The organism is Paraburkholderia tropica (assembly GCF_914484835.1).
Taxonomy (GTDB): domain Bacteria; phylum Pseudomonadota; class Gammaproteobacteria; order Burkholderiales; family Burkholderiaceae; genus Paraburkholderia; species Paraburkholderia tropica_A.
The window spans coordinates 1-56,548 of the sequence record NZ_CAJZAR010000060.1; the positions used below are offsets into that span (position 1 = coordinate 1).

The 56,548-nt window shown below is 66.9% G+C and carries 49 protein-coding genes (1 of these 49 cut by a window edge); 18 read left to right on the top strand and 31 right to left on the bottom strand.

Features of this window, described 5'->3' with window-relative positions; all coding sequences use genetic code 11:
- The 3 genes from LDO54_RS20320 to LDO54_RS20330 form a co-directional block, all read left to right on the top strand.
- The coding region (locus LDO54_RS20320; RefSeq protein WP_224012471.1) for a GGDEF domain-containing protein at nt 1-344 on the top strand (344 nt) is incomplete at its 5' end.
- A gap of 105 nt (nt 345-449) precedes the next feature.
- On the top strand, nt 450-1,103 hold the full coding sequence (locus LDO54_RS20325) for a DUF2239 family protein (RefSeq protein WP_224012472.1): 654 nt from the start codon (nt 450-452) through the stop codon (nt 1,101-1,103).
- A gap of 500 nt (nt 1,104-1,603) precedes the next feature.
- Entirely contained in the window at nt 1,604-2,905 is a 1,302-nt protein-coding gene (locus LDO54_RS20330) for a solute carrier family 23 protein (protein WP_224012473.1), read from the top strand.
- A 125-nt stretch (nt 2,906-3,030) separates the two neighbouring features.
- Here the strand turns inward: LDO54_RS20330 and LDO54_RS20335 are convergent, their stop codons facing one another.
- The gene (locus LDO54_RS20335; protein WP_224012474.1) at nt 3,031-4,698 is read right to left on the bottom strand and encodes a Na+/H+ antiporter; all 1,668 of its coding nucleotides are present in this window, start codon (nt 4,696-4,698) and stop codon (nt 3,031-3,033) included.
- Between the two features lie 404 nt (nt 4,699-5,102).
- Here LDO54_RS20335 and LDO54_RS20340 point away from each other — a divergent pair, with 404 nt between their 5' ends.
- Complete coding sequence (locus LDO54_RS20340; protein ID WP_224012475.1) at nt 5,103-6,380, top strand: EAL domain-containing protein; 1,278 nt, start codon at nt 5,103-5,105, stop codon at nt 6,378-6,380.
- A gap of 93 nt (nt 6,381-6,473) precedes the next feature.
- Here the strand turns inward: LDO54_RS20340 and LDO54_RS20345 are convergent, their stop codons facing one another.
- Nucleotides 6,474-10,133 carry an indolepyruvate ferredoxin oxidoreductase family protein gene (locus LDO54_RS20345; protein WP_224012476.1) on the bottom strand — a complete coding sequence of 1,220 codons (3,660 nt, stop codon included), beginning with the start codon at nt 10,131-10,133 and terminating at the stop codon, nt 6,474-6,476.
- Nucleotides 10,134-10,356: 223 nt separating this feature from the next.
- A complete protein-coding gene (locus LDO54_RS20350; RefSeq protein ID WP_224012477.1) occupies nt 10,357-11,394 on the bottom strand; it encodes an ion channel in 1,038 nt (345 codons plus the stop codon).
- Nucleotides 11,395-11,513: 119 nt separating this feature from the next.
- On the opposite strand from LDO54_RS20350, the gene LDO54_RS20355 reads away from it, so the two are divergent.
- The 3 genes from LDO54_RS20355 to LDO54_RS20365 all read left to right on the top strand — a co-directional run bounded on the left by LDO54_RS20355 (nt 11,514) and on the right by LDO54_RS20365 (nt 13,419).
- A complete protein-coding gene (locus tag LDO54_RS20355) occupies nt 11,514-11,774 on the top strand; it encodes a hypothetical protein (RefSeq protein WP_224012478.1) in 261 nt (86 codons plus the stop codon).
- Nucleotides 11,775-11,945: 171 nt separating this feature from the next.
- Nucleotides 11,946-12,680 carry a restriction endonuclease fold toxin 5 domain-containing protein gene (locus LDO54_RS20360; RefSeq protein WP_224012479.1) on the top strand — a complete coding sequence of 245 codons (735 nt, stop codon included), beginning with the start codon at nt 11,946-11,948 and terminating at the stop codon, nt 12,678-12,680.
- Between the two features lie 7 nt (nt 12,681-12,687).
- Nucleotides 12,688-13,419: an immunity 52 family protein gene (locus tag LDO54_RS20365; RefSeq protein WP_224012480.1), complete on the top strand. Its 732-nt coding sequence runs from the start codon at nt 12,688-12,690 to the stop codon at nt 13,417-13,419.
- Nucleotides 13,420-14,003: 584 nt separating this feature from the next.
- Here the strand turns inward: LDO54_RS20365 and LDO54_RS20370 are convergent.
- The 5 genes from LDO54_RS20370 to LDO54_RS20390 all read right to left on the bottom strand — a co-directional run bounded on the left by LDO54_RS20370 (nt 14,004) and on the right by LDO54_RS20390 (nt 18,472).
- A complete protein-coding gene (locus LDO54_RS20370; protein WP_224012481.1) occupies nt 14,004-14,249 on the bottom strand; it encodes a hypothetical protein in 246 nt (81 codons plus the stop codon).
- 250 nt (nt 14,250-14,499) lie between these two features.
- Nucleotides 14,500-14,721: a hypothetical protein gene (locus tag LDO54_RS20375; RefSeq protein ID WP_224012482.1), complete on the bottom strand. Its 222-nt coding sequence runs from the start codon at nt 14,719-14,721 to the stop codon at nt 14,500-14,502.
- 133 nt (nt 14,722-14,854) lie between these two features.
- Nucleotides 14,855-15,829, bottom strand: coding sequence for a carbohydrate kinase family protein (locus LDO54_RS20380; protein ID WP_224012483.1), 975 nt, complete (start codon nt 15,827-15,829; stop codon nt 14,855-14,857).
- Between the two features lie 119 nt (nt 15,830-15,948).
- Nucleotides 15,949-17,280 carry an AGE family epimerase/isomerase gene (locus LDO54_RS20385; protein ID WP_224012484.1) on the bottom strand — a complete coding sequence of 444 codons (1,332 nt, stop codon included), beginning with the start codon at nt 17,278-17,280 and terminating at the stop codon, nt 15,949-15,951.
- 91 nt (nt 17,281-17,371) lie between these two features.
- Nucleotides 17,372-18,472, bottom strand: a complete 1,101-nt coding sequence (locus LDO54_RS20390; RefSeq protein ID WP_224012485.1) for a LacI family DNA-binding transcriptional regulator — start codon at nt 18,470-18,472, stop codon at nt 17,372-17,374.
- A gap of 231 nt (nt 18,473-18,703) precedes the next feature.
- Here LDO54_RS20390 and LDO54_RS20395 point away from each other — a divergent pair, with 231 nt between their 5' ends.
- Entirely contained in the window at nt 18,704-18,859 is a 156-nt protein-coding gene (locus LDO54_RS20395) for a DUF3309 family protein (RefSeq protein WP_224012486.1), read from the top strand.
- A 121-nt stretch (nt 18,860-18,980) separates the two neighbouring features.
- On the opposite strand, the gene LDO54_RS20400 is transcribed toward LDO54_RS20395, so the two are convergent.
- On the bottom strand, nt 18,981-20,849 hold the full coding sequence (locus tag LDO54_RS20400; protein WP_224012487.1) for an EAL domain-containing protein: 1,869 nt from the start codon (nt 20,847-20,849) through the stop codon (nt 18,981-18,983).
- 372 nt (nt 20,850-21,221) lie between these two features.
- Nucleotides 21,222-22,262 (bottom strand): bile acid:sodium symporter family protein, encoded by a 1,041-nt coding sequence (locus LDO54_RS20405; protein ID WP_224012488.1) that lies wholly within the window; start codon nt 22,260-22,262, stop codon nt 21,222-21,224.
- Nucleotides 22,263-22,833: 571 nt separating this feature from the next.
- On the opposite strand from LDO54_RS20405, the gene LDO54_RS20410 reads away from it, so the two are divergent.
- Nucleotides 22,834-23,433, top strand: a complete 600-nt coding sequence (locus LDO54_RS20410; protein ID WP_224012489.1) for a peptide-binding protein — start codon at nt 22,834-22,836, stop codon at nt 23,431-23,433.
- Between the two features lie 355 nt (nt 23,434-23,788).
- Here the strand turns inward: LDO54_RS20410 and LDO54_RS20415 are convergent, their stop codons facing one another.
- The gene (locus LDO54_RS20415) at nt 23,789-24,124 is read right to left on the bottom strand and encodes a hypothetical protein (RefSeq protein WP_224012490.1); all 336 of its coding nucleotides are present in this window, start codon (nt 24,122-24,124) and stop codon (nt 23,789-23,791) included.
- Between LDO54_RS20415 and LDO54_RS20420 the strand changes: the two genes are divergently transcribed.
- Nucleotides 24,123-25,232, top strand: coding sequence for a porin (locus LDO54_RS20420; RefSeq protein ID WP_224012491.1), 1,110 nt, complete (start codon nt 24,123-24,125; stop codon nt 25,230-25,232). The two genes, LDO54_RS20415 and LDO54_RS20420, sit on opposite strands and share 2 nt — an antisense overlap.
- A gap of 195 nt (nt 25,233-25,427) precedes the next feature.
- Complete coding sequence (locus tag LDO54_RS20425) at nt 25,428-26,372, top strand: LysR family transcriptional regulator (protein WP_224012492.1); 945 nt, start codon at nt 25,428-25,430, stop codon at nt 26,370-26,372.
- A gap of 58 nt (nt 26,373-26,430) precedes the next feature.
- On the opposite strand, the gene LDO54_RS20430 is transcribed toward LDO54_RS20425, so the two are convergent.
- Nucleotides 26,431-27,390 carry an NAD(P)H-dependent flavin oxidoreductase gene (locus tag LDO54_RS20430; protein WP_224012493.1) on the bottom strand — a complete coding sequence of 320 codons (960 nt, stop codon included), beginning with the start codon at nt 27,388-27,390 and terminating at the stop codon, nt 26,431-26,433.
- A 199-nt stretch (nt 27,391-27,589) separates the two neighbouring features.
- On the opposite strand from LDO54_RS20430, the gene LDO54_RS20435 reads away from it, so the two are divergent.
- Nucleotides 27,590-28,489: an alpha/beta fold hydrolase gene (locus LDO54_RS20435; RefSeq protein WP_224012494.1), complete on the top strand. Its 900-nt coding sequence runs from the start codon at nt 27,590-27,592 to the stop codon at nt 28,487-28,489.
- 38 nt (nt 28,490-28,527) lie between these two features.
- On the opposite strand, the gene LDO54_RS20440 is transcribed toward LDO54_RS20435, so the two are convergent.
- Entirely contained in the window at nt 28,528-28,998 is a 471-nt protein-coding gene (locus LDO54_RS20440; RefSeq protein WP_224012495.1) for an Lrp/AsnC family transcriptional regulator, read from the bottom strand.
- 160 nt (nt 28,999-29,158) lie between these two features.
- Here LDO54_RS20440 and LDO54_RS20445 point away from each other — a divergent pair, with 160 nt between their 5' ends.
- Together LDO54_RS20445 and LDO54_RS20450 are read left to right on the top strand one after the other, a co-directional pair.
- The gene (locus LDO54_RS20445; RefSeq protein WP_224012496.1) at nt 29,159-30,058 is read left to right on the top strand and encodes a DMT family transporter; all 900 of its coding nucleotides are present in this window, start codon (nt 29,159-29,161) and stop codon (nt 30,056-30,058) included.
- A gap of 125 nt (nt 30,059-30,183) precedes the next feature.
- Entirely contained in the window at nt 30,184-31,542 is a 1,359-nt protein-coding gene (locus LDO54_RS20450; protein WP_224012497.1) for a DUF445 domain-containing protein, read from the top strand.
- 267 nt (nt 31,543-31,809) lie between these two features.
- On the opposite strand, the gene LDO54_RS20455 is transcribed toward LDO54_RS20450, so the two are convergent.
- Genes LDO54_RS20455 through LDO54_RS20480 form a run of 6 tightly spaced genes read right to left on the bottom strand, consistent with a single transcriptional unit; the run spans nt 31,810 to nt 35,964 of the window.
- Entirely contained in the window at nt 31,810-32,736 is a 927-nt protein-coding gene (locus tag LDO54_RS20455) for an MBL fold metallo-hydrolase (RefSeq protein WP_224012498.1), read from the bottom strand.
- Nucleotides 32,733-33,194 carry a MaoC family dehydratase gene (locus tag LDO54_RS20460; RefSeq protein WP_224012499.1) on the bottom strand — a complete coding sequence of 154 codons (462 nt, stop codon included), beginning with the start codon at nt 33,192-33,194 and terminating at the stop codon, nt 32,733-32,735. Before LDO54_RS20460 ends, LDO54_RS20455 begins: the two co-directional genes overlap by 4 nt.
- Nucleotides 33,191-33,484, bottom strand: coding sequence for a DUF1289 domain-containing protein (locus tag LDO54_RS20465; RefSeq protein ID WP_224012500.1), 294 nt, complete (start codon nt 33,482-33,484; stop codon nt 33,191-33,193). The genes LDO54_RS20460 and LDO54_RS20465 overlap by 4 nt, the downstream gene beginning before the upstream one ends.
- Complete coding sequence (locus LDO54_RS20470) at nt 33,481-34,002, bottom strand: YbaK/EbsC family protein (RefSeq protein ID WP_224012501.1); 522 nt, start codon at nt 34,000-34,002, stop codon at nt 33,481-33,483. The genes LDO54_RS20465 and LDO54_RS20470 overlap by 4 nt, the downstream gene beginning before the upstream one ends.
- Before the next feature lie 44 nt (nt 34,003-34,046).
- Nucleotides 34,047-34,979: a hydroxymethylglutaryl-CoA lyase gene (locus LDO54_RS20475; protein ID WP_224012502.1), complete on the bottom strand. Its 933-nt coding sequence runs from the start codon at nt 34,977-34,979 to the stop codon at nt 34,047-34,049.
- A gap of 34 nt (nt 34,980-35,013) precedes the next feature.
- Complete coding sequence (locus LDO54_RS20480; protein ID WP_224012524.1) at nt 35,014-35,964, bottom strand: 2-hydroxyacid dehydrogenase; 951 nt, start codon at nt 35,962-35,964, stop codon at nt 35,014-35,016.
- 322 nt (nt 35,965-36,286) lie between these two features.
- On the opposite strand from LDO54_RS20480, the gene LDO54_RS20485 reads away from it, so the two are divergent.
- The gene (locus tag LDO54_RS20485) at nt 36,287-36,964 is read left to right on the top strand and encodes an RBBP9/YdeN family alpha/beta hydrolase (protein ID WP_224012503.1); all 678 of its coding nucleotides are present in this window, start codon (nt 36,287-36,289) and stop codon (nt 36,962-36,964) included.
- Between the two features lie 103 nt (nt 36,965-37,067).
- Here LDO54_RS20485 and LDO54_RS20490 read toward each other — a convergent pair whose 3' ends face one another.
- Complete coding sequence (locus LDO54_RS20490) at nt 37,068-38,312, bottom strand: acetate/propionate family kinase (protein WP_224012525.1); 1,245 nt, start codon at nt 38,310-38,312, stop codon at nt 37,068-37,070.
- A 65-nt stretch (nt 38,313-38,377) separates the two neighbouring features.
- On the bottom strand, nt 38,378-39,319 hold the full coding sequence (locus LDO54_RS20495) for a bifunctional enoyl-CoA hydratase/phosphate acetyltransferase (protein ID WP_253074409.1): 942 nt from the start codon (nt 39,317-39,319) through the stop codon (nt 38,378-38,380).
- Nucleotides 39,320-39,943: 624 nt separating this feature from the next.
- Here LDO54_RS20495 and LDO54_RS20500 point away from each other — a divergent pair.
- Together LDO54_RS20500 and fabI are read left to right on the top strand one after the other, a co-directional pair.
- The gene (locus LDO54_RS20500; protein WP_356790806.1) at nt 39,944-42,904 is read left to right on the top strand and encodes a DUF3141 domain-containing protein; all 2,961 of its coding nucleotides are present in this window, start codon (nt 39,944-39,946) and stop codon (nt 42,902-42,904) included.
- A gap of 196 nt (nt 42,905-43,100) precedes the next feature.
- Complete coding sequence (gene fabI / locus LDO54_RS20505) at nt 43,101-43,880, top strand: enoyl-ACP reductase FabI (RefSeq protein ID WP_224012505.1); 780 nt, start codon at nt 43,101-43,103, stop codon at nt 43,878-43,880.
- 141 nt (nt 43,881-44,021) lie between these two features.
- On the opposite strand, the gene LDO54_RS20510 is transcribed toward fabI, so the two are convergent.
- The 6 genes from LDO54_RS20510 to argS form a co-directional block, all read right to left on the bottom strand.
- Nucleotides 44,022-44,321, bottom strand: a complete 300-nt coding sequence (locus LDO54_RS20510; RefSeq protein ID WP_224012506.1) for a hypothetical protein — start codon at nt 44,319-44,321, stop codon at nt 44,022-44,024.
- A 358-nt stretch (nt 44,322-44,679) separates the two neighbouring features.
- Nucleotides 44,680-46,284 carry an ABC transporter substrate-binding protein gene (locus LDO54_RS20515; RefSeq protein WP_224012507.1) on the bottom strand — a complete coding sequence of 535 codons (1,605 nt, stop codon included), beginning with the start codon at nt 46,282-46,284 and terminating at the stop codon, nt 44,680-44,682.
- A gap of 206 nt (nt 46,285-46,490) precedes the next feature.
- Nucleotides 46,491-47,261 (bottom strand): SDR family oxidoreductase, encoded by a 771-nt coding sequence (locus LDO54_RS20520; protein WP_224012508.1) that lies wholly within the window; start codon nt 47,259-47,261, stop codon nt 46,491-46,493.
- Between the two features lie 14 nt (nt 47,262-47,275).
- Entirely contained in the window at nt 47,276-47,929 is a 654-nt protein-coding gene (locus tag LDO54_RS20525; RefSeq protein WP_224012509.1) for a thiol:disulfide interchange protein DsbA/DsbL, read from the bottom strand.
- 190 nt (nt 47,930-48,119) lie between these two features.
- Nucleotides 48,120-48,962, bottom strand: coding sequence for an SPOR domain-containing protein (locus tag LDO54_RS20530; protein ID WP_224012510.1), 843 nt, complete (start codon nt 48,960-48,962; stop codon nt 48,120-48,122).
- A 132-nt stretch (nt 48,963-49,094) separates the two neighbouring features.
- Complete coding sequence (argS, locus tag LDO54_RS20535) at nt 49,095-50,879, bottom strand: arginine--tRNA ligase (protein ID WP_224012511.1); 1,785 nt, start codon at nt 50,877-50,879, stop codon at nt 49,095-49,097.
- Nucleotides 50,880-51,261: 382 nt separating this feature from the next.
- Here argS and LDO54_RS20540 point away from each other — a divergent pair, with 382 nt between their 5' ends.
- On the top strand, nt 51,262-51,588 hold the full coding sequence (locus tag LDO54_RS20540; protein WP_224012512.1) for a DUF1840 domain-containing protein: 327 nt from the start codon (nt 51,262-51,264) through the stop codon (nt 51,586-51,588).
- Nucleotides 51,589-51,768: 180 nt separating this feature from the next.
- On the opposite strand, the gene LDO54_RS20545 is transcribed toward LDO54_RS20540, so the two are convergent.
- The 4 genes from LDO54_RS20545 to LDO54_RS20560 all read right to left on the bottom strand — a co-directional run.
- Nucleotides 51,769-51,978, bottom strand: coding sequence for an acid-shock protein (locus LDO54_RS20545; RefSeq protein ID WP_224012513.1), 210 nt, complete (start codon nt 51,976-51,978; stop codon nt 51,769-51,771).
- A gap of 242 nt (nt 51,979-52,220) precedes the next feature.
- Entirely contained in the window at nt 52,221-54,938 is a 2,718-nt protein-coding gene (metH, locus tag LDO54_RS20550; protein ID WP_224012514.1) for a methionine synthase, read from the bottom strand.
- Between the two features lie 68 nt (nt 54,939-55,006).
- Nucleotides 55,007-56,101 carry a homocysteine S-methyltransferase family protein gene (locus tag LDO54_RS20555; RefSeq protein WP_224012515.1) on the bottom strand — a complete coding sequence of 365 codons (1,095 nt, stop codon included), beginning with the start codon at nt 56,099-56,101 and terminating at the stop codon, nt 55,007-55,009.
- Nucleotides 56,102-56,394: 293 nt separating this feature from the next.
- Nucleotides 56,395-56,548: the 3' portion of a BTH_I0359 family protein gene (locus LDO54_RS20560; RefSeq protein ID WP_224012516.1), read on the bottom strand. Its footprint extends 104 nt past the window's final position; the window shows 154 of its 258 coding nt (coding positions 105-258); the start codon falls outside the window, past its right edge; it ends in the stop codon at nt 56,395-56,397.

The following is a 56,548-nucleotide window of genomic DNA, read 5'->3' on the forward strand; positions in this document are numbered from 1 at the left end:
GCGCGCACGCGCGGCGGCCCGGCGACTGCGCGGCGCGTTACGGCGGCGAGGAATTCGTGCTGCTGCTGCCCGAGACCAGCGCGGCGCAGGCGCTCGCCCACGCCGAGCGGCTGCGCGCCGCGCTCGAGGCGCTGGCCGTGCCGCACGAGGACAGCCCCAACGGCGTGCTGACGGCGAGCGTCGGCGTGGCGAGCACCTCGGAGCGCGGCTTCGAGAACTGGCGCGCGCTGATCGAGGCCGCCGACGCCGCGCTCTACACGGCCAAGCGCGCGGGCCGCAACCGCGTGGCCGTCTGGCAGCCGAGCGTCGCGCGCGAGCCGCAGGACGCCGGGCCGGATCTTTGAGCCCTCCGCGAGCGTGTGATCGACGTCAAATATTACCCGGGTGATATTGCATCGATTAATTTACCCGGGTAATATTCGCTGCGTGAATCGAACGGAGAAAGCGATATGGCAGCGGCTCAACACACTCAATCCACGGCGGCGCACGGCGTCACGGCTTTTGCGGGCACGCGCCTGCTCGCGCGCGGCACGCCGCTCGACGTGGCGCTCGCGGTGAAGGCGGAACTGGAGCGCGGCGACGCGGCGTCGGTGCTGGTGTTCGACGACCGCGACGCGCGCCCGGTCGAATTCGATCTGCGCGGGCGTCCCGCCGACGTGGCCGCGCGCCTCGCCGCCGACGCCGCGTGGCAGGCGCGCTCGCAGGAAGGCGCGCAGTCCGGCGAAGATTCCGGCGAGACGGAACCCGCCGACGACGCGCCGCGCGGACGCGGCCGTCCGAAGCTCGGCGTGGTGGCGCGCGAGGTCACGCTGCTGCCGCGTCACTGGGACTGGCTGGCGGCGCAGCCGGGCGGCGCGTCGGTGGTGTTGCGCAAGCTGGTGGAAACGTCGCGGCTCGCGGGCGAGGAGAAGCATCGCGTGCGCGCCTCGCGCGAGGCGGTGCACCGTTTCATGACGGCGCTGGCGGGCAATCTGCCGGGCTACGAGGAAGCGTTGCGGGCGCTTTACGCGGGCGAACGCGCGCGATTCGAGGCGTGGAGCGTGGACTGGCCCGAAGGCGTGCGGGACTATGTGCGCGAACTCGCGCAGGATGCGTTCGCCTGACGACGCGTGCGGCTTGCTGCCCGCCCGATGCTGCATGCAGGCCGCGAAAATCCGACGCACAAAAAAAACCGCTCAGGCCAGAACGGCATGAGCGGGAAGTCGGAGAGTTTACAACTTACAACCTCTGCATGAACTGTCATGGGGTCACGCAGAGACTTCAGTCTATGCGTGGCGTATCTCGCTCGATATAGGATTAGTCCGAAACTCTTATCGGAGCGAGGCGAGCGATCGACCACGAACTCAGGCGCGAGTCCGCCGCCCGCGCCTGTTTCGTCCGGCCCACATGCGCGGATGCCCGCCTTGCCACGCCGATTGCGGCTCCGTACACTCGCGCCTGATTTCCATCAAGGGCATCAGCGAATCCGCGGCGTGCACGCACGCCCGAACCGGTTCGCGCCCCGTTCCGATAAACAGAATCCGATCCGGCCCGCGCCGCGCTCGCCCCGTCGTGCGAGGTGTGCAAGGTGCGCCGGCCCATCACGGCACAAGAGGAGCTCCCGATGTCCGATTCCTATTTCCCACGCTGGCGCGCGCAGACGGGCGTCAAAACCGTCGTCGCGCCCGACGAGCGTCTCGCCTGGCCGCAGATGTTCGCGATGGGCGTGCAGCACGTCGTCGCCATGTTTGGCTCGACGGTGCTCGCGCCGCTGCTCATGGGCTTCGATCCCAACCTCTGCATCTTCATGTCGGGCATCGGCACGCTGCTGTTCTTCGTGGTCGTGGGCGGGCGCGTGCCGAGCTATCTCGGTTCGAGCTTCGCGTTCATCGGCCTCGTGATCGCGGCCACCGGCTATAGCGGCCACGGCGCGAATCCGAACATTCCCGTCGCGCTCGGCGGCATCATCGCGTGCGGCGTGGTCTATGCGCTGATCGGCGTGCTGGTCTCGGCCATCGGCACCAAGTGGATCGAGACGCTCATGCCGCCGGTCGTGACCGGCGCGATCGTCTGCGTGATCGGCCTGAATCTCGCGCCGATCGCCGTGAAGGGCGTGAGCGGCTCGCAGTTCGATTCGTGGATGGCGCTCGTCACGGTGCTGTGCGTGGGCGGCGTGGCCGTGTTCACGCGCGGCATGCTGCAACGCCTGCTGATTCTCGTCGGCCTGATGATCGCCTACGCGATCTACGCGGTCGTGACCAACGGCATGGGCCTCGGCAAGCCGATCGACTTTTCGATCGTCGCGAACGCCGCCTGGTTCGGCATGCCGAAGTTCAGCGCGCCCGTGTTCGATCCGCACGCGATGACGCTGCTCGTGCCGGTCGCCGTGATTCTCGTCGCGGAAAATCTCGGCCACATCAAGGCCGTCTCGGCGATGACGGGCCACAACCTCGACCGCTACGTGGGCCGCGCGTTCATCGGCGATGGCCTCGCGACCATCGTCTCGGGTTTCGCGGGCGGCACGGGCGTGACGACCTACGCGGAAAACATCGGCGTGATGGCCGTCACCAAGATCTACTCGACGCTGGTGTTCGCGATTGCCGCGCTGATCGCACTCGTGCTCGGCTTCTCGCCGAAGTTCGGCGCCGTGATCCAGACGATTCCGGGCCCGGTGCTCGGCGGCGTGTCGATCGTCGTGTTCGGTCTGATCGCGGTGACGGGCGCGCGCATCTGGGTCGTCAACAAGGTCGACTTCTCGGACAACCGCAATCTGATCGTTGCGGCCGTCACGCTGGTGCTCGGCGCGGGCGACTTCTCGCTCAAGCTCGGCGACTTCGGTCTGGGCGGCATCGGCACCGCGACGTTCGGCGCGATCGTGCTCTATGCGCTGCTGCGCAAGAAGCCGGCGCAGGAAGCGGCGGTTTGATCCGCGCGAGTTTTCGTGCGCTTCGCCAGCACGAAGCAACCCGCTCCGCGTGGGCATAAAAAAACGCGACGACCCGAAAGGGCGTCGCGTTTTTTATTGGGCTGCGGGGATCCGCTTCAGCCGCCTCAGCCTCGATTGCGTCCGCGCGTGGTGATCGCCGTTTCCGTGAGATCGACTTCGCGCATCAGCTTCGCGAGCGTTTCGTCGTTGATCGTCTGCTTGTTGCGCAGTTCGAGCAGCGTCGCGCGTTCGGCGCGCATGGCCGCGAGCCGCATCTGCAATTCGAGCGATTCGGCTTCGCGCGCGTGCTTGCTGAGGTCGCGGTCGGCATCGAGTGTCGCGAGGCGGCGGCGATAGGTGTCCATGACGCGCGCCGTGGTGTCGGCGGCGTAGGCGGACTGCGATTCGTTCATGTCCTCGGTGGCGGTTTCGTGCAGCGCATCGACGGCGCGGATCGCGGCCTGCGCGGCCTGCACGCGCGCGGCGCGTTCCTCGGCCACGTGCGCCGGATGCGCGCCGCGCCGCACGCCGCGCAGCAGCAACGGCAAGCCGACGATCGCCACCAGCAGCGACGCGAGGATCACGCCCGTCGCGATGAAGATGGCGCTGTCGCGGCCCGGCAGCGGCTTGCCGCTCGCGAGCGCGACGGGCAGCGAGAGCACGCCCGCGAGCGTGACCGCGCCGCGCACGCCTGCGACCGTGGTGATCGCAACGGTGCGCAGGCCCGGCACCGCATTGGTCACGCCGTGACGCGCCGCGCCGCGGCTCGCCACCCAGCGCAGCAGCCAGACCCAGCCGAAGCGCATCGCGTAGAGCGCGATCAGCACGGCGCCGATATAGCCGAGCAGACGCAGCATCTGCACGTTGCTCGTGTGATGCGCGTCGAGCAGCGCCTTGCCGAGAATGCCCGGGAATTGCAGGCCGAGCAGCGTGAACACCATGCCGTTGAACACGAACTCGATCATCGACCACGTGCTGGTCGCGCGCACGCGCGCCGACACCGGACCCATGTGCGCGACGCTCGTGTAGTTCATCATCATCCCGGCGGCCACGGCGGCGAGCACGCCCGAGACTTCGAGATGTTCAGCGAACAGGTAGGCCGCGAACGGAATCAGCAAGGTCATGACGACGCCCGGCGCGGGGTCGCCGTCGGCATCGACATTGAGAAAGCGCGACGACATGAAGCTGAAGAACCAGCCGATCGCCGCGCCCACCGCGAGGCCGCCCGCCGCGATCAGAAAGAAGCTCAGCGTGGCCTGGCGCAGCGAGAACACGCCCGTGAGCGCCGCCGCCACCGCGAACTTGAGCGCGACGAGGCCGGAGGCGTCGTTCATCAGCGCTTCGCCTTCGAGGATGTGCATGAGCTGCGCGGGAATCTTGTCCTTGCCGGCGATGGCCGAGAGCGCGACGGCGTCGGTGGGCGAGAGCACGGCGGCGAGCGCGAAGGCGACCGGCAGCGAGATCTGCGGCACCAGCCAGTGCACGAAATAGCCCACGGACACCACGGTCAGCAGCACGAGGCCGAGCGCGAGCAGCAGGATCGCGCGGCGCTGCATGAAGAACTCGCGCTTGGGCATGCGCCAGCCGTCGGCGAACAGCAGCGGCGGAATGAACAGCGCCATGAAGACGTCGGGATCGAACGTCACGTGCGGATTGATGCGCGGAAACGTCAGCAGCGCGCCGATGGCGATCTGTAGCAGCGGCAAGGGCAGCTTGATGGGCAACAGCCGCACGATGATCCCCGAAAGGGCCACGGCGAGGAGCAGAATGAGAACGGTGAAAATGGTTTCCATCGATGAGCTGCAAGACGAGCAGGGATGGGAGGGCGCGCGGTGCGTCCCCCATTCATCCGTTTAGTGCGGAACGTGCCGCGGAGCGCGGCGAACGATGCGATGCATGCCTGACGAGGCAGGCGGCGGTTGGCGGTAAGTGTAGCGTGTGCGCGGCCGCATGCGCCGCGAAGCGTGCAAGCCACTTGTAGGGCAAGCTCGGCGACAGGGCCGGCATGCACGATTCTGGTGCGCGCGGGGACGCATCATGCCCGCCGCGCGCGCACGCGCACGGTGCGCGGTGCAGGCTTCGATGCAAGGCGGGTCGCAGCGTGCGCACGGACCTTGCTTTATCGCCTGCCAACGACGCAACGCATCGGCCGCCGGTACGCACGCCCGCGGCGATCAACTTGCGCGAAGAGGAAGGCATGATCACAGAGCAGCAGGACAAGATGGCCGCGGCGCCGCACGGTTTCACCCTGAGCGTCTCGTCGGGTCTCCAGCGCTATAGCGCGCAACATGGCGAGCTTGCGCTCACCAGTGTGTTTCAACCGGTTTTCAGCCTGTCGCACATGCGTGCGGTCGGCTACGAAGGGCTCTTGCGCGCGCACGACGCGCTCGACCGGCCCGTTTCGCCGCTCGACGTGTTCGGCGCGGCCGCGCGCGTCGGCGAGGCATTGCAGGTCGACCGGCTCGCCCAGGGGCTGCATCTGGAGAACTTCTCGCTGCTCGGCGCCGAGCGCGAGTGGCTGTTTCTCAACGTGCATCCGGGCACGCTGATCGAGCCGTATCACGCGGCGGCGCTGCTCGCGAATCTGCGTCGGCTCGGTTTGCCGCCGCGCCGCGTCGTGCTCGAAGTGCTCGAAGCCGAGGCCACCGATCTCGACGCGCTCGCGCACGCCGTCGCCGAATTCCGCGAACGCGGCTTCCTGATCGCGCTCGACGACTTCGGCGCCGGTCACGTCGATATCGGCCGCGTGTGGCAACTGAATCCCGACATCGTGAAGCTCGACCGCATCATGCTGATGCACGCCGCGCATCGCGCCGACATGGCCGCGACGCTGCCCGCGCTCGTCACGCTGCTGCACGAGGCGGGCAAGCTCGTGCTGATCGAGGGCGTGGAGACGGAGCACGAGGCGCAGATCGCGCTCGCCTGCAACGCCGACTTCGTGCAGGGCTTTTTCTTCGCGCGTCCGGCGCCGGGTTTGACCGACGCCACGCACGCGCTGAACGTGATCGCCGAGGCGACGGAGCGTTACCGCGAGCAGACCGAAGCGCGCGAGCGCGGCACCACGAGCCGTCTCGCGCCGTATGTGCGCGCGTTCGAGCGCGCGGCGGAGCGGCTGACCGCGGGCGAGCCGCTCGAAGAGGTGTGCTGGAATTTTCTCGCGCTCGATCACGCGGCGCGCTGCTTCCTGCTCGACGCGAGCGGGCGTCAGGCGGGCCGCAATGTCGTGCTGCGCGTCGATCGCGCGGAGCAGGGCGCGCGCTTTCTGCCGCTCGACGACGCGCAGGGCGCTAACTGGCTGCGCAGGCCGTACTTCCGCGCGGCGCTGGTCGCGCCGGGACGCGTGCATGTGACGTCGCCGTATCTGTCGATCAACGAGGCGCTGCCGTGCGTGACGCTCTCGATGGCTGTGCAGGTCGGCGACCGCCTGTGCGTGCTGTGCGGCGACGTCGACTGGATGGCGGAAGAACTGGCCTGAGCGCTTCGATCACGTCGATAAAAGCGAAAACGGCGCGAGCCCTTGCAAGCCCGCGCCGTTCGCACGATGCGATTTCACCCCTGAAAACAGGGCTTATTTCGCGACGACCACCGGAATGCCGCGCAGCGCGCCCGCGCCCTTGAACGCGGCGAGCGCCTCATTGACGGCCGCGCTCGTCTTCACGTCGATGCCCAGCCGCGCCGCGAGTTCGCGCTCGCCGCGCTTGACCGACGCGAGGTTCGCGAGCTTCACGTGACCGTAGCCGCGCACGCGCTGATGCAGGCTCGCGAACTTCGCGAGATCGGCGGCGCTGTCCGCGGTCACATGCGCGTGTTGAATCAGCACGCCGCGCAGCGTGGCCTCGTAGTCGTCGGCGAGCGCGCGTTCCATGCGGCGTTCGAGCGTGTGGCCGAACGGATCGAACCACGTGCCGCGCACGCCGCGTCCCTTCGCGAGCAGCGCGAGCGCGCGCCAGAGCCACTGGCCGAACTGCATCTTGCGCGGCGGCTGGCCGTGTTTTTCGCGTGCGATCAGCGGCGGCGCGAGATTGAACTTCACCGTGAAGTCGCTGCCCGCCTGGCCTTCGAACTGCGCTTCGAGCGCGGCGCGGAAGGCCGGATCGGCGTGCAGGCGCGCGACTTCGTATTCGTCCTTCACCGCGAGCAGCTTGTAGAACGTGGCCGCGACCGCGCGCGCGAGCGCCTGATCCGCCGATTTGTCGGCCTGACGCGCGGCGTCGGTCAGCGCGCGATAGCGCTTCGCGTAGCCCGCGCCGCCATAGGCGAGCAGACGCGTTTCGCGGTCCGCGATCAGTTCGTCGAGCGTTTGCGTGAGCTGGCGCGCGGCGAACTTCGCGTCGCGGGCTTGACTCGCACGCTGAGTGTCGAACGTTTTGAGCGCTTCCAGCGCGGCCGGATCAGCGGCGGCGAGACGGCCAATCGAGAACGCAAACAGATTCGCCTGCACGGCCACGTTGTTCAACTCGATCGCGCGCGTGAGCGCCGCGAGCGACACCGGCACGAGACCGAGCTGCCACGCGAAACCGAGCATCAGAATGTTCGCGCCGATCGTGTCGCCGAGATAACGTTGCGCGAGCGCCTGCGCATCGCAGCTTGAAAGCGGATCTTGCTCCGGCGTCGCGCCGTTCGTCGCCGCGTGACGCATCTTCGCGAGCAGCGCGTCGGCGTGCAGATTCGCGTCGGGGTTCTGCACGAACGACGCGTTCGGAATCGCATGCGTGTTCACGACGATGCGCGTGCGGTCGTGGCGCACCGTTTGCAGCGCGTCGGCGCTCGCGCCCACCACCATGTCGCAGGCGAGCAGCAAGTCGGCCTGCTGCGTGTCGATGCGCACCTGGTTGAGCAGCGCGTCGGTGGCCGCGAAACGCACAAACGACAGCACCGATCCGCCCTTTTGCGCGAAGCCCATGAAATCGAGCACCGAAGCGCTCTTGCCTTCCAGATGCGCGGCCATGCTGATGAGCGCGCCCACCGTCACGACGCCCGTGCCGCCCACGCCGGTCACGAGGATGTCGTAGGGCGCGTTGTCGAGATGCGTCGACGGCATCGGCAACGCGTTCACGCGCGCGGCCAGCGCCTGCGGATCGAACGCGGCGCCCGCGGCCTTCTTGAGCTTGCCGCCCTCGATCGTGACGAAGCTCGGGCAAAAGCCGTTCACGCACGAATAGTCCTTGTTGCACGACGACTGGTCGATGCGGCGCTTGCGGCCCAGTTCGGTTTCCACCGGCTCGACCGAGAGGCAATTCGATTGCACGCCGCAATCGCCGCAGCCTTCGCAGACTTCCTCGTTGATGAAGAGACGCTTGTCCGGGTCGGGGAACTCGCCTTTTTTGCGGCGGCGGCGCTTTTCGGCGGCGCAGGTCTGGTCGTAGATCAGCACGGTCACGCCGGGCGTTTCGCGCAGTTCGCGCTGCACCGCGTCGAGTTCGCTGCGGTGATGGAAGGTCGTGCCCTTCGGAAACTGGCCGTGATGGCCGTCGTATTTCTCGGGCTCGTCGCTCACGACCACGAAGCGCGAGACGCCTTCGGCTTCCACCTGACGCGCGATCTGCGGCACGGAGATGCTGCCGTCGACGGGTTGGCCGCCCGTCATCGCCACGGCGTCGTTGTAGAGGATCTTGTAGGTGATGTTGGCCTTCGCGGCCACGGCCTGGCGAATCGCAAGGATGCCTGAATGAAAGTAGGTGCCGTCGCCGAGATTCTGGAATACGTGGCGCGTCTTCGTGAACATCGAATGCGCGGCCCAGTCGACGCCTTCGCCGCCCATCTGGATCAGGCCGGTGGTGTCGCGCTCCATCCACGAAGCCATGAAGTGACAGCCGATGCCCGCTTGCGCGATCGAGCCTTCAGGCACTTTCGTCGAGGTGTTGTGCGGACAGCCCGAGCAGAAGTAGGGCGTGCGCTTCACGGCGTCGGCGACATTGGAGAGGATTTGCGGCGCGACCAGATCGACCACGCGCTCGCGGCGGTCGAGCATCGGTTTGTGCTTCGCGAGCCACGCGGCGAACACCGGCAGGATGCGCGAGGGCCGCAGCTCGCCGAGTTCGGACAAGAGCAGCGTGCCGTCTTCCGCGTGCTTGCCGATCACGGCCGGGCGCGCGCCTGCCTTGCGGTTGTAGAGATGATCCTTGATCTGCTGCTCGATCACGGGGCCTTTTTCCTCGATCACGAGCACGTCGCTGAGACCGGAAACGAAGGCGTCGATGCGCGACATCTCCAGCGGAAACGAGAGCCCCACCTTGTAGATGCGCACGCCCGCCTGTTCGAGATCGTGAACGGTGAGGTCGAGCCGGCGCAGCGCTTCCATCAGGTCGAGATGCGCCTTGCCGCAGGTGACGATGCCCACGTTCGCGTGCGGGCTCGGCGCGATCCATTTGTCGATGCTGTTCGCGCGCGCGAAGTGGCGCACGGCGTCGAGCTTGGCCGCGAGACGCTGCTCGATCGCGAGGCTCGGCAGATCGGGCCAGCGGTTGTGCAGGCCGCCGGGCGGCGGCGTGAAAGCTGCATCCGCATCGGCGGGTTCGGGCGCTTGCCAGTCGGTCTTGAGCGCGTCGAGATCGACGGTCGAGCCCGACTCCACGGTTTCCGAGATCGCCTTGTAGCCGACCCACGCGCCCGAGTAGCGCGAGAGCGCCCAGCCGTAGAGGCCGAATTCGAGCATGTCCGCGACGTTCGACGGATTCACCACGGGCATGTGCCAGGCCATCAGCGCGAAGTCGCTCTGATGCGGCATCGACGACGACACGCAGCCGTGATCGTCGCCCGCCACCACGAGCACGCCGCCGTGCGGCGACGAGCCGTAGGCGTTGCCGTGCTTGAGCGCGTCGCCCGCGCGGTCGACGCCGGGGCCTTTGCCGTACCACATCGCGAACACGCCTTCGACGGTGCGTTCGGCGTCGGCTTCCACGCGCTGCGTGCCGAGCACGGCCGTGCCGCCCAGTTCCTCGTTGATGGCGGGCAGGAAGCGTACGTCGGCGGCTTCGAGCAGTTTCTTCGCCTTCCACGCCTGCTGGTCGACCATGCCGAGCGGCGAGCCGCGATAGCCGCTGATGAAGCCTGCCGTGTTCAGGCCGTGCGCGCGGTCGAGCGCGCGCTGCATGAGCGCGAGGCGGATCAGCGCCTGGGTGCCGGTCAGGAAGATGCGGCCGCGCGTGGCGGTGAGGTTGTCGGTGAGCTGGTAATCGGCGAGGGGCGGCGAAGCAGGGGTGTCGCCAAACGCGGGACGCGCGGTCATGGGGGAAGTCTCCGTTCTTGTGTCGCGAGCGCTGCGTCTGTGCGTCTTTGAATGCGCTCGCTGAAGACTCCATTTTTTCTCGCCAATAGCGGAAGTTTTTTGCTAACTCCGCGGGCGCGTTCGTTGAATGCGCCAAAGCCTGCTCGCGATGTCGCGCTTTGGAGGGAAATTCTCTTTCGTCGCGTGTCGGGCGTGCGATGCGTGGCCGAACGTGCGGTTGGATTCAGATCACGTGCGGTCCGTCAGGCCGGGTCTGATCGAAGGGCGTGACATCGTGAAAGTGCGCGTAGTCCATGCGGCTCACGCCGCCCGCGTCGCTCATCAGATCGACGTAACGCTGGCCGAAACGCACCTGGCCGTCCGACCAGATGTAGCGCGCCTGCATGGTCTGCGCGGTCGATTCGTCCGAGCCCTCGATCACGACGTGCAGCGTGGCGGCCTGCTGCGCGAGCGACTCGGCCGTGGCGCCGTGCAGCGGGCTGGTTTCGTCGATCACGTGCATCAGGTTCCAGCCGAGCGTGAACAGCGGATGCTGGTCGCGCACGAGCTTGAGGTCGTAGATGCGCCGCGCGGTGTAGCCGTCCGACGAGGTCTCGATGCGGATCAGGCGCAGCTTCGCGCTGGCTTCGGCGATCACGTTCTGACGCGCGTTGGCGGCGCGCGCCATCAGCGTCATGCGGCCTTCGATCGGATGCACGACCACCTGGCGCGCGAACAGGATCTTCGCGCGCGGCCGCGAGAAACGCGCGAACACGAGGCCGGTCGCGAGCGCGATGCTCGACATGCCGACGAAGATCTCGAAGGTGGCGACGATGTGCGCGTAGAGCGTCTGCGGATGCATGTCGCCGTAGCCGACCGTCGCGAGCGTTTCGACGCTGAAGAAGAACGCGCCCGTGAAGCCGTGCGGATACTGGTTGGCGATGGGCGCCGTGCCGAGCTGGTAGAGGCAGGCGAAGAACGCGTTGGCGACCACGAACAGTGCCGCGAGCGAGGCGAAGAAGGTGGGCCAGCGCATGGTGAGCGCCGTGTGATAGAGGTCCTGCCAGCCGTGCAGCGGCATGCCGTAGACGAGCACTTCGCGCGAGCCGATATGGAGGCGGCGCGGTGCGGGGCCGCGCGGGCTGGCGGGATCGTTCGCGGCGCGCGTGCCGGCGCTGCCTCGGCGCTTGCGGTCGTCGTCGGTGGCGGCGTGTGCGCCAGCGTGGGCGGCGGCTTGTGCGGCTTCCTCGTTCGCGCTGCCCTCCGGCGATTCGGGCGTCATGGCGGTCCTTCAGGGTCGGAATGGCGAGAGCGTAGCAATGCCGCGCGGGGCCGACAAGCGCGATCCGTGCGGCGAGGTGGGGGGGCGTTCGGGAGGCCCCTAACCACGTCACGGCGGACGTGCGCGCCCTGGCGAACGAATACACCGCCGAGGCGCTGGCGGTGCTGGTGAACCTGATGCGCCACGCCGGGAACGAGGCGACGAGGCTTGCGGCGTCGCGCGAACTGCTGGACCGCGCCGTTGGCAAACCGACGCAACGCGCCGAGGTGAGCGGCAAGGCGGAAACCGCGCCCGCCGACTTCAAGGCGATGACCGACGAAGAATTATGGGCCGTCGTTTACGCGGGCCGCGCCGAACGCGAAACCCAGGCGAACGGGTAATCGCGCCACCCGCTGCGTTTGATTTTCAATCAAAAAATTCAAGGACAAACCCGCCTGCTGCATCCAAATGGGATTCATCTGATTCTGCGTTTTCGCGGGCCTCGGTAGCGTCGATCGGCTGTTCGCACACTTTATGGCGCGATGGCCCGAAGTTGACCCAGCCCGTTCGCGTTGGACACCTCTACCATCGCCCAGCCAGGAAACGCCTATGCCCAGATAGAGCGATTTACGTTTTTCCCTGGACATATGCGCCACCCGCAAAAAACAACCGGAACAAAAGGAGAATCACTGATGGGTATTCCATTCCCAGGTACGCTTGCAAGCGCAGCCGACTCGCTTCTCCAGACCATGCCCGTGCCACTGCCTTCGCCGGTTCCGGCTACGGGTTCCGCCGGAGGCGCAGGTGCTGGCACGGGCGCGGGTGGTGGTCTGGACAGCCTTCCACGCGACCGGAGCCGCGAGCGCAACAGGCCATGCAAGTGCCCGCCGGACAAAGGCGATGAAGTCACACGCAGGTATGGTATGAGTCCGAAAGCTCGGCGCTATCAAGCCCGTATTACCGGTTACGCATATGGAATTGATACGGATGCCAAAGGTCGCGAAACTCGCGGGGGCTGGAACAAAGAATGGAAGTGGCTTGGAACTGATTTCGATGGGTTTGTGAAGGCGCAGTGTTTATTGCAAGAGGCGAAGGATGACTACGATCAGTTTTTAGATGAAGATGATGAACCGATCTTCTGGTTTACCGGCTTCAAAAGTATGGCTGATACTATTGCAGATCAATCCATAAAGGTTCGCGCAAATCCACCATCGAGACTGATGTGGTATTTCGGCACGCCACGGGCAAGAGACTACATGATGCCGACACTGGTCAAAAATGGCGTCCCTTCCGTCTATCAACCTTGAGATTGAAATGAATCTATTTGCACAGTACAGGGATGTCCCCAACTTACCAAATGCCGATTTCGAATTTCATCTGCGTCGATTAAGGCCTGTCATTGATGCACTGGCGGTTCAGGATGAACTACTTAAGGGGTGGTACATTCAGGGGAATAGTGCTGAGGAAGCGCTTCTATATCGCGTTTATGGAGACGATCATCAACCCCTTCTCACGGCCATCGAGGAGATGGGAAAGGAATATCAGGGAAAATCAAAGAGTGATCCAAAATCAATTGGAATTTGGAATGGAGCAAACCAGAGAGATGGCGCTTCATTCCTGATATCTATGGATGGTGGCGAGAATTTTTCGCAACAATTTGACTTCAATGTAAAAGAAAGATCAAGTAAATTATCTCGACTTGGGGATTATCGTTCTGCAGCAGAGATTGTCAAAAAAGTTGTTGAGGTCTATGCCCCATCCTATGCTATTTTCGGGCCGCGTAAATACTTTACAAACGCAGTTTTTGATAATCGCCCCGGTGTAAGCTGGATGCTCTACCTGCCTCACGTTCTCACGCCAGCCCAGGTGCCCGAAGCGCGCGCCCTGATTCCGGTCATGCGCGACGGCCAGCAGCAAGGCACGATCATTGTCAGCGTGACGGATGAAGTGTTCGATGTGAACAACCGGGCACACGTCAAGGCTGCGAACGACATTGAAATTCGTCTTGCCGATCAGGACTTGTTGCCGCGCTTCATCGACCTTTAAGGTCACGCCCCGGCAGCCAGTGTCGCCGGGGCTTCAATTAATCCGCCTTTCCACATACATATGCTGCCCACGCTTCCATCATCGGGCGGGGCGCGCTCCCCAATTGTCAGCAGGCGGCCCGTTCTCTGTCGCCAGCGTGGACGGCACGCCCGACATGTCAGGAACGTTTCGAGGTGGTGGAGGTGGCGAGGCTCGTTGCTGATCGCCCACAACCGTGTGAGACGGTGCGGCGAATCATAAGACAGAGGCGGGTGGCGTTGCTCGAATTTGCCTACACAGCGCCTACATGACCCCGGAAAGCAAAAAGCCCAGTCGGTGAGGACTGGGCTAAGTGCTTGAATTTTTTGGTGCCGGAAAGAGGAATCGAACCCCCGACCTTCGCATTATGAATGCGCCGCGCGTGGCGATGCGTCGATGCGCGCAGGTGCGAGCGTGCGGTGCCGCGCACGCAATCCGCGCTGTCGCACGTTTAACGCGACACGCGACACGCACGCGCTTCACCCGCGCGTGCGTCGCGTCGATGCCCGCCGCTCACGCGACGGCTTGCGGCTCACGCGAACCGCGAACCGCGAACCGCAAGCCGCCTAAGGAAACGCGTGCGGCTTCGGAATGCCCGCGCCGTGCTCGATGTCGGCGATGGCCTGGCGATGCGCGGCGTCGATCGCTTCGGCGCTTTGCGGAAAGCCCGCGTTGCCGCCGATCGTGATCCACGGCTGCACGGCTGTGTCGCGATGGGTGATCTGATATTCGGCGTCCCAGCGTGCGCCCTGCAGTTCGAGCGGATGCACGTGGATGGCGTAGACGCCGTAGAGAAAGAGCTGTTCGGTCATGTCGACCCTCCTTTCGACCGCGCCGGCGCTCGCGCGCCGCGTGCGGTCCCGTGCAGAGCGGCGGATTCGCCGATGCGGCCCGCGCGCGGACAAAGGCGCACGCACGCGGGAAACCGTCCGGCGCGGGATCGCCTCGCCGGACGGAGCAAACGAAGGAAGTGGGCTACACGCGGGCTACACGCGCTAAATCGATAATCCGACCGGGCGGCCGATTCGAACGGATGCGAACCGATTCGAACGACCCGCGCGCTTACAGCTCGAGTTCGCCGAGGAGCCGATGCGCGAGCGCCTTGGCTTCCTCCAGCGCTTCCTCGGGCGTGCCGGAAGCGGCTTCCACTTCGTAGATCGCGTTCTCGAGATCTTCGCCGTCGTCGCGCGCCAGGGAGACCTGGCCCTGGTACTGGCCGGCGTTCATGGGTCGCACGGAGGCGACTGCCGTGTAGATCCCCTTGGTGTAGGTGACGTCGTCCATAGCGGGCTCCAGCGTGCTTCTCGAGGAAGGGAATCCCATGCTAGCACGTTGATCGCGCGCCTGCGGGACAGCCACGTGACGCCCGAGCGGCGCTTTCGTGTCAGGCTTCACGATGGTGCAAAGCCCCCGCGTTTCAGTCCTCCAGCAGCGCGACGACCTCGTCGAGCGACGGCGAATGCGCGCCCGCGCGGCGGCACGCGGCGGCGCCCGCAGCCAGCGCGAACGACAGATGCTGACGCCACGTGCGCTGCGGCGTGCTCATCAGGCTGAACAGCAGACCGCCGATGGACGCGTCGCCCGCGCCCACCGTGTCGGCGACCTGCACGCGCGGCGGCGCGGCGTCGATCACCTCGTCGCCGACATAGAGCGTCGCGTGCTGCGCGCCGCGCGTGACCAGCAGCGTCGCGGCGGGATTGAGCGCGCGCACGGCGGCGATCGCCTCCGGCTCGCTCTTGCCCGCGAACAGCATGCGCAGATCTTCGTCGGAGACCTTGATGAGGTCGGCGAGCGCGGCCATGCGATGCAGGATCGGCTCGTAGCCGTGCGCCATCAGGTTGCGGTAATTCGGATCGAAGCTGATCTTCACGCCTTGCGCGCGCAGTTCGGCGGCGAGCGTCGCGAGCGTTTCGCCGAGCGGCTGACGCACGAGGCTGATGCAGCCGAAGTGCGCCCACTTCGCGTGACGACGCCAGCCCTCGGGCAGCTTCGCGGGATCGAAGGCGAGGTCCGCGCTGTTGTCGCCGATGAAGTAGTACGCGGGCGGATGCGTCTGATGCACGATCGCGAGCAGCGGCGCGCGCTCGACGCGCTGCATGAAGCGCATGTCGAGACCGGCGGCGACGCTCGCGTTCCAGAGCTCGTCCGAAAAGTTGTCGGTGCCGAGCGCACCCGCGCAGGCCGTCGGCAAGCCGAGACGCGCGACCGCGCGCGCCACGTTCCAGCCCGCGCCGCCCGGATGCGCGCGCCAGCTGGAGTCCATGCCCGGCGCGCCCGTGTGCGCCGAACCCTCGGGCGCCGCGCCGCGCACGAGATCGGTGAGGATGTCGCCCGCCGAAATGAAGGCGGGGAAGCCGGTCGAGAAGTCGGGGCCAGTGCTGCAAGTGCTCATCGCGTGTTCCTTCGCTGAATCTGTCGCTGGTGCGTTGCGGTTGCGCTGCGTTTGCGTCGCGTTTGCGTTGCCGTTGCGTCGCGCGGTGCGTGCGCGATGCCGCGTCGTGCGGCGCGAAATCAGGCCGCGCCGTCCGTGCCGTTGGCACGTGCGTTCATGCCGTCGTTCGCGTCCTCTTCCTCGCGGCCGACGATCGGCGCCATGCCGCGTCCGGGCAGTGCGTTCAGGACTTCGTAGCACGCGCCCATCGTGTGATAGTCGGTCTTGCCCGCCGGGCTCTTTTCGTCGCTGTACTTGCGGTTGTCGCAGGTGAGGATGCGATACCACGCGCCATAGCGATGATCGACGAAATGCTTCCAGCTATAGCGCCAGATTTCGTCGTACCAGTCCCAGAAGCGTTCGTTGCCGGTGCGCTTGCCGAGCAGCGCGGCGGTCGCGAAGGTCTCGGCCTGGACCCAGAAATACTTGTCGTGATCGCAGACGGTGTAGTCGGGGCCGAAGCCGTAGTACAGACCGCCGTGATCGTTGTCCCACGCGTGCATCATGGCCGCGTCGAACAGCTCGATCGCGCGCGGCAGCAGCCACGGCAGCGGGCGATGGCGTTCGAGAATCAGCAGCAGCTTGGCCCACTCCGTCTGGTGGCCCGGCTGGAAACCCCACGGACGGAAGATGTTCGTGCTGTCTTCCTTGTTGTAGTCCCAGTCCACCGACCAGTCGGCGTGAAAGTGCTCCCAGACGAGCCCTTGCGAGAGCCGCGCCTGGCGCAGCGTGATGTTCGACGCGACGCGCTCGGCGCGGTCGAGATAGACCAGATGGCCGGTCGCCTCGTAGGCCGCGAGCAGCGCCTCGGTCGTGTGCATGTTGGCGTTCTGGCCGCGATAGCTCGTGACGATCCAGTCGGCGCTCGCTTCGTCGGCGTAGAGGCCCGCCGCGCCGTCCCAGAAGCGGTGTTCCATCAGCTCGAAGGTGGCGGCGATCATCGGTTTCGCTTCTTCGATGCCGGCCATCGCGGCGTGCGCGTAGGCGAGCAGCACGAAGGCGAGGCCGTAGCAATGGCGCGTGGCGTCGAGCGTGCGCTTCTTGCCGTCGCGCCAGTCGACCTCCCAGTCGTAGCCCTGATGCTGCGGGTCCCAGTGCGCTTCGCGCAGGAACTGCAGGCCGTGGCGCGCGTAGTCGAGATGCTGCGCCTCACCGGTTTCGCGATACGCCATCGCGTAGTTGAAGACGTAGCGGCAGCTGCTCACGAGATGCCGCGAGTGCGCGTTGTAGATCGAGCCGTCGTCGCGGAAATAGTGGAAGAAGCCGCCCGACGGGTCGTACACGTTGGGCGCGTAGAAGCGCAGCGTGTCGGCGATATGGCCGAGCAGGAAGGCGCGGTCCCGGAAGCTCGCGACGGCGGGCGCGGCGGCCTGGGCTTCAACGGTGAGTGCGGTGTCGGAAGGCTTCGTCATGGCTTTCTCATCTCGGCTTCGGATTGCTTCGTTTTACTTCGTATTGTTGCTGGCGAATGTGGCGGGATTTCGCGCCGCCGCTTCAGGTGCATCAGGTCGCTTCGGGCAGCGTCTTGCCGCGCCGCGCGACGCTTTCGGGCGCGGGCGGCGGCGTGGAGTTCTGCGCGGATTTCAGTGCGGATGTTGGCGCGGACGTCGGCGCTGCGCCCGCCGTGCTCGCGCGCTCGACGAGCCGCACCGGCAGCACGATCTCACTCTGTTGTGGCGTTTCTTCGAGCAGCAGTTCGACACCGCGCCTGCCGAGTGCTTCCTTGTCGACGGCGAGCGTCGTGAGCGCGGGCGTGGCGTGCGCGGCGGCGGCGATATCGTCGAAACCGACGATCGCGATGTCTTCCGGCACGCGCAGGCCGCTCGCCTGGCACACGCGCAGCGCGGCGAGCGCGGCGGCGTCGTTGTAGGCGAACACGGCGTCGGGCGGCGGCTCGCCGCGCAGGCGCGCGCCGTCGAGCAGACGCTGCATCGCGAGCGCGGCCCCGGTGTCGGGATCGAGCCCGCCTTCGATGGTGGTTTCGAGCGAGGGATCGAACAGCAGCCCCGCTTCGAAGAACGCGCGCCGGTAGCCGAGCGCGCGCTGCGCGATGCTGTAGTGCGCGAGCGAGCCGCCGATGAAGGCCACGCGCCGCCGCCCCATCGCGAACAGATGATGCATGGCGAGCGCGGCGCCCGCGGCGTTGTCGATGTTCACCGAGCGCAGGCCCTGCGCCCACAGGTCGATCAGCACGAGCGGACGCTGCAGCGCGACCAGCGCGGCGAGCGTTTCCGGCTCGACGAAGCCCGCCACGGCGACCGCGTCGGGCGCGTGCAGACGCAGTTGCTGGATGGTGTCGTCGGCGGGACCGGCGGTGAGCAGCGCGGGCACGATGCCGTGCTCGCGGCACGCGTCTTCCACGCCGTGCAGCACGTGCGAGAAGAACGGGCTGGCCGCGAAGTTGTTGTGCTGGCGATGCAGCAGGAAGGTCAGGCGGCGGATGCGCGGACGCAACTGCGCGCTGTCATAGCCCAGCGACTGCGCGATCTCGACGATGCGCGCGCGTGTGGCCTCGGACAGGCCCGGCTGGTTCTTCAGCGCGCGGGAGACCGTGCCGATCGACACGTTGGCCGCCTGCGCGACGTCGCGAATGGTTGTCCCCATGATTCCTGTTGGCCCTGGCTGGTGTGTCAGGTGTGCGCCGATTGTATAGTAAAAACTGGGCCGCACAACGTTGCATCGTGCCGAAAAGCCCCCGTAAATACCCGTAATCACAGGAATAAACGTAAATTGACATGTTTAGTAAAACTGCCTAAACAAAGTCGGTTTTCGGAACGCCGGGCACGTCGGTTGCTGAATGTCGCAGGTCATCATTCGAAACGGAACGGAGGCATCATGCTCGGCACCTTGCTTCTCGTCATACTGATCCTGCTGCTCATCGGCGCCTTTCCCGCCTGGCCGCACAGCCGGTCGTGGGGCTATGCGCCATCCGGCACGCTGGGCGTCGTGGTCGTCGTCGTGGTCGTGCTCGTGTTGATGGGGACGATCTAGCGGCGCGCGATGCCGCATCAACGCAACGAGGCCGGCGCGGAAAAGATCCGCGCCGGCCTCGTTTTTTGTCCGTGAGCGTGGTTGAAGCCGCGCGCGCATTCAGTCTGCGCGTTCAGCCTGATCAGTCCGCTGACATGCCGCCTTGCGCCGCAGCTGAAGCCGGCTGTGCCGCCGCGAGCGCGGGCAGCAGCGCCGCGCTTTCGCCGCCGTCGATCACCACGAGCCCGCTCGCTGCCTGCTTCGCGCGCCGCTTGGCGATGGCGGCCAGCGAGGCGATCGCGTCGCTGCCGTGCTGCGAGCCGTCGCCCGGCGCGATATGCACGCAGCCGACCGCCATCGTCACGAAGGCGAAGAAGGCCGGATGCCCCTGGCGGTCCTCGCCGTGGATGCCGCCCGCGAGCCGGTCGGCGGGCGCGTAAAAACGCTGCGCACCGACGTTGAAGGTCTCGATCGCGTGAGCGACGCGCTCGCGCCAGGTCTCGCTCTGGAACAGGATCAGGAAGTCGTCGCCGCCCACGTGGCCGAGAAAGTCGCGCGTGGGATCGCAGGCGTCGGCGAGCACCTGCGCCGCGAACTTCAGCACCTCGTCGCCCTGCCAGTAGCCGTACTGATCGTTGAACGGCTTGAACTGGTTCAGATCGACGTAGCAGGCGTGAAAGCCCGCGTCGTGCGAGAGCAGCCGGTCGATGTGCGAGCTGATCGGAATGTTGCCGGGCAGGAACGTCAGCGGATTCGCGTAGCGCGCCGCCTGGATGCGCACCTCGGTGACCGCGCGCACGAGGCTTTCGCCGGTGCCGAGTCCGGCGTAGCGGCCGCTGTCGGTGATCACGAAGCCGTCGGCGAGATAGCGCTGGTCGTCGCTCGCGAGCAGCGACGCCATCTGCTCGACGCTCATGGTCTGCTCGATCAGCACCGGTGCCGCGTTCGCGAATTGCAGGCAGGCCTTCTTGCCGAACAGTTCGCGGTGATAGGGCAGCGCGTAGCGGTCCATGAAGGCGCGGCGGTTGATCAGCGCGATCGGCGTCTCGCCTTCGACCACGGCCACCGCGTGCAGCTCGGGCAGGCGGTTGAACAGTTCCAGCACGTCGTTGTTGGTCGCCTTGCGCGGCAGCGCGGGCGCGTGCACGCGCATCTTCTCGGCGGGCGCGCCGCCGTTGCCGCCGCCGATGCTCGCACCTGTGTGGCGCGTGGCTTCGGGAAACACGGCGATGTGCTGCGCGCGCAGCGCGTCGCGCGCGCGTTCGGCCAGCGTGCGCGGCGGACGCGCCTCGGGTCGTCCGAGAAAGAAGCCCTGGCCGGTCGCGATGCCCATGTCGCGCAGCACGATCAGATCGGCCTCGTTCTCGATGCCTTCGGCGACGAGCCGCGCGCCGCTCGCCTGGGCGAAGTGCTGCATCGCGCGCACGGCTTCGAACTTGAGCGCGTCGTTGGCGATGTCCTGGATGAAGAAGCGGTCGATCTTGACGACGTCGGGCTGCAACTGCACCCAGACGTTCATGCTCGCGTTGGCGCTGCCGTAGTCGTCGAGCGCGAATTGCGCGCCCGCCGCGCGCAGCGCCGCGACCACGTCCTTGAAGCCGCGCACGTCCTCGACCGCGCACTGCTCGGTCAGCTCGATGACGACGCGATGCGCGTCGAGCGTGCCGTCGAACAGCGCGAGCGTGTCGCGGCCGTGGTCGGTCAGGTCGCGCAGGGCGTCGGCGCTGAAATTGAGGAACAGCTTGCCGTGGCAGCCGAGCTGCGCGAAGGCGGCGATGCAGGCCGCCGCCGCCGCGTGTTCGAGCGCGAGCGTGCAGCCGGTGCGGTTCGCCTCGGCGAACAGGGCGGCCGGCGATTCGAGCGGCGAACCGGCGGGACCGCGCACGAGGCCTTCGTAACCGAGGATGGCGCCATCGTCCAGATCGACGATCGACTGGAAGACGGCGCGCAGCTGGCGCTGGGCGATCAGGGCCTCGATGCCGGCCGGGCTGGCGGACAACGGAATAGCCATCGGAGCCGCGGTCCCGTGGACCGGCGGCGTGGACGCGCGTGCAGACATGGAAAGAGCCAAGACAGGCTTTGACGACAGAATTAACGGCAGCAGACTCTGCCAATTAAATGAACTTTTAATGACAGCGATGCGAAAAGGGGGCGCGGACCGGGAGGCTAACGTTTGCGCGGTCCGGCGATGTCGCTCGGCGGCGTCAGGGGCGCGACCGGACAGCGATACGGGGGGCGACGACGAGCGCGCGCGAGCGGCGCGGGTCAGTCGGATAGATCGGAGCGGGCGGGGTGTGGCTGCGTGATGAACCGCGCAGCGAGGGGAAGGAGGATGCAGCCAGGCGCGCGGCGGAACCGGTCCGCCGCACCGCCATCGAGGGGATTACCGGCGCGCCGTCGCCGTGCGTTCGCCGCTGGCGCGCGATTCGTCGCCGGCATCGGCTGCGCGTTCGGCGCTCATGTCGCGCGCGCCCCAGCGCTGGGCCAGCGCCGCGCACACCATCAGCTGGATCTGGTGGAACAGCATCAGCGGCAGCACGACCGCGCCCACCGCGTTCGACGCGAAGATCACCTTCGCCATCGGCACGCCCGCCGCGAGACTCTTCTTCGAGCCGCAGAAGATGATGGTGATCTGGTCCGCGCGCGAGAAGCCGAGCTTCCTGCTCGTGAACATCGTGATGCCGAGCGCGAGCGCGAGCAGCACGGCGTTCACCACGACGAGGCCGCCGAGCGCGGCGAGCGGCGTGTGATGCCAGAGCCCTTCGTTGATCGCTTCGGAGAACGCGCCGAACACCACCAGCAGGATCGAGCCCTGATCGACGAACTTGAGCACGCCGCGATTGCGCTCGATCCAGCGCCCGATCACGGGACGCAGCAGCTGGCCCGCGACGAACGGCACGAGCAGCTGCAGCACGATGTTCCAGACCGTGTGCCACGCCGAGGTGCCGCCGGCCGTCTGATTCGTGACGACGAGGCTCACCAGCGCGGGCGTGACGAAGATGCCGATCAGGCTCGACGCCGACGCGCTGCACACGGCCGCCGGCACGTTGCCGCGCGCGATCGAGGTGAACGCAATCGACGACTGCACGGTGGAGGGCAGCGTGCAGAGGAACAGCACGCCCATATAGAGCGCGGGCGTGACGAGCGGCGAAAGCAGCGGCTTGAGCGCGAGGCCGAGCACCGGGAACAGCACGAAGGTGCTCGCGAGCACGACGAGGTGCAGGCGCCAGTGCGTGGCGCCCGCGACGATCGCTTCGCGCGAGAGCTTCGCGCCGTGCAGGAAGAACAGCAGCCCGACGGCGACGTTGGTGAGCCAGTTGAACGGCACGGTGGCCGCGCCATGCACGGGCAGCAGGCTGGCGAGGATCACGGTGCCGACGAGGCAGAGCGTGAAGTTGTCGGGCAGGAATTTCGGACGAGCCATTACACAATCTCGGGTGCGCGCAGCAGCGCCTCGCTGTGCGCGGTTCGATGGGCGCACAACGGATCATCGGAAACGCTATTGTCGGCGCAAGGCCATTGAAAATGCAAATTCATTTGAAGAATTGATTAATGAGCAGTGCGCATGAAGTGTCGGATTTCAGGCGTGATTTCGCGCTGTGGTCTGACGTTTGCACCGGGTTTTGCCTGGGTTTGTCTGATGTTGTCCCGGGTGTCGCCGAGGGGCGACAACGGGCTCGCAAGCCGACGGATTCCTCAGGCAAAAACGGGGTCGCGAAGCACGCCGAACGATCCACCCCGCGCGAGCGCAAAGCCCCGCCGGGCGGCCTTCTGCAAGCATGAACCGAACCTGCGCACAGTGCGCAGGAATGCCGAAAAATCAAGCAGTAACATGGTGTTACAACCCTTCCGCGGGCATAACATTTTTTGGCTCGACACCCCTACCGGGCGCCCATAAATTACCGTCAAGGAACGTCAGGCGACTGTTGTGACGGCAATCGTTACGCGCCGCGTTTCCCGGAATTGGCCCGCCATGGCCCGAGTGGCTGGACGCCATGCTGAAAGTCGGGCAGGTGATCGACACAATGCGTGCAGGGTTGTTACGGATGGGGCAGTGGATCGTGGGGGCCGTTTTAACGGCCCTCGTCGCGCTCGCCCATGCACAACCCGGTTTCCATGGCGGCGGCGGCGGTGGCGGCTTTGAGCGCGCGCCCGTCGTGCGCGAAGCGCCGCGCGGCTACGGCGGCATGCAGGGGATGCGAGGCATGTCCGGCATGCCCGGCATGCGCTATGCCCCGCACGGCGGCGCCGCGTCGATACGCGTGGCCGATCAGGGCGGCTGGCGCGAGCGCGGCGGCGGCCGTCAGGCCGGGCGTCGCGACAGCGGCGGTGAGCGCGGCTACGGCGGCAATCCCTACAGCAATCCTTATGGCAACGGTTTCGCCACGGGCGGCGGCTATCACGGCCCGATCCAGCCCGTGAGCGCGGAAACGCGTCAGGTGCCGCATCCGCCCGCGGACTCGCCGGTGCGTGCCGGTTCGATCCGCGAAGACGTCGCGCGCTATAACGAGGAGCGCGGCGGCGGTTTCCGACCGTATACGCGCGGCGGCGGTGACGTGCCGCGTCCGCCGATGTCGTCGCCGTATCGAAACTGAAGCCACGCAACTAACAGCCCTCGCGCCACCCCCACCACCCCCACCCCCGAGCATCAGCGGAGCGACCGGTCCTCCTCAGACCGCGTTCCATTTCTCGCTGATTCTTTCCATCGCTCCCCGATTTTTCCCCGTCCGTACGCCGTCCGGCTCACTTCCGTTCGTCTTTCAAACGCGCTTTCGGCGCGCTTCCTGTTTTCTTCCCGCTTACTTCCGACCTGTCCGATCGCGTGCGTTCCGCGCCGCGCGAAAGCCGCGAAAGCGCTTCCACAGGCCGCTTGCCCGGCTCTCATCCCAAACTGACGCGTGGATACCACACTTTTTAGGAAATCACTCGTCATACGGAACCCTTTCGTCATCAAATCTCGCCTTCGCTACGGCGGCGCGTCATCGGAAGCGCCGGCGCGCGTGAAAACCGGGTCAAAGCCCCGCCGATCAAGGCGAGGCCTCCGGCGACGCGGATGTTGCAACGCAGCGAATGATGCGACGAAAACAGACCAGGCAGGTTTCGCGGGCGACAAACTAATCGGGCCGATATACCGGCGATAACAACCGATATTTTTGTCCATAAAAATGGTCCGCAAAGATGGATCCGCCCAGAACGGCCACGTCTGCGAACGACTAGAAAACCAACGGTTTGCGCGAGCGCCATCGCCGCCAGTTTCATTTTTTTGACAAGGACAGGAGAACTCATGAATACAGCCGTCAGCCACGCGCTGCGCACGCCTTTGCGCACGTCCCTCAAGGCGTGCGCCATCGCCGCCGTTCTCGCCGGCGCATCGTCGTCGGCGTTCGCGCAATCGAGCGTCCAGCTTTACGGCCAGGTCGACGAATGGGTCGGCGCCACGCGCTTCCCCGGCAGCCAGACGGCGTGGAACGTCGGCGGCGGCGGTATGTCGACGTCGTACTGGGGCCTGAAAGGCGCCGAAGACCTCGGTGGCGGCTACAAGGCGATCTTCGCCCTCGAAAGCTTCTTCCGCGCGCAGAACGGCCAGGACGGCCGCTTCTCCGGCGACACCTTCTTCGCGCGTAACGCCTACGTCGGCCTCGAATCGCCGTACGGTACGTTCACGGCGGGCCGCCTGACGACGCAGCTGTTCGTCTCGACGATCCTGTTCAACCCGTTCATCGACTCGTACACCTTCTCGCCGATGGTGTACCACGTCTACCTCGGCCTCTCGACGTTCCCGACCTACACGACCGACCAGGGCGTGGTCGGCGATTCGGGCTGGAACAACGCGGTGCAGTACTCGACGCCGAACTTCAACGGCCTCTCGGGCTCGGTCATGTACGCGCTCGGCAACCAGGCCGGCGACAACGGCAAGAAGAAGTGGAGCGCCCAGGCGCTGTACTTCCACGGCCCGTTCGCGGCCACGGCGGTCTACCAGTACGTGAACTTCAACAGCACGCCGGGCGACATCGGCAGCATCGTGAGCGGCGAGACGACCATCGTCGGTCTGCGCAGCCAGGGCGTCGCGCAGGTCGGCCTGTCGTACGACCTCAAGTACGTGAAGTTCTTCGGCCAGTACATGTACACGAACAACAACAGCGACATCAGCAGCTGGCACGTGAACACGGCGCAGGGCGGCGTTTCGGTGCCGGCCGGCCCGGGCACGGTGATGGCGTCGTACGCGTACTCGCGCGACAGCGGCGGCCTGAACCAGACGCACAACACGGCGGCGGTCGGCTACGACTATCCGCTCTCGAAGCGCACCGACGTCTACGCGGCCTATATGTACGACCACTACGACAACATGTCGTCGGGCATGACCTACGGCGTGGGCCTGCGCGCGAAGTTCTAAGCGCGCGGCGTCACTACGCCTTTCCGCCTGCCGGGACCGACCCCGCGCTGTTCGCAGCGCGGGGTTTTTTTATTGCGCGCGCAACGGCGGCAGAGGGCGCGGGCCTGGGAGTTTGGCTACCAGGATTTGATAAAGCGCGCACAATATCGCCGATTGTTTCCTGATTAACCTGATTTTTGCGGGAAGAAAGACGCGATGGATACCCTCGTCAGCATGAAAGTGTTCCGGCAGGTGGTCGAGGCGGGGAGCTTCGTGGCGGCGGCCGAGCGCATGAGCATGTCGGCGGCGATGGCGAGCAAGCATGTGATGCATCTCGAACAGCAGCTCGGCGCGCGCCTGTTGAACCGCACCACGCGCCGCGTCGCGCCCACCGAGGCCGGGCGCGAGTATTACGAGCGCGTGGCCCAGGCGCTCACCGAACTCGACGAAGCCGGTCAGGCCGTCGGCGCCGCGAGCGTGGTGCCGCAGGGGCGGCTGCGCGTGTCGTCGCTGACGGCGTTCGGGCTGCGTCACGTGATGGGCGCGGTCGCCGACTACGCCGCCGATTTCCCGCAGGTGACCGTCGATATCACGCTGTCGGACCGCGTCGTCGAATTGATCGACGAGGGCTTCGATGTGGCGATCCGCGCTTCGCCCTCGGGCCTGAAATCGTCGTCGCTGATCGCGCGGCCGCTCGCCACCGCGCATATCGTGCTGTGCGCCTCGCCCGAGTATCTGCGCCGCCACGGCGTGCCGAAGACGGTCGCCGATCTCTCGAAACACAAGTTCGTGCATTACGCGGGCGCCTCGGCGGCCGAACTCGCGCCGTTCTCGGAGGCGGGCGCGCGCCCGAAGCCGAGCGGCAACCTGATCGTCAATCACCTGGAGGCGCTGCGCGTGGTGGTGTTGCAGGGCGGCGGGCTGTCGATGCTCGGCACCGAGGTGATCGGCGACGATATCGCCGAGGGCCGACTCGTGCCGCTGCTCGTCGACGCGCTGCCGCCGCGCGAGCTGCCGATTTATGCCGTCTACGCGAGCCGTCGCCATCTGTCGGCGAAGGTGCGTTCGTTCGTCGATTTCCTCGCCGCGCGCTTCGGCTCGCGCGCGCTCTGGCCGGGCGTGGAGGAGATCCGCGCGGCGGCCTTGCGCAAGACCGTGTAGCCGCGCGAGAGGTTGGAGCGCGCGGCGTGCGATCGGACGGGCGCCGCCGCGCCAAGCCTTACCGTCCGATCCCCAGCCGCGCCTTCGCCTCGCCGTATTCCTGCTTCAGCCGCTCGACCAGTTGCGCCACCGACGGCACGTCGTCCATCAGGCCGACGCCCTGGCCCGCGCCCCAGATGTCCTTCCACGCTTTCGCCGCACCGCTGTCGAAGCTCATCTTCGTCTTGTCCGATTCCGGCAGCGCGTCCGGATCGAGCCCGGCGTTCACGATGCTTTCGCGGATGTAGTTGCCGTGCACGCCCGTGAACAGGTTCGTGTAGACGATATCGGCGGCCTTGGCTTCGAGGATCGCGTGCTTGTACTGCTCGACCGCGTGCGCCTCCTGGGTCGCGATGAAGCGCGTGCCCATATAGGCGAGATCCGCGCCCATGGCCTGCGCGGCGAGGATCGAGCCGCCGTTGGCGATCGCGCCCGAGAGCACGATCGGGCCGTCGAAGATGCGCCGCACTTCGCCCACCAGCGCGAACGGCGAAGTCGTGCCCGCGTGGCCGCCCGCGCCCGCCGCGACGAGAATCAGCCCGTCGACGCCCGCTTCGAGCGCCTTGCCCGCATGGCGCAGATTGATGACGTCGTGCAGCACGATGCCGCCGTAGCTGTGCACCGCGTCGAGCAGTTCCCTGGGCGGCGCGCGCAGGCTCGTGATGAAGATCGGCACCCGATGGTCCACGCAGACGCGGATATCGTGTTCGAGCCGCGCGTTCGACTGATGGACGATCTGGTTCACGGCGATCGGGCCGATGACGGCGTCGGGGTTCGCGGCCTTGTGCGCGGCGAGCTGCTCCTCGATCTGCGTGAGCCATTCGTCGAGCAGCTCGGCGGGGCGCGCGTTGAGCGCCGGGAACGAGCCGACGATGCCCGCCTTGCACTGCGCGAGCACAAGCTCGGGATAGCTCACGATGAACATCGGCGAGGCGACGACGGGCAAGGACAGGTTCTGCAGGACGGCGGGCAATGCCATGACGGGATCTCCTTACATCGCTGAATAAAACGGTCGTTCGATTATAGGTGCGCGTGTTGCCGCGTATGCCGTGCGCGCCGCCGCATCGACTGGAGGGAGTGTTCGGTTTCTAGCTTTTCGGGCCCGAAAGCGCCGCTGCCTGCCGCGTGCCACTCCTACAATGTCGCACAGACCAACAAGCACATCCGGGAGACAAGCCATGCCGTTCGATGGATTCACGCCCTTCACCGTTCCCACCGCGAGCGGCGTCGAGATCGCGGGCATCAAGGGCGGAGACGGACCGCCGCTGCTGCTCCTGCACGGCCATCCGCAGACGCACATGATCTGGCATCGCTGCGCGGAGGATCTGGCGAAGCACTTCACCGTGATCGCCACCGATCTGCGCGGTTACGGCGCCTCGTCGAAGCCGCCGAGCGACGCCACGCACGCCGCCTACTCGAAGCGCACGATGGCCGCCGATCAGGTCGCGGTCATGCGCCACTTCGGCTTCGAGCGCTTTCTCGTCTGCGCGCACGATCGCGGCGCGCGCGTCGCGCACCGCATGGCGCTCGACCACGCGGACGCCGTCGAGCGCCTGATGCTGCTCGACATCGCGCCCACGCTCGCCATGTACGAGCAGACCAACCGCGAATTCGCCACGCTCTACTTCCACTGGTTCCTGCTGATCCAGCCCGAGCCGCTGCCCGAAGCGCTGATCGGCGCCGATCCCGACGCCTATATCGAGCGCGTGATGGGCAGCCGCCACGCGGGCCTCGCGCCGTTCGCGCCCAAGGCGCTCGGCGCATACCGCGCGGCGCTGCGCCAGCCCGGCGCCGTGCATGCGATGTGCGAGGACTATCGCGCTTCCGCGACCATCGACCTCGAACACGACCGCGCCGATATCGAGCGCGGCCACAAGGTGGGCTGTCCGCTGCGCGTGCTGTGGGGCGAGCACGGCGTGATCGAGCAGTGCTTCGATCCGCTCGCCGAATGGCGCAAGGTGGCGCGCGACGTGAGCGGCCGCGCGCTGGACTGCGGCCACTACATTCCCGAGGAAGCGAGCGTGGAATTGACCGCCGAGATCCTGTCGTTCTTCGAAGCGACCGAGCGCCAGGACTGAAGACAGGATTGAAACGCCAGGATTGAAGCGCGCGGCGGTTATCCGAGCGGCGGCAGGCGGCGCGGCACGGGCGTCGACTTGACGATGGCCGTGCTGGTTTCCGCGCGCTCGGTGACCTTGTTGAGGATCTCGTCGAGCTGCTCGATGGAATGCAGCCAGATGCGCGCGATGAAGCAGTCGTCGCCGGTGACCTTGTCGCATTCGATGAATTCGGGGATGCGGCGGATCACGTCCTCCACCAGATGCAGTTGCCCCGGCAGCGGCTTCACGCGCACGACGGCCTGCAGCGTGTAGCCGAGCGCGCGCGGGTCGATGCGCACCGTATAGCCGCCGATCACGCCCTGCGCTTCGAGCCGCCGCAAGCGCTCCGAGGTGCTGGGCGCCGACAGCCCGACGAGGCGCGCCAGTTCGCTCACGCTCGCGCGCGCGTCCTCCACGAGCGCGGCCAGCAGCGCGCGGTCGATCTCGTCGAGTGCGGCGGCGGGTTGCGGGTTCGGTCGCTTGTTCATGATGCGGTTCCTCCAGATTCCCGGCTCGTTTGCGTCTCGCGCCTTCATTTCGAAGGCAGGCGGGCGTTTGCGCCTTAGTTTAGCTCTGTATCCTGCGCGGCGGCCTGTGTAGACTTTCAGGCATAAACAGACGCATTCCACGAACGAGGAACACGCACACATGGCCACTCCCGAAATCCGCCGCGGCGCGGGCGAGATGATCGTCGCGATGCTGATGTCCGGCACCATCGGCTGGCTTGTCGTCGATTCGCAGCAGGCGCCGATCAACGTCGCGTTCATGCGCTGCGTGCTCGGCGGCGCGACGCTCGCGCTCGTCTGCGCGGCGCTCGGGCTGTTCCGGCAGCGGCTGCCGTGGCGCACGCTGGCGCTCGCGATGGCGGGCGGCGCGGCCATCGTCGCGAACTGGGTGCTGCTATTCGCCGCTTATTCGCGCGCGTCGATTTCGATGGCGACCGCCGTCTACAACACCCAGCCGTTCATGCTGGTCGGGCTCGGCGTGCTGGTGCTGCGCGAACGCGTGAGCGCGTCGACGGTGGTGTGGCTCGCGCTGGCCTTCGTCGGCCTGGTGGGCGTGGTCGAGGTGCCGCCCGCCGTGCTCGCGGTGCCGGGCCAGTACCTCGTGGGTGTGGCCTGCGCGGCGGGCGCGGCCTTGCTCTACGCGATCTCGTCGATCATCACGCGGCATCTGAAGGGCACGCCGCCGCATCTGATCGCGCTCGTGCAGCTCGCGTTCGGCGCGTTCGCGCTCGCGCCTTTCATCCACTACGGCACGCTGCCCGCGACGCCCGTGCACTGGGCGCAGATCGTCACGCTCGGCATCGTGCACACGGGCATCATGTACGTGCTGCTCTACGGCGCGATCCAGAAGCTGCCGACGGCGATGACGGGCGCGCTCTCGTTCATCTATCCGGTGGTGGCGATTCTGGTCGACTGGTTCGCGTTCGGTCAGCGGCTCGCGTGGATTCAGGTCGCGGGCGCGGCGCTGATCCTGCTCGCGGCGGCGGGCGTCAATCTCGGCTGGCGGATCGTGCCGGCGCGCAGCAAGGCGCAAGGCGCGTAACGCGGCACGCCAAATTCGATCGAGGCGAGATCAAGCGAACGTGGCGCGGTGGAGGCGGGCGTTCCCACGCTGGCCGCATAATGGCGCGGTTTCAACCGCCCCACGCCGCTCCACGCGTCAGCCGCATGACCACGCCTTCCTCATCGCCCGATCCGATCCCCGACACGCGTCGCGACACGCGCACCGCCCGCGCCGAACTCAGCCAGGACGAACGCGACCTGCGCCGCGCCAAGCGCCGCGCGCTCGCGCTGCTGCTGGGCGCGGCGCTGGTGTTCGTCGTCACGGCGCTGTCGCCGCCGGGCGTGGTGATCGACGGCATCAAGGCCGTGAGCGAGGCCGCGATGGTGGGCGCGCTGGCCGACTGGTTCGCCGTGGTCGCGCTGTTCCGGCGCGTGCCGATTCCGTTCATCGCGCGGCGCACGGGCGTGATTCCACGCAACAAGGACCGCATCGCCGACGAACTCGCCACCTTCGTGCAGGAGAAGTTTCTCGACGTGAGTTCGCTCGTCGGGCTAATCCGCCGCCACGATCCGGTCGAGCGTCTGTCGACGTGGCTGCGCGCGCCCGAGAACGCGCGCCATCTCGGCGATTACGCGGTGCGGCTCATGTCGGGCCTGCTCGGCCTCACTGACGACGCGCGCATCCAGAGCTTCATCCGCGACGGCCTGCACGCCGCGCTCGACAAGGTCGATCTCTCGAAGTCGGCGGGCGCGCTGCTCGACACGCTCACGAAGGACGGCCGTCATCAGGAACTGCTCGACCAGATGCTCGATCAGCTCGGCCAGTTGCTGAGCGAGGACAGCACGCGCGCCTTCGTGGCGACGCGCATCGTCGACGGGCTCAAGGGCGAGTTTCCGAAGACCGAGAAATTCCTGCCCTCGGAATGGATCGGCGAGAGCGGCGCGCGCGTGCTCGAAAGCGCGGTGAACCGCTTGTTGCTGCAAGTGAGCGAGGACCGCGAACATCATCTGCGCGTGAAGTTCGACGAGATCGTGCAGCGCCTGATCGTGCAATTGAAAAACGATCCGGCGTTTCTGCGCAAGGGCGAGGAACTGAAGACGAGTCTGCGCGAAGGCAGCGCGCTCAACGACTACACGCGCGAGTTGTGGGACAGCCTGCGCGCGTGGCTGCGCGACGATCTCGAACGCGAGGACTCCACGCTGCACGCGAAGGTGGCCGCGACGGGGCGCTGGCTCGGCGAGGCGCTGGCCGCCGACGCCGATCTGCGCGCCTCGCTGAACAGTCATCTCGAAGACGCCGCGCGCGCGATGGCGCCGGATTTCGCGCGCTATCTGACGCATCACATCCGCGACACGGTGCGCAACTGGGACACGGCCGAAACCGCGCGCCTGATCGAACTGAAAATCGGCAAGGATCTCCAGGAGATTCGCGTGAACGGCACGGTGATCGGCGGCACGATCGGGCTCGGCTTATATCTGTGCTCGCATCTGTTCGACTGGTTGCGCGTGCATATCGGTCTTTGAGCGGCGCTGGACGATCTGATTATTCGATTCGGATAGCGAACTAAATTACGCGCCGTGAATTTCGCCGATTTCACCTGCATAAATGCGCGATTGCGCATGAGCGATGCGGGCTTTGACAGGGCATTTCGCTGCTGCCCCGTTTTTAGGGAAATCACTGATGCTGCGCGTATTCTCGCGCGAGTATGATCGGCTCGACAGTTTGATCACGTCAGAGCACGATACTCACGCTCGTCCCCGAAAAAGGACGAGCGTTTTTTTTGGCGCGGCTCAGACCGCGCCGGCGGGCGCCTCGATGCCGTCCTCGCGCAGCACCAGCGCGCCGCTCTTTGCCAGCTCGCCGGTCAGCTCGCGCAGCAGGGCGGGCCAGGCGCTTTCGGGCGCGAGTTGCTGCGCCGCCGCGCGAATGATCGACGCGTTCGCCACCATCGCCTCAAGCGCGCCGTAACTCAGGCTGCGCACTTCGAGCAGCTTGAACACGATCAGCACCTTGAGCGCATTTTTCGCGTTGCGCGCCGGATCGGCACGCAGCCATGCGAGACGCGAATGCGCGCGCTCGAGCGCGGCGCGCGCGTCGGCGAACGGCGCGCCGTGGCCCGGAATCACCACGGCGATATCGAGTTGCGCGATGGCGTCGAGCACGGCTTGCTGCTCGGAAAATCCGCTGCCGCCGTCGAGTTCGGGAAAGATCACGCCGAAGCCGTTTTCCCAGAGCGCGTCGGCGCTGATCAGCACGCGCGGCTCGGGCGCGTACAGCATCAGCGAGTCGGGATCGTGGCCCGGCGCGCCGATCACCTGCCAGTCGAAACCGCCGAGCGCGATCTGCTCGCCCGCCGCGAGCGTGCCGGTGAAGCTGAAGCGCTCGCAGGTCTGCGCGGTGGCGTCGAAGGTGAGGCGGGCTTCGTCCCACGTGCGCACGGCATCGGCGCTGGCGACGGGTATCAGCGTCTCGCAGCGCCATTGCGCCTGCGCCTGCAATTGCGCGTTGCCGCCGCAATGATCCGAATGCAGATGCGTGTTGACGATCACGTCGAGCGCGCGGCCCGCGAGCGCGTGCTGCACGAGCGCGACGGTCTGCGCGGCGTGCGTGGCGTAACCGGTATCGACGAGCGCCGCGCGCGCTTCATCGACGAGCAGCACGTTGTTCGACGAGAGCCAGCCGCGCTCGAATACGCGGATCGAATCGGGCAGCTTCATGGCGCGGACGTCGCGGTGCGTGCGTCAGGCTTCGGCATCACGAGAATCGTCGCGCGGCCGATCACGAGCGTCTCGCCGCGCTGATTCGTGGCCGTGCCGTCGAGCTTCACGAGATCGCCGTTCAGGCTCGCCTTCCAGTGCGCGTCGACCACGCGCCATTCGAAGGTGATGACGTCGTGCGCGTGCGCGGCGCGCTTGAGCTTCATGTCGAATTCGAGCCCGAGCGGCTGCGCGTGCTGCGAATAATGCGTCGCGAGCAGCGCCATGAAATGCGCGGTGGGCTGCGTGCCCGAGGCGATCAGGCCGCCGAAGCGGCTTTGCGCGGCGTACTCGTCGTCGTGATGCAGCGGGTTCAGATCGTTCACGAGCGTGGCGAACGATTTCACAGAGTCGGGCGAGAGCGCGAGCGTCGAGCGAAACGTTTCGCCGATCTGCACGATGCGGGCGGGCGCGGTCATGGCGCGTCCTTGCCGTCGATGTTGCCGCTGCTTTCACCGCTGTTATCGTCGCTGTTATCGCTCGTGCGATTGGCGCTGAAGCGCTCCGCGATCCAGTTCGCGTGACGCGTTTCGATCGCGTCCCAGACGGCGCGCTTCGCGGCGTCGTCGAACGTGGACCACAGCGCGATCTCGTCGATGGTGCGCAGGCAGCCTTCGCACAGGCCGCTCGGCTCGTGCATGCGGCACACGCTGATGCAGGGCGAGGGCGTGCCCATCGCCGATGCGGAGTTGAACGCGGCGCCGCTCATGCGTCGCGCAGCGCGACGTCGACCACGGGCGCGCCGGTCATCGCCGCGAGTTCCTGCGGCGACAGATTGAACACCGCATGCGGATGCCCGGCCGCGGCCCACAGGCTGTCGAGCGTGAACAGGTCGGCGTCGATCAGCGTGATGGGCTTGGTCGCGTGGCCGATCGGGCAGACGCCGCCAATCGCATAGCCGGTTTTCTCGCGCACGAACTTCGCATCCGCGCGGCCGATTGCGCCGACGTGCGCCTCGACTTTCTTTTCGTCGACGCGATTCGCGCCGCTCGCAATCACGAGCACGGGCGCGTCGTCGGAGCGGCGGCGGAACAGGATCGACTTGGCGATCTGCGCGACTTCGCAGCCGAGGCCCGCGGCCGCTTCGGCCGAGGTCTTGCCGGTTTCGGGCAGCAGCACGACCGGCTTGGCGTGGCCGTGATCGCGCAGCAGCAGCGCGACGCGTTGCGCCGAGTCGGGCAAGGCGTCGATGCCGTCTTTCGCGGAGTTGATGAGCGTTTCCGTCATGTCCTGAGATCCTTCGTTGCAGGGTTGCGCAGTGGGGTGGGCTGTCACGCGCACGCGGCGGCGTTCTGCCGTTTCGCGAGCAGCGCCTTGCCCGCGCGCGAGACGTTCGGGCGGCCGATGGCCGTCGAGATGAAGTCGCCGGCGGCGACCACCTGGTCGAGGTCGATGCCGGTGCGGATGCCGAGGCCGTTCATCAGATACAGCACGTCTTCGGTCGCGACGTTGCCGGTCGCGCCCTTCGCATACGGGCAGCCGCCAAGGCCCGCGACCGACGCGTGGAAGATCGCGATGCCTTCTTCGAGCGCGGCGTAGATGTTGGCGAGCGCCTGGCCGTAGGTGTCGTGGAAGTGGCCCGAAAGGCGCTCACGCGGGAACACTTTCGTGACGGCTTCGAACACTTCGTGCACGCGCTTCGCGGTGCCCACGCCGATGGTGTCGGCGATATCGATCTCGTCGCAGCCGAGCGCCGCGAAGCGCTCCACGACGTCGACCACGGAAGCGACCGGCACCTCGCCCTGATACGGGCAGCCGAGCGCGCACGACACGCTGCCGCGAATGCGCACGCCGTTCGCTTTCGCCGCTTCGACGACGGGCGCGAAACGCTCGATGCTCTCGGCGATCGAGCAGTTGATGTTCTTCTGCGAGAACGCCTCGCTCGCGGCGCCGAAGATCACGATCTCGTCGGCGCGGGCCGCGAGTGCGCCTTCGAAGCCGCGCAGGTTGGGCGTGAGCACCGAATAGATCGTGCCCGCGCGGCGCGCGATGCCGTCCATCACCTGCGCGCCGTCGGCCATCTGCGGCACCCATTTCGGCGAGACGAACGAGGCCGCCTCGATGTTCGCGAAACCCGCTTGCGCGAGGCGGTCGATCAGTTCGATCTTGACCGCCGTGGGCACGAATTCCTTTTCGTTCTGCAAACCGTCGCGCGGTCCGACTTCGACGATCTTGACGGCTTGCGGCAGGGCGTGAGTGGGCATGGGTGTCTCCGGTTTTTTGTGGGTTCGGCGATGCTTAGTAGCCGCGCGCCGCGTGCACGACGCCGCTCACGGTTTCGCCGCGCGCGAGCGCCTCGATCTTGTCGGCGATCTGCGAGATCGCTTCGTCGCGCAAGGTCAGCGCCGAGCTATGCGGCGTGATCGTGATGCGCGGCTCCTGCCAGAACGGATGATCGTGCGGCAGCGGCTCGGTGCGGAACACGTCGAGCGTGGCCGCGGCCAGCGTGCCGTTCGTCAGCGAATCGAGCAGGTCCTGTTCGTTCAGATGCGTGCCGCGCGCGACGTTCACGACATACGCGCCGCGCGCGAGCTTGCCGAAGGTGCGCGCGTTCAGCACGTTCTCGGTGTCGGGCGTGGCGGGCAGCAGGTTGACGAGCAGCTTCACGTCGTCGAGGAAGGCGTCGAACTGCGGGCCGTGCAGCTCGCCCGAGAAGGTCTCGATGCCGTCGAGGTGTTTTGCGCTGCGCGAGAAACCGCGCACCGGCACGCCGAGCGCGGCCACCGCGTGCGCGACCTGCGCGCCCAGCACGCCGAGCCCGAGCACGCCCACGGTGAAGGTTTCGCGCGGATGCGGCGCGAGCACGTGCCATTCGCCGCGCGTCTGCTGCTGCGTGTAGTCGTCGAAACGGCGCAGATAGCGCAGCACCGCGTGCTGCACGTATTCGGCCATTTGCGGCGCCATGCCCGAGTCTTCGAGGCGCACGAGCAGCGCGTCTTTCGGCAGCGTGCCGGGATGCTCGCGTTCGAGCGCGAGGATCGCATCGACGCCCGCGCCCAGGTTGAACACGGCCTTCAGGCCGGGGCGCGCGGCGAACAGCTCGCGCGGCGGGTGCCAGACCACGGCGTAGTCGGCGGGGGCGGTATCGCCCGGTTGCCAGGCACGCAGTTCCGCGGCGGGCAGCGCGCGGGACAGGCCCTGGAGCCAGGCGGAAGCGTCGGATTGCGGGAGCCAGAACAGAATCTTCATCGTGCTTTCGAGCGTGCTGCGCGTTGTGTGACGAAGTCCGGCGGCGGGCGGCAGGAGCGGGAACGGCAGCGGCCACGGCCCGCGACGGAATTCGGTGACGGAAGACGGCGGCCGCCGTTTCTGCAACGGCCATCGCCAGATTGAGTCAGCATTCGCTCCATTCTACTTTTTCGAGCCGGAGCTGGCCCGGCTTTCTCGGCGCGGGCGGCGACGCGGCATCCTGACGGGCGTCGGCGAAAAAGCAAAGCAAAAAAAATTGGTTCGGCGCGCGCGGGTCGCGGATCACAATCCTTGCTCGACCTCTCGATGCGAGGAAAAAATCATGCTTTCGTGCGCTCAATCCCGCTGGCCGCCGCGACTCGTCACCGTGCCCGGTTTGCACGGCAGCGACGGCGCGCACTGGCAGACCTGGCTCGAACGCCAGTTCGCGCACTCGCTGCGCGTGGAGCAGGCCGACTGGGACGCCCCCGATCTGGCCGTCTGGAGCGAGGCGCTGCGCGAACGTCTCGCGCGCGAGCGCGGGCCATTTCTGCTCGCGGCGCACAGCTTCGGCTGCCTCGTGACCGCGCACGCGCTGCTGCAGGGGACGCTCGGCGCGGACGTGGCTGGCGTGCTGTTCGTCGCGCCCGCGAGCCCGGAGAAGTTTCGTTTCGCCGGGCCGTTCGAGGCGCGGCGCCTCACCGTGCCGTCGATTCTGATCGGCAGCGAAACCGATCTGTGGATGCCGCTGACCGGCGCGCGCCAGCTCGCGCAGCAACTGGGCAGCGCGTTCGTGAATCTCGGCGATGCGGGGCATATCAACACAGCGGCGGGCTTCGGTCCGTGGCCGCGCGCGAAGTATTTCATCGATACGCTCGTGCATTGCGAGGCGCCGAAGCGTCTGCGCGACGATGAAGCGCCCGCCGACGGGCTGCCTGAAGTGAGTCGCGAGGAGAAGCGCGAGGATCGGCGCACGGCGCAGGAATGGCCGGGCTTGCCAGGCGCGCAGGCGTTTGCCTGAAAAGATTGCCTGAGGAAATGCCTGAAGGGATTGACCGAAGGCGGCGGGCGCGATTAACGCATCGAGCGATGCGCGCGCCCCGCCTTGACACTCACCATCACACTCACTGCCCGAGCCGCGCCGCCGCGCCCGCATCGGGCTGCGCGTGTAAATGCGCCTCGCGCAGCAGCCGCGCCGTGTGCAGCGCGATCATGCCTTCTTCATCGGTGGGAATCGCGAACACCGGCACGCGGCTGCCGCTCGCGGTCACGCGCTCCTTGCCCGCGTCGTTCGCCGCGGTATCGAGCGCGATGCCGAACATCGACGCGAGCCGCTCGCACACCTGCGCGCGCACGGGCGCCGCATGCTCGCCGATACCCGCCGTGAACACCAGCGCATCGAGCCCGCCGAGCACTACGGCGAGCTTGCCCACTTCCTGCGCGATCCGGTACGTGTAGAAGTCGACCGCGAGCTTCGCCTGCTGGCTGTCGCTCGCGAGCAGTTCGCGCATGTCGCTGCTGATGCCCGACAGCCCCTTGAGCCCCGACTCCTGATACAGCAGCTTCTCGATCGCCGCGTAATCCATGCCGTGCGCCATCATCCAGAGCACGGCGCCCGCGTCGAGCGCGCCGCAGCGCGTGCCCATCGGCAGGCCGTCGAGCGCGGTGAGGCCCATCGTCGTTTCCACGCTCTTGCCGTCCTTCATCGCGCACAGGCTCGCACCGTTGCCCAGATGCGCGACGATCACGCGTCCGCGCGCGATATCCGGCGCAACCGCGTGCAGATGATGCGCGATGTACTCGTACGAGAGCCCGTGAAAGCCGTAGCGGCGGATGCCTTCCTCGTAGTAGTGGAACGGCAGCGCAAAGAGCTGCGCCATGATGTCGTTGCCCGCGTGAAAGGCCGTGTCGAAGCACGCCACCTGCGGCAGCTCGGGCGCGGCGACGCGCACCGCGCGTATCGCCGCGAGATTGTGCGGCTGATGCAGCGGCGCGAGCGGCGTGAGCGCGTCGAGCTCCTCGATCACCTGATCGTCGATGAGGACGGCGTCCTTGAAGTGCGCGCCGCCGTGCACAACGCGATGGCCGATCGCGGCAGGCGGCGTGTCGCGCAGGCCCACGGCAAGCACGAGGCGCAGCAGGCGGAACGCGGCGTCGTGGTCGGCGACCTGCGCGACCGGAAATTTTTCGTCGACGATCAGGCGGCCGTCGGCCATATGCGCGACCACGCGCGGCGCCACGCCGATGCCTTCGATCTGGCCGCCCGCGCCGTGAATCGCGCGCGCGCCGCTTTCGGCGCGCGGATCGTCGATCACGCGATACACCGAACACTTGATGCTCGACGAGCCCGCGTTCACCACCAGCACGATTTGCCCTTCGGCAGGGTGCTGGCCCGCGTGCTGTTCGCCAAGCTGGGCGGAAGTGAGGTGAGCGGTCACAGTGCCTCCGCCGTCATGCGCGCGCGCCGCGCGTGCGCGAGCAGCACCGCGATCGCGCAACTGCCGATACGCGAGCGCACGGTGTCGGCGCGGCTCGTGAGGATGATGGGCACGCGCGCGCCGAGCACGATGCCCGCCGCTTCCGCGCCCGCGAGAAAGGTGAGCTGCTTGGCGAGCATGTTGCCCGCTTCGAGGTCGGGCACGAGCAGGATGTCGGGGTCGCCCGCGACCGGCGACGTGATGCCCTTGATGCGCGCGGCTTCGGCGCTGATCGCGTTGTCGAAGGCGAGCGGGCCGTCGAGCAGGCCGCCCGCGATCTGCCCGCGGTCGGCCATCTTGCAGAGCGCGGCGGCGTCGATCGTCGAGGGCATCTTGTCGGAGACGGTTTCCACGGCGGCGAGGATCGCCACCTTCGGCGTGCCGATGCCGAGCGCCTGCACGAGGTCGATCGCGTTGCGCACGATGTCGGCCTTGTCGGCGAGCTTGGGGAAGATGTTGACGGCGGCGTCGGTGATGAAAAGCGGCTTGTGATACGTGGGCACGTCCATCGCGAACACGTGCGAAAGGCGGCGCTCGGTGCGCAGGCCGTTCGCGCCCGAAGCCACTTCGTGCAGCAGTTCGTCGGTGTGCAGGCTGCCCTTCATGAGCAGTTCGGCCTCGCCCGCGCGCACCGCGTGCACGGCGCGCTCGGCGGCGGCGTGGCTGTGCGGCGCGTCGACGATCACGACGTTGTCGAGCGAGAGATTGGCCTCCTGCGCGACCGAGCGGATCTTCTCCTCGGGGCCGACGAGGATCGGCGAGATGAGACCGAGGTTGGCGGCGTCGAGCGCGCCCGTCAGCGACGACACATCGCACGGATGCGCGACGGCGGTGGGCACGGGCGGCAGGCCGGCGCAGCGGGCCAGCAGAACCGAGTACTTGTCGGGCGATGCAGTCATGTCCGTCTCTTCGAAGGGCGCTACGTTGACTGAAACCACACGGGAAAACCGGATGCCGAAAAGGCGCGCGCAGCGTCGATGCGGCATGCGTATGTTGCGGCGCGCAAAGCGCTAACAGTGTAGTCCAGCGTGCGCGGGGCCGGTCGAAAAGTGCGCGCCCGGCGCACGGGCGCCGCCCTGCCGCGCGCGCGCCGATTCGTCGCGCATCGCCGCACATCGGCGTCCACCAAGGCGCCGCGAGCCGCGAAAAACAGTGCCGATACCGATTGCCGCAGTGCGCGCACGCACGCCCCGCGCACGTCCGATCGGCCCGATTGTCACGCCGCATTCACGGCGCGCCGCGATGATGGGAGGACGACCCGATCCGGCACGCCTTGACTTTCGTCCGGGTGCTGCCTAGATTGGGATACTGCATTGCAGCACGGCACGGCGGCCGCGCTCGCCCGGCGGTTTTGCCGCCTGCCGGGTTCGCGCCGCGCGTGCGCCAGTTCATGCCTTGCGCCGTCAGCCGATCCGTAGCGCCTGTGCTTCGCCGGCCCGGCGCCGGACGCGCGCCGCCTCCCAGGACCGCTCGCGCGGCCTGCGCGAGACGCCCCGCGCTCCCCCTTAAAGGAGATTCGTGTCGTGGCAGTTCCCGCCCTCTCGCCTGCACTCTCGTCCGATACCGGCGCGCCGCAAGATGCCGCGCCCAACGCCTTCTGGCCGCTCTGGCCGCTGTCTTCGCCGCTGACCTCGCTGCCTTCACCGTTTCCTTCGCTCTCGTCAATTTCGCCGCTGTTCACGCCGCTCGCCAATGCCTTCGCCGAATCGGCTGAAGCCGCGCAGACGGCGCTGAAGTCCGCCTTCGGGCCGGCGTTCGGCGCGGCCTTCGATCCCGCGCAGAACCCGCTGTTCGCACAGGCGCAACAGGCCGCGCAAGCCGTGAGCGCTGCTTCGGCGGGATCGGCGGCTTCAGCCATTGCGCCGATGCCCGCGATGCCGGCTCTGCCCGCCGCCGCGCCCGCCGCGATCCAGCCGCTCTACGACTACCTGTTCGACGCCTGGCAGCGCAGCGTGCTGTTCCTCGACGTGCTGCGCGAGCGCGGCAACCAGACCTACATGCACGAGAAAGCCGGCATGCCGCCGGTGCTCGCGTTCGACTACGACGTGATCGTCGACGGCCGCGAACTCGACGATCCCTGCAACTACGCACTCCTGCGCATCAAGCCGGAAGAAGGCGTGGAAACCGATCCGCGCATGCGGCCGTTCGTCGTGATCGATCCGCGCGCGGGCCACGGCCCCGGCATCGCGGGCTTCAAGATGGACAGCGAAGTGGGCATCGCGCTGCGCAAGGGCCATCCGTGCTACTTCGTGACGTTCTTCCCGGTGCCGACCGACACGCAGACGATCGAATCGGTCGGCAAGGCCGAGGCCGTGTTCCTGCAGAAAGTGCGCGAGCTGCACGCCGACGCCGACGGCCAGCCCTTCGTGATCGGCAACTGCCAGGGCGGCTGGGCGGCCGCGCTGCTGGCCGCGTCCGCGCCTTCGCTGGTCGGTCCGCTGATGCTCGCGGGCTCGCCGCTTTCGTACTGGGCCGGCGTGCGCGGCAAGAATCCGATGCGCTATTCGGGCGGCATGCTCGGCGGCTCGTGGATGTCCTCGCTGGCCGCCGATCTCGGCGACGGCCACTTCGACGGCGCGCACCTCGTCACCAACTTCGAGAACCTCAATCCGTCGAACACGTTCTGGGGCAAGCTCTACAACCTCTACGCGAAGGTCGATACGGAGCGCGAGCGCTTCCTCGAATTCGAGCGCTGGTGGGGCGGCCACTTCCAGTTGAACCGCGCGGAAATCGACTGGATCGTGCAGAACCTGTTCGTCGGCAATCACCTCACGCGCAACGAGGTCTACGCGAAGAACGCGCGCGCGCCCGTGGATCTGCGCAACATCCGCACGCCGATCATCGTGCTCGCTTCGTGGGGCGACAACATCACGCCGCCGCAACAGGCGCTGAACTGGATTCCCGATCTCTACGCGAGCGTGGACGAGATCGTCGCGAACGAGCAGGTGATCGTCTATTGCCTGCACGACAAGGTGGGGCACCTCGGCATCTTCGTGTCGGCCAGCGTGGCGAATAAGGAGCACACCGAACTATTTTCGGCGCTCGATCTGATCGACGTGCTGCCGCCCGGACTCTACGAGGCGCGCATCACCGATTCGACGCCGGAAGCGGGCCGTCTCGAAGCGCTCGAAGGGCGTTACGAGATCCGCTTCGAGCGCCGCACCATCGACGATATTCTCGCGCTCGACGATGGCCGCGACGACGAGCAGCCGTTCGAGGTCGTGCGCCGTCTCGCGGAGAGCAATCAGCGTATTTACGATCTGTTCGTCTCGCCGACCGTGCGTGCGTCGAGCAATGCGCTGAGCGCGCATCTGCTGCGCGAGTCGCATCCGTCGCGTGTGGAGCGCAGCTTCTTCAGCGATGCGAATCCGGTGTTCGGCGCGCTGCCCGCCGTGGCCGACGCGGTGCGCGCGCATCGCAAGCCGGCGGATCGCGACAACCCGTTCACGCTGCTCGAAAAGCAGGTGTCGGCGAGCATCGAGGCCGTGTGGGATGCGTATCGCGACGCGCGCGACACGTGGACCGAACGCACCTTCTACGGCCTCTACACCGCGCCGTGGGTGCAGGCATGGGTGGGCGTCGCGCCGAACTTGCCGCTCGATCCGATCGCGCCGCCGCTCACGGCGCTGCGCAAGGAGCTCGCGCAGATGCGTCTGCGCGCGGCGCACGCGCACGTGCACAAGGCGACGATGCTCGACGTGTTCATGCGCATCATGGCCTTTCTCGCCGACGAAATGCACGTGGTGCAGTACCGGCCGTTCCAGAAGATGCGCGATCTGGCGCGCGAGTATTTCGGCGATCGTCAGCCGAGCATCGCGGAACTCAAGGAAGCCGCGCGCCGCCAGGGCGCGATCGTGCAGCTCGACGCGCAGGCCGCGATCGACGCGCTGCCGGATCTCGTGCCCGAGGCGCGTGCGCGTCGGCTGCTGATGTCGGCGGTGTATCAGGTCGCGAGTGCGTCGGGTCCGCTCGAAGGCGAGCGTGCGGAGCGTTTCGCCGAAGTGCAGCGCGTGCTCGGGCTGGAGCCGGGCAGCGAGAAGGAGCCGCTGCCGCCGCCGCCGAGCGGCGGCAGTGCGAGCGGTGGCGCGGGTGGCTCGGGTGGTGTGAGCAGTGGTTCAGGCTCGTCGACGTCGACGACGGGCGGCGCGCCGGTGAAGGCTTCGGCCGAGGTGCATGAGGCGCATGAAGCACACGAAGTACCGAAGGACGAAGCCAAACCCGCCGCCGCGAAACCGCGCCGCGCGCCGAACGCGAAAGTGAAGGCGGCCGTCGAAGCCGCGGTGCAGGCCGTCGAGGCGCCCGAGGCGAAGCCGTCCGCCAAGACCGCCACGAAGACCGCCGCGAAAGCGGCGGCCAAACCCGCGGCGAAAACGGCGGCCAAAACCGCCGCGCGCCGCGCCCGTCCCGCGAGCGCGCCCGTTGCCACGCGCACGGCGCGTCCGGCTGCGGGACGCCGCCGCGCGGCACGGTCCGCGGGCGAGTGAAGCCGATAGATAGCGCGAGATCATCCGCGACGACGCGCGGCGCGTGCATGAAGGCGCGCCGCGCGTGAGTTTGTCACCGCGCTTATCGGCGTGTTTGCACGCCCGTTTATCCGCGAATTTACCCACGAATTTCCGCACTGAGCCGTCCCCGAACCCTGCGGTGAAATCCGCCGCGACATCACCAGCGAGGTCCGTCATGCACCCACTTCCCGACCGGCCGCTCGCCGGCATGCGCGCGCTCGTGACGGGCGTCGCGAACGCCGAATCGATCGCGTGGGGCTGCGCGCGCGCGTTCGCCGAACTCGGCGCCGAACTTGCGCTCACCTATCTCAACGACAAGGCGAAGCCCTACGTCGAACCGCTCGCGCAGGAACTCGGCGCGACGCTGCTGCTGCCGCTCAACGTCGAGGACGACGCGCAACTCGACACCGTATTCGAGACCGTGCGCGAGCAGTGGGGCTCGCTCGACATCGCGCTGCATTCCATCGCCTATGCGCCGAAGGCCGATCTGCAAGGCGGTCTGCTCGATTCGTCGGCGCAAGGTTTCGCGTATGCGATGGATGTGTCGTGCCATTCGTTCATCAGGATGGCTAAACGTGCCGCGCCGCTGATGCCGCGTGGCGGCACGCTGTTCGCCATGAGCTACGACGGCGCGAATCGCGTCGTGCCCAACTACAACCTGATGGGGCCGGTGAAGGCGGCGCTCGAAGCGTCGTGCCGCTATCTCGCGTACGAACTCGGCCCGCTGGGCATCCGCGTGCATGCGGTGTCGCCGGGACCGCTCAAGACGCGCGCGGCGTCGGGGCTGCCCGACTTCGACCGCATGCTCGCCGAAGCGGTCGAGCGCGCGCCGCTCGGCGAACTCGTCGACATCATGGATGTGGGCTACGCCACGGCGTATCTCGCGACGCGTTACGCGCGGCGGCTGACCGGCAACACGGTGTATGTCGACGGCGGCGCGCACATCATGGCGTGAGCTTCACGCGCTTGCTTGCCGCTCACCTGGGATACGACAATGCCTCGCGATTTGCGAGGCGTTGTCGTTTGCGGCGCGTGAGTCGTGTGCGTGAGTCATCTGCGTGAGCCGTCTACGCGAGACGGCGCTCACGCGGCAGGATTACCAGCGGCGATAGCCGTCGTCGCGGCCATAGTCGCCACGGCGGTCGCTGCCCCAATGACGATCGTGCCAGCGATGATCTTCCCAACGGCGATCGCCCCAGCGACGATCGTCCCAACGGCGGTCGTCGTGCCAGCCGACATAGGTCGGCGCTGCATAGACCGGCGCGGGCGCGGCATACACGGGCACGGGTGCGCCGATGGCGAGGCCGACCGAGACGCCGGCCATGGCGGTCTGCGAAACGGCAAGGATCGTGACACCGGCGCCCAGGGCGGCAATCAGCTTCGTCTTCGTGTTCATTCGAGTCTCCTTCGCTGGATGAATGGACGACTCCAATCTAGCCCGCCGCGCGCCGCCGAAAATTACGAACCTGCAACAATCGTCTCGGCTTTGACAGCGCGATGAAAGGGCGCAAGCCGCACCTCGCATTCGCCAAAGCCCAATGGTGACGGGCTTTGCGGGTGATCGGGCGGAACCTGCCAGGCGATTTTTGAAGGTGCGGATCACGCAAATTGTTGCGTCTTTACCGCTTCGTAACGTGGGCGGCGCGCAGGCGCACGCAAAAAAGCCGGGGACTTGCCCCGGCTTTTTTCCATCGCACGGCCAGCTTGCCGCGCGGTTCGTGCGTTTCGAATGCTTCGAGCGGCCTGGCCGCCGCTTACTGCACGGTCACCGCGCCGAAGTTCTGGCGGCCGAACGGGCTCACCTGATAGCCGTTCACGTTCGCGCGCGTGATTGCCGCCGCGGTCGGATAGCCGAGCGGAATCCACAGCGCCTGATCGTGGATGATCTTCTGCGCGCTCTCGTAGAGCTTGGTGCGCTTCGCCTGATCGGCGGTCGCCTTGCCGTCGGCGATCAGCTTGTCGAGCTGCGGATCGCAGAAACGCGCGAAGTTGATGCCCGACTGCACGGCGTTGCAGCTAAAGAGCGGCGAGAGGTAATTGTCCGGGTCGCCGTTGTCGCCGGCCCAGCCCATGAACAGCGTGTCGTGCTGACCCTGCTTGGCTTCCTTGATCAGCTCGCCCCACTCGATCACCTTGATCTCCGCCTTCACGCCGATCTTCGCGAAATCGGCTTGCAGCAGTTCGGCGCCCGCGCGCGGATTCGGATTGAGCACGCTGCCGTTCGGACGCACCCAGATCGTCGTCGAGAAGCCGTTGGGCACGCCCGCCTGGGCGAGCAGCGCCTTGGCCTTGGCGATGTCGTGCGGATACGGCTGGATCGCCTTGTCGTAGCCCCAGGTGATGGGCGGCCACGGATTGGTCGCGGGCGTGGCCGTGTTGTCGAACACCGTCTTCAGATACGTCGTGCGGTCGAACGCCATGTTCAGCGCCTGACGCACCTTCGGATTGTCGAGCGGCTTCTTCTGCGTGTTGAGCGCGACGAAGGCCGTCATGAAGGCGGGCGTCTGCACGACCTTGAGCGCCTTGTCGCTTTTCGCGTCGGCGACATCCTGCGGCTTGGGCGAGAGCGCGATCTGGCATTCGCCGGCCTTCACCTTCTGCGCGCGCACGGCGGCGTCGGGCGTGATCGCGTAGATCAGGCGGTCGACCTTCGGCTTCGGCCCCCAGTAGGACGGATTCAGGTCGTAGCGGATCACCGCGTCCTTCGTGTAGCTCTTGAGCTGGAACGGGCCGGTGCCGACCGGCTTCGCGTTCAGGTCGAGCGGCTTGCCCGCCTTGAGCAGCTGATCGGCGTATTCGGACGAGTAGATGGACGCGAAGCCCATCGTGAGGATCGAGAGGAAGGTGGCGTTCGGCTCGTTCAGTTCGAACTTGACCGTGTTCGCATCGACCTTGTTGACCGACTTGATCAGCTTGGGCAGGCCCATCGACTGCGCGTGCGGGAAGCCGCTCGGGCCGGCCACCTTGTGCCATGCGTTATTGGCGTCGAGCATGCGCTCGAAGGTGAAGACGACGTCGTCGGCGTTCAGCGTGTGCGTGGGCTTGAACCATTCGGTCGTCTGGAACTGCACGTTCGGGCGCAGATGGAACGTGTAGGTGAGGCCGTCGGCGCTCACGTCCCACGACTGCGCGAGCGCGGGCACGACCTTCTTCTGCGCTTCGTCGTAATTGACGAGCGAGTTGAAGATCACGTCGGCGGAGGCGTTGGTCGTCACGAGCGAGTTGAACTGCACGACGTCGAAGCCGTCCGGGCTCGACTCGGTGCAGACCGTGAGCGGTTTCGCGAGCGCGGGCGTGGCCGCGCAGGCCAGCGCGCACAGGGCGGCCGCGAGCACGGGGGCGGGCGAGGTGAAGCGCATGGAATCTCCGTTTTGCCAGGGTCTTGCCGTTGGTGTGCGGGCCGGGTTGCCGCGTGGCGAGAGGGCCCGATCGGGGAAGCTTATCGCAGTTAGCCCCCCCGCGATCGGCAGGCCGATCGCACCCCCCCACGAGTGGGGGGGTGATCGCCCCCCCCGCGATCGGCGGGCCGATCGCACCCCCCCACAAGTGGGGGGGCTGGGGGGGGCTACTGAGCAGTACGCGGCTTGCGCGGCGCGCGCTCGAAAGCGCGGTCATACAGCCAGCGCGGCAGCGCGCCGAGCAGCGCGGCGACCACGCGCATCGGCCACGGGAACACGGCGAAGGCGCGCCCGCGCGCGATGGCGTCGGCGGCGCGCGTGGCGAAGCGGTCGGCGTCCATCAGGAACGGCATGCGGTACGGGTTCTTCGCGGTCATCGGCGTACGGATGTAGCCGGGCGCGATGGTGACCACAGGCACCTTGAACGGGCGCATCTCCACGCGCAGCGCTTCGAGATAGGCGAACGCCGCGGCCTTCGACGCGCTGTACGCGCCCGAGCCCGGCAGCCCCCGCACGCCCGCCACGCTCGCGATGCCCACGAGCGTGCCGCGCCGCGTCTGCGCCATGGTTTGCGCGAACGGCTCGAAGGTGGCGACCATGCCGAAGTAGTTCGTATCCATCACGTCGCGGAACGTGGCGAGCTCGCCTTCGCCCGTGAGCGCACCGCGGCTCACGCCCGCGTTGGCGATCACGATGTCGGGCATGCCGTGTTCGGCGATGAACGCGCGCGCGGCGGCGGCGAGCGCATCGGCGTCGCGCACGTCGGCGGGATAGATCGAGATGGGGTGCTGCGGATGAGCCTGGAGAAACGCCTCGAGCGCGTCGGCGCGGCGCGCGACGAGCCCGAGGATGGCGCCGCGCCGCGCGTATTCGGCGGCGAGAGCGGCGCCGATGCCGCTCGACGCGCCGGTGATGAAAACCTTGAGCGGGTGTGTCATGCCGGCGCGCGCGCTCACATCTTCTTCGCGCGGATCTGCGAAACGATGAAGTCCATGACCTGCAGCGTGTCCGGCAGCGCCTTGTCTTCCGTCGATTGCATCAGCGCCGGGCCGGTTTCGTACTTGCCCTGGATCGCGATGGTCGGCACGCCGTCGATCTTGTACGCGTCGAGCATGGCCTTGTCGCGCTGGAGCGCGCTCTGCGTCGAGAACGAGTTGTACGCGTCCATGTACTTCTTCGGATCGACGCCTTGCGTGGCGAGGAACTTCTGCTGGTCTTCCGGCGTGAGCAGGTAGTTCTTGTTCACGTGGATTTCATGGAACACGGCGGGCGTGAGCTTCTGCGCGAGGCCGAGCGCGTCGAGCGCGTAGTACATCTTCGAATGCGGGACGAAATCGTCACGGAAGGCAACCGGCACGCGTTTGAACACGACGTCCGGGCCCTGCTTCTTGATCCACGATTCGAGGTACGGGTCGAACGCGTTGCAGTGCGGGCAGCCGTACCAGAAGAATTCGATCACTTCGATCTTGCCCGCGGGCACGTCGAGCGGCTGCGGCGCCTTGAGCACCGTGTAGTCCTTGCTGGCGACCGGCGCGGCAGGCGAGGCGTGCGCGGCGCCGGCGATCATGGAGAGCGAGAGCAGGAGCGATCCGAGAATGCGTTTCATAGCGTGTTGTTCCACTGGACGAGGCCGGCGGCGTCCGGCCCGATGGGTGCGGCGCGCTGGCTGCGCGCGGCCGCGGCGTTACTGGATGAGATCGCGCCGCGGGCTGCGCGCTCCGCCACCGACGCTTGCGCACACAACGGTGCGGACGGCGCGGGGGACGGGGCGCGCGGCGACGCGGCGCGGACGGCGGTTACTGCTTCGAGAAACGAATGACGGCGGTGTCGATACCGGCGTCAGACAGGCGCTGACGGGTCGAGTTCATGTCATCGAACTTGGAGAACGGACCGATGCGCACGCGGTAGTACGTGATGCCGCCCGCGTCGCGCTGCGTGACCTTCGACTCGAAGCCCTGGAAGGCGAGACGCGCGCGCTGCTGCTCGGCGTCGGACGAGGTCTTGTACGCGCCGACCTGCAGGAAGTAGCCGGTGTTGGCGTCGGCGGCCGACGGCGCGGCGGAGCCGGGCTGAGCGGGCTTCGCGGCGTTCGGCGCGGGAGCCGCGTTCGGCGACTTCTGCGGCGGGTTGTTCGCGAGCTGCTGCGCGGGCTGGCTCGGTGCCTGCGGCTTCTTCGCGGGCTGTGCGAGCTGGCTATTGTCGGTCGTGGCGCCCGTCGAAGGCTTGGGTGCGACCGCAACGCCGTTGTTGTTGGCGGCATTGTTCGCGCCGTTGTCGGCCGAACCCGACGGCGGCACTTCGACGATCTGCGGCTCGTCGAGCATGCCCGACGACTGCGACTGGTTCGTGGTCTGGCCCGGCGCGGTGTTCGGCGGCGTGCTTTGCGCGGCTTGCGGCGTCACCGGCTGACCCGGCGTCTTGCCTTGCAGCGGACGGTTCGGATCGTATTGTTCGCTCTGGCTCGCGTCCGAAGCGGCCGGCGGCGCGACCTTCGAGACGAACGGCGTGGGCGAGCGCGTGATATAGAGCGCCACCACCACCGCGATCGCAAGGCCGACAATCAGGCCCAGCACGACACCGAGAAACGTACCCCCGGACTGTTTCGACTGCTGTTTTGTAGTGCGGCGCGGTTTTGCCATCGTCTGAATCACCTGCAAACAAGAGAATCCTGGAATGGCGCGCCCGCTCGCGGACGCGCCCCAAACATGTCGCTTCACGGGATCATGGGTCGCGCCGCGGCACAGCGCGGCGCGACCCATGCATCCCCTGCGTTACATGCGCTCGGGCGCCGACACGCCGATCATCGCGAGACCGTTCGCGAGCACCTGGCGCGTGGCTGCGAGCAGCGCGACGCGCGCATCGCGCTCGGCCGCGTCGTCGACGAGAACGCGTTCGGCATTGTAGAACGAGTGGAATTCAGCCGCGAGTTCGCGCAGATAGAACGCGACCGCGTGCGGCGCGAGTTCGCCGGCCGCGTGCGTGAGCATGTCGGGAAATTCGGCGAGCTTGGCGATGAGCGCGAGCGCGCGTTCGCTCGACAGCGGCGCGAGGTCGACCTGCGGCAGCGCGTCGAGCTTGCCGCCGAACTTGCCTTGCCAGTCGCCGAGGATCGACGAGATGCGTGCGTGCGCGTACTGCACGTAGTACACCGGGTTTTCGTCGTTTTCCTTCAGCGCGAGGTCGATGTCGAACACGAATTCCGTGTCGGCCTTGCGCGAGATGAGGAAGAAGCGCACGGCGTCGCGGCCGCGGCGGATGGTCGCTTCGTCGAGTAGATCCGGCGAGACTTCGCTGCCCGGATTCGCGCCGCCCGACCATTCGATCAGGTCGCGCACCGTCACGTAGCTGCCCGCGCGCTTGGAGATCTTCACTTCCTGGCCGTCGCGCATGACGGTGACCATCTTGTGCAGCACGTAGTCGGGATAGCCCTTCGGAATGCCGACGCCGAGCGCCTGCAGGCCGGCGCGCACGCGCGCGATGGTGCCGTGGTGATCCGAGCCCTGGATGTTGATGACCTTGGTGAAGCCGCGCTCCCACTTGGTGACGTGGTAAGCGACGTCCGGCAGGAAGTACGTGTAGGTGCCGTCGGACTTGCGCATCACGCGGTCCTTGTCGTCGCCGTAGTCGGTGGTCTTGAGCCACAGCGCGCCGTCCTGCTCGTAGGTCTGGCCCGAGGCGACGAGCGACTCGACGGTCTTCTCGACGCGGCCTTCGGTGTACAGCGACGATTCGAGGTAGTAGCGGTCGAACTTCACGCCGAACGCCTGCAGGTCGAGATCCTGCTCGTGGCGCAGATAGGCGACGGCGAAGCGGCGGATCGCTTCGAGGTCTTCCGGGTCCTTCGCGCCCGTGACGGGTTCGCCGTCCGTGGCCGCGACGGTTTCGCCCGCGAGATAGTCGCGTGCGATGTCGGCGATGTATTCGCCGTTATAGGCGGCTTCCGGCCAGCCCGCGTCGCCCGGCTTCAGGCCGCGCGCGCGCGCCTGGGTGGAGACGGCGAGGTTGCCGATCTGCACGCCCGCGTCGTTGTAGTAGAACTCGCGGTGCACGTCGAAGCCTTGCGAGCCGAGCACGTTCGAGATGGCGTCGCCGAGCGCGGCCTGGCGGCCGTGGCCGACGTGCAGCGGACCCGTGGGGTTGGCCGAGACGAACTCGACCAGCACGCGCTTGCCGGCTTCGCGCTGCGAGCGGCCGAACGCGGCGGCTTCGGCGAACACGGCGCCGAGCACGGCGCGCTTGGCCTCGACGGTCAGGCGCAGGTTGATGAAGCCGGGGCCGGCCACTTCGGCGTCGGCGACCAGGCCGGCGGCGGCGGGCAGCGCCTTCACGGCGTCGACGATCTGCTGGGCCAGCGCGCGCGGGTTGGCGCGCAGCGGCTTGGCGAGCTGCATCGCCACGTTGCAGGCGACGTCGCCGTGCGCGGCGACCTTCGGACGCTCGAGCGCGATCGTGGGCACGACGAATGCGGCTTCGGTCGTGCCCTCGGTGGCTTTCGCCACCTGGGCGACGGCGTCGGCGAACAGAGTCTCCAGGGTGTGTTTCTGTGCGGGCAGCATGCTTGTAGCAGGTCCTGTGCGGGTAGTTGGGTGCGGGGCCGGCCTGCTGGAAGCGCAAAGGCCGGCGCGTGCCGTCGAATTCGGGTGAGGGCGGGGCGCCGCCGCCGGCCATCGCGGGCCAGCGCGCGCCGCACGCGGATCGCGGCGGTGGCCGTGGCACTCAAGCGGGCCGGGCGGACAGGGCCGCGCCCTGCGGGTAATTCCGTCCAGACGGATTTTAGCAGGTGCTAATATGTGAAATGAGATGCCCGGCAGGCCCAGGCTCGCCAGTTACGCTTTTCCGCGGGTGCTTTTTCGGTCGCCGCGCTCCAGTCGCAGCGAGTTGCCGCAACGGCGTCCGGCCCATGGTCAAGCGGACATCAAAATCATAAAGGGAACAGACATGCTGGTTACATTCAAATGCCACGCGGCGCCTGACGTGACGATGCTGGAAAATCTCGCGCAATATCTCCTCGGCATTATCGGCAAGCGCCTCGGCGCACGCGGCGTGATTACGCACGACGAGCTCGACACGGCGATCGGCAAGCTCGAAGCGGCCATCGCCATCGACAAGAAAGACCGTGCCGAGCACGAAGGCCACTTTCACGAAGGCGAGGAGGGCCGCGAGCATCACGAACTGCAGCCGGGTCTCGCGCAGCGCGCGTTTCCGTTCCTCGACATGCTGCGCGCGGCGAAGAAGGAAGACAACGACATCGTTTGGGGCATCTGAAGCGCCCCTTGCGCGAGCGGCGGTGAGCGTCGGGCCTTAAAGGCCGCGCCGCGCGCCGGCCGTGACGCCCAGATGTGAAGCCTGAACGTGAAGCGCAAAAAGAAAGAGCCCGCTCGATGCGGGCTCTTTGCTTTTCTACTGGCAAGCTGGCGTGGTACGCGATGACCTGCCCGCCTGCAATTACTCGCTGGCGGCAGCCGGCGCGCTCTCGGCCGCCGAGGCCGCGCCCTTCTTCGCCTTCTTTTTCTTCGGCTTCTTCACGTGTTTTTCAGTGGGCGCCGAATACGACGACACCGCGCTCGACTCGTGCGGCGCGGCCGGCTGGGCGAACGACGGTTGCGCGAGCGCGGCGACGCCAAAGGCGGTCAACATCAACACCAGCTTCTTCATACGATTCTCCGAAAGGCGATTTTTTTAAGGACTTGCTGATGATCGAGCCGGCGCGGCGCCGGACGATGCGCGCCGCCGCGTCAGGCCAAGGTGAAGCGCTGCCATCTTACAAAGCCGAAAAATAGCGCGCGCGTAATATTCAGCCTATCGAATGGCATATGTCGGCTGGCCACAACGGCCGCGCGCGGGCCTTGCGGCCGCGGCGCGCGAATGTCATGTCGCGAGGAGGTTCAGCGCTGACCTTAGAGCAGCGGCGCGAGCGCGCGGCGCGCGTCTTCGTCGGAGAGCGCCATGCGGCGGCCGAAGTCGGCGAGCTGATCCTGGGCGATCTTGCCGACCGAGAAATACGTGCTGTCCGGGTTCGCGAGATAGAAGCCCGAGACGCTCGCCGCCGGCAGCATCGCCAGCGACTCGGTCACGCTCATGCCGATCTCGTTGGCCTGCAGCACGTCGAACATATCGCGCTTCACGAGGTGGTCCGGGCAGGCCGGATAGCCCGGCGCCGGACGAATGCCCGCGTACTTCTCGGCGATCAGCGCGTCGTTGTCGAGCGTTTCGGCCGACGCATAGCCCCACAGATCGCGGCGCACGCGCGCGTGCATCGCTTCGGCGAACGCTTCCGCGAAACGGTCGGCCAGCGCCTTGAGCATGATCGCGCTGTAGTCGTCGTGATCCTTTTCGAACTGCGCTTCCTTCACGTCCACGCCGATGCCCGCCGTGACCGCGAACAGGCCGATGTAGTCGGCCTTGCCCGAGTCCTTCGGCGCGATGAAGTCGGCCAGACACCGGTTCGGGCGCATCACGCCGTCCACCACCGGACGCACCGACTGCTGACGCAGATTGCGCCATGTCATCGCGACTTCCGTGCGCGATTCGTCGGTGTAGATCTCGATGTCGTCGTCGTTGACGGTGTTCGCGGGCAACAGCGAGATCACGCCGTTCGCCTGCAGCCAGCGGCCCTGGATCAGGCGCGAGAGCATCGACTTGGCGTCGGAGAACACCTTGCGCGCCGACTCGCCGACGATCTCGTCGTTGAGGATCTGCGGATACGGACCGGCCAGATCCCAGGTCTGGAAGAACGGACCCCAGTCGATGTACTGCGCCAGTTCATTCAGGTCGTAGTTCTTGAACACGCGGCGGCCGATGAACTTCGGCTTCACGGGTTCGAAGTTCGCCCAGTCGATCTTCGTCTTGTTGGCGCGCGCGGCTTCCAGCGTGACCATCGGCTGCGCCTTCTTGTTGGCGTGCTGGTCGCGGATGCGCTCGTAATCGCCCTTGAGTTCGTCGATGTACTTCGCCGCGCCTTCGTCGGACAGCAGGCTCGACGCCACCGACACCGAGCGCGACGCGTCCGGCACGTACACGACCGGGCCTTCGTAATGCGGCGCGATCTTCACGGCCGTGTGCACGCGCGAGGTGGTCGCACCGCCGATTAGCAGCGGAATCTTCTTCACGCGGAAGTAGTCGTCGCGCTGCATTTCGCTCGCGACGTAGGCCATTTCTTCGAGCGACGGCGTAATCAGGCCCGAGAGGCCGATGATGTCCGCGCCCTCGACCTTCGCCTTCGCGAGGATCTCGTTGCACGGGACCATCACGCCCATGTTGACCACTTCGAAGTTATTGCACTGGAGGACAACCGACACGATGTTCTTGCCGATGTCGTGCACGTCGCCCTTCACGGTCGCGATGACGATCTTACCCTTCGCGCGCACGTCCGCGCCCGATTCGGCGAGCAGACGCTTTTCTTCCTCGATGAACGGAATCAGGTGCGCGACGGCCTGCTTCATCACGCGCGCCGACTTCACGACCTGCGGCAGGAACATCTTGCCCTGACCGAACAGGTCGCCGACGACGTTCATGCCGTCCATCAGCGGGCCTTCGATCACGTTGATCGGACGGCCGCCGCCGCCCATGATCTTCTGGCGCGCTTCCTCGGTGTCTTCGACGATGAAGTTCGTGATGCCGTGCACGAGCGCATGCGCAAGACGCTTCTCGACGCCCTGATTGCGCCACTCCAGGTTCTCTTCCTTCTTCGCCGCGCCGGTCTTGAACTTGTCGGCGATTTCGAGCAGACGGTCGGTGGCGTCGTCGCGGCGGTTGAGCACCACGTCTTCCACGCGCTCGCGCAGTTCGGCGTCGAGATCGGCATACACGCCGAGCTGGCCCGCGTTCACGATGCCCATGTCCATGCCCGCCTGAATCGCGTGGTAGAGGAACACGGTGTGGATCGCCTCGCGCACCGGGTCGTTGCCGCGGAACGAGAACGACACGTTCGAGACGCCGCCGCTGATCTTCGCGTGCGGCAGGTTCTGCTTGATCCAGCGCGTGGCTTCGATGAAGTCCACCGCGTAGTTGTTGTGCTCCTCGATGCCCGTGGCGACCGCGAAGATGTTCGGGTCGAAGATGATGTCTTCGGGCAGGAAGCCGACTTCGTTCACGAGCACGTCGTACGAGCGCTGGCAGATCTCGATCTTGCGCTGGTAGGTATCGGCCTGGCCGGTTTCGTCGAAGGCCATCACCACGGCCGCCGCGCCGTAACGGCGGATCAGCTTCGCGTGATGGATGAACGGCTCGCGGCCTTCCTTGAGCGAGATCGAGTTGACGATGGCCTTGCCCTGCACGCATTGCAGACCCGCCTCGATCACGTCCCACTTCGACGAGTCGATCATGATCGGCACGCGCGCGATGTCGGGCTCGGAGGCGATCAGATTCATGAAGCGGACCATCGCCGCCTTCGAATCGAGCATCGCCTCGTCCATGTTGACGTCGATGATCTGCGCGCCGTTTTCGACCTGCTGGCGCGCGACCGCGAGCGCCTCGTCGAACTGGCCGTTGAGAATCATGCGCGCGAACGCCTTCGAGCCGGTCACGTTGGTGCGCTCGCCCACGTTGATGAACAGCGTGCCGTCCGTCACGTTGAACGGTTCGAGGCCGGAGAGTCGCAGGGTATGGTCAGTCATGGCGGGGGACCGGATCGTCAGGGTTCGTCGGTTTGTCGTTTAGGGTGGCAGGGCGATTCAGCGGCGCTTCATTCAGCGTCGCGATACTGCCCCGGCCAGCGGCGCGGCTTGACCTCGGCGAGGGCTTTCGCAATCGCCGCGATGTGATCGGGCGTGGTGCCGCAGCAGCCGCCCGCGACGTTCACGAGGCCCGCCGTGGCGAATTCCTTCAGGAGCCCGGACGTATCGGCGGGCAGTTCGTCGAAGCCGGTGTCGCTCATCGGGTTCGGCAGGCCCGCGTTCGGGTAGCACGACACGTAGGTGTCGCACAGCTTTGCGAGTTCGGCGATGTACGGGCGCATCAGCGCCGCGCCCAGCGCGCAGTTCAGGCCGAACGTGAGCGGCTTCGCGTGGCGCAGCGAATTCCAGAACGCCTCGACGGTCTGGCCCGAGAGAATGCGGCCCGAGGCGTCGGTGACCGTGCCCGAGATCATGATCGGCAGGATCTCGCCGGTGTCGTCGAACAGCTGGTCGAGCGCGAACAGCGCGGCCTTCGCGTTGAGCGTGTCGAAGATCGTCTCGACGAGGAACAGGTCGCAGCCGCCGTCCATCAGCGCCTTCGCCTGCTCGTAGTACGCGCGGCGCAGTTCTTCGAACGTGACGTTGCGCGCGCCCGGATCGTTGACGTCGGGCGAGATGCTCGCGGTCTTCGGCGTCGGTCCGATCGCGCCCGCGACGAAGCGCGGCTTGTCGGGCGTCGAGTACTGGTCGCACGCGGCGCGCGCGAGTTTCGCCGACTCGATGTTCATCTCGATGGCGAGCTCGCCCATGCCGTAATCGTCCTGCGCCACCGTGGTCGCGCCGAACGTATTCGTTTCGATGATGTCCGCGCCCGCGGCGAGATACTGGTCGTGAATCTCGCGGATGATCTGCGGCTGCGTCAGCGAGAGCAGTTCGTTGTTGCCCTTGATGTCGCGCGGATAGTCCTTGAAGCGCTCGACGCCGCCTTTGCCGCGATAGGCGGCTTCGTCGAGCTTGTAGCGCTGGATCATCGTGCCCATCGCGCCGTCGAGAATCAGGATGCGCGAGGCGAGCAGCGCGGGCAGCGCGGCGCCGCGCGTGTAGCGGGGTTGCGCGGGAGCATTCGCGGCGGGACGCGAGACGGTGTCGGCAGGCTGGTTCATGGGTCGCGAGCGGGCGTGGAGCCGGTTGGACGGGGAAACCCGTTATTGTAGCCGCAGCCGGGGCGCCGCGCTGGCGCGCGAGGCCTGGCGCGGCTCGCGGGACAAGCCGCGCTCAGGCGCGGCGGCGGGGCGGAAACCGGGCGCAGCAGGGGCGCGGAGCGGGCAGCCGCGACGGAAAATCGGCGCGGGTGCGCCGGAAAAGGAAAACCCCGCGCGACCGCGAGGCCAGGCGGGGTTTTCCGGGCGGGTGCCGCCGCTATGCGACGCCGCCTCGCGGCGGCGCGCCGGGAGGGTCAGTGGAGCACCACGGGTTGCTGCATCAGACTGTCGAACTGTCCGAGGAATTCGTCCACCTCGTCGAGCGACTGGTCTTCATCCATCAGCTTCTGTACGTCTTCGCGAAAACGCGCGGCCATTGCGCCGTCGATGAAGATCTCGCGTCGCGAG

Coding starts and splice junctions, on each gene's coding strand:
- LDO54_RS20460 (WP_224012499.1), bottom strand. CDS start 33,194: ATGACCGCGCCCGCCCGCATCGTGCAGATCGGCGAAACGTTTCGCTCG.
- metH (WP_224012514.1), bottom strand. CDS start 54,938: ATGACTGACCATACCCTGCGACTCTCCGGCCTCGAACCGTTCAACGTG.
- LDO54_RS20405 (WP_224012488.1), bottom strand. CDS start 22,262: ATGGCTCGTCCGAAATTCCTGCCCGACAACTTCACGCTCTGCCTCGTC.
- LDO54_RS20540 (WP_224012512.1), top strand. CDS start 51,262: ATGCTGGTTACATTCAAATGCCACGCGGCGCCTGACGTGACGATGCTG.
- LDO54_RS20450 (WP_224012497.1), top strand. CDS start 30,184: ATGACCACGCCTTCCTCATCGCCCGATCCGATCCCCGACACGCGTCGC.
- LDO54_RS20395 (WP_224012486.1), top strand. CDS start 18,704: ATGCTCGGCACCTTGCTTCTCGTCATACTGATCCTGCTGCTCATCGGC.
- LDO54_RS20430 (WP_224012493.1), bottom strand. CDS start 27,390: ATGGCATTGCCCGCCGTCCTGCAGAACCTGTCCTTGCCCGTCGTCGCC.
- LDO54_RS20365 (WP_224012480.1), top strand. CDS start 12,688: ATGAATCTATTTGCACAGTACAGGGATGTCCCCAACTTACCAAATGCC.
- LDO54_RS20455 (WP_224012498.1), bottom strand. CDS start 32,736: ATGAAGCTGCCCGATTCGATCCGCGTATTCGAGCGCGGCTGGCTCTCG.
- argS (WP_224012511.1), bottom strand. CDS start 50,879: ATGCTGCCCGCACAGAAACACACCCTGGAGACTCTGTTCGCCGACGCC.
- LDO54_RS20510 (WP_224012506.1), bottom strand. CDS start 44,321: ATGAACACGAAGACGAAGCTGATTGCCGCCCTGGGCGCCGGTGTCACG.
- fabI (WP_224012505.1), top strand. CDS start 43,101: ATGCACCCACTTCCCGACCGGCCGCTCGCCGGCATGCGCGCGCTCGTG.
- LDO54_RS20520 (WP_224012508.1), bottom strand. CDS start 47,261: ATGACACACCCGCTCAAGGTTTTCATCACCGGCGCGTCGAGCGGCATC.
- LDO54_RS20375 (WP_224012482.1), bottom strand. CDS start 14,721: ATGGACGACGTCACCTACACCAAGGGGATCTACACGGCAGTCGCCTCC.
- LDO54_RS20425 (WP_224012492.1), top strand. CDS start 25,428: ATGGATACCCTCGTCAGCATGAAAGTGTTCCGGCAGGTGGTCGAGGCG.
- LDO54_RS20480 (WP_224012524.1), bottom strand. CDS start 35,964: ATGAAGATTCTGTTCTGGCTCCCGCAATCCGACGCTTCCGCCTGGCTC.
- LDO54_RS20465 (WP_224012500.1), bottom strand. CDS start 33,484: ATGAGCGGCGCCGCGTTCAACTCCGCATCGGCGATGGGCACGCCCTCG.
- LDO54_RS20340 (WP_224012475.1), top strand. CDS start 5,103: ATGATCACAGAGCAGCAGGACAAGATGGCCGCGGCGCCGCACGGTTTC.
- LDO54_RS20385 (WP_224012484.1), bottom strand. CDS start 17,280: ATGACGAAGCCTTCCGACACCGCACTCACCGTTGAAGCCCAGGCCGCC.
- LDO54_RS20400 (WP_224012487.1), bottom strand. CDS start 20,849: ATGGCTATTCCGTTGTCCGCCAGCCCGGCCGGCATCGAGGCCCTGATC.
- LDO54_RS20445 (WP_224012496.1), top strand. CDS start 29,159: ATGGCCACTCCCGAAATCCGCCGCGGCGCGGGCGAGATGATCGTCGCG.
- LDO54_RS20485 (WP_224012503.1), top strand. CDS start 36,287: ATGCTTTCGTGCGCTCAATCCCGCTGGCCGCCGCGACTCGTCACCGTG.
- LDO54_RS20435 (WP_224012494.1), top strand. CDS start 27,590: ATGCCGTTCGATGGATTCACGCCCTTCACCGTTCCCACCGCGAGCGGC.
- LDO54_RS20370 (WP_224012481.1), bottom strand. CDS start 14,249: ATGACCGAACAGCTCTTTCTCTACGGCGTCTACGCCATCCACGTGCAT.
- LDO54_RS20330 (WP_224012473.1), top strand. CDS start 1,604: ATGTCCGATTCCTATTTCCCACGCTGGCGCGCGCAGACGGGCGTCAAA.
- LDO54_RS20545 (WP_224012513.1), bottom strand. CDS start 51,978: ATGAAGAAGCTGGTGTTGATGTTGACCGCCTTTGGCGTCGCCGCGCTC.
- LDO54_RS20390 (WP_224012485.1), bottom strand. CDS start 18,472: ATGGGGACAACCATTCGCGACGTCGCGCAGGCGGCCAACGTGTCGATC.
- LDO54_RS20350 (WP_224012477.1), bottom strand. CDS start 11,394: ATGACGCCCGAATCGCCGGAGGGCAGCGCGAACGAGGAAGCCGCACAA.
- LDO54_RS20415 (WP_224012490.1), bottom strand. CDS start 24,124: ATGAGTTCTCCTGTCCTTGTCAAAAAAATGAAACTGGCGGCGATGGCG.
- LDO54_RS20525 (WP_224012509.1), bottom strand. CDS start 47,929: ATGAAACGCATTCTCGGATCGCTCCTGCTCTCGCTCTCCATGATCGCC.
- LDO54_RS20325 (WP_224012472.1), top strand. CDS start 450: ATGGCAGCGGCTCAACACACTCAATCCACGGCGGCGCACGGCGTCACG.
- LDO54_RS20420 (WP_224012491.1), top strand. CDS start 24,123: ATGAATACAGCCGTCAGCCACGCGCTGCGCACGCCTTTGCGCACGTCC.
- LDO54_RS20410 (WP_224012489.1), top strand. CDS start 22,834: ATGCTGAAAGTCGGGCAGGTGATCGACACAATGCGTGCAGGGTTGTTA.
- LDO54_RS20440 (WP_224012495.1), bottom strand. CDS start 28,998: ATGAACAAGCGACCGAACCCGCAACCCGCCGCCGCACTCGACGAGATC.
- LDO54_RS20515 (WP_224012507.1), bottom strand. CDS start 46,284: ATGCGCTTCACCTCGCCCGCCCCCGTGCTCGCGGCCGCCCTGTGCGCG.
- LDO54_RS20345 (WP_224012476.1), bottom strand. CDS start 10,133: ATGACCGCGCGTCCCGCGTTTGGCGACACCCCTGCTTCGCCGCCCCTC.
- LDO54_RS20555 (WP_224012515.1), bottom strand. CDS start 56,101: ATGAACCAGCCTGCCGACACCGTCTCGCGTCCCGCCGCGAATGCTCCC.
- LDO54_RS20380 (WP_224012483.1), bottom strand. CDS start 15,829: ATGAGCACTTGCAGCACTGGCCCCGACTTCTCGACCGGCTTCCCCGCC.
- LDO54_RS20470 (WP_224012501.1), bottom strand. CDS start 34,002: ATGACGGAAACGCTCATCAACTCCGCGAAAGACGGCATCGACGCCTTG.
- LDO54_RS20335 (WP_224012474.1), bottom strand. CDS start 4,698: ATGGAAACCATTTTCACCGTTCTCATTCTGCTCCTCGCCGTGGCCCTT.
- LDO54_RS20475 (WP_224012502.1), bottom strand. CDS start 34,979: ATGCCCACTCACGCCCTGCCGCAAGCCGTCAAGATCGTCGAAGTCGGA.
- LDO54_RS20495 (WP_253074409.1), bottom strand. CDS start 39,319: ATGACTGCATCGCCCGACAAGTACTCGGTTCTGCTGGCCCGCTGCGCC.
- LDO54_RS20530 (WP_224012510.1), bottom strand. CDS start 48,962: ATGGCAAAACCGCGCCGCACTACAAAACAGCAGTCGAAACAGTCCGGG.